We start from the raw sequence: 57,671 nt of genomic DNA on the forward strand, positions 1-57,671 counted from the left end.
GGTGGACGACGTAATAGTAGGGAAAGCTCACGATAAGCTACCGCTTGTTTAGAAAGGTCATCGTAAACTACTAATACGTGCTTACCGTTGTACATGAACTCTTCACCCATTGATACACCAGCATATGGAGCTAAGTATTGTAATGGAGCTGGATCAGAAGCACCAGCAGAAACAACGATTGTATAATCTAATGCACCGTAACGGCGAAGTGTTTCAACCGTACCGCGAACAGTAGATTGCTTTTGTCCGATTGCAACGTAAATACAAATCATATCTTGATCTTTTTGATTGATGATTGTATCTACTGCTAGAGTTGTTTTACCAGTCTGACGGTCACCGATGATTAATTCACGTTGTCCACGTCCGATTGGTACAAGGGCATCAATTGCTTTAATACCAGTTTGTAGTGGTTCATCAACCGATTTACGATCCATAACACCTGGTGCTGGAGATTCGATTGGACGAGTTTTTGTAGTTTCAATTGGGCCAAGTCCATCAATTGCTTGTCCAAGTGGATTCACTACACGTCCTAATAAATTGTCTCCTACTGGTACTTGCATGATTCTGCCTGTGCGACGAACTTCATCGCCTTCTTTAATTTCCGTATATGGTCCTAAAATAACGATACCAACGTTACTTTCTTCCAAGTTTTGTGCCAATCCCATGACACCGTTGGAGAACTCTAAAAGCTCACCAGCCATTGCATTGTCAAGACCATGCGCACGTGCGATACCGTCTCCGACTTCAATAACTGTTCCAACATCACTAACTTCAATTTCCACATCATAATTTGCGATCTGCTGTTTAATCAGTGTGCTGATTTCTTCAGCTTTAATGCTCATACCATCTTCACCCCTATCATCATATGTTTGCAGTTACGATATTCCGTTCAAAACGTTTTAACTTATTGCTAATGGAACCATCATAAATGGTATTTCCAACGCGAATTTTAATGCCCCCCATGATAGATGGATCGACAACATTGGTAATATGAATTTCGTGCTTGTTTAAACGTTTGGTAAATGACTTTTTCACTTTGAGTAATTCGTCATTTGATAATTCACGAACAGAATATACAGTAGCTTCTGCAATACCTTTTGAATCGTTCACCAATTGGATAAAGTGATCAATAATGATTGGAACATTTACAGTATGATGACGTTCAACTAACAGTTTTACTGTGTTTATAACATCTTTTTGACATCCTTTAAATGCAGCTTCTATTAGCTCTTTCTTCTTGTCATTATTAATCCCTGGATGTGTAAGAAAATTAACGAATTGCTCTTCCGTCTGGAACACTTCACGAACAACAGTAAATTCTTCTACAAATTTATCCAATATATGTTTTTCTTGTCCGAGTTCGAAAAGAGCTTCTGCATAACGATTGGCAACTACTGCTTCACTCATCGCTCTTCTCCTACCTCTTTAAGATAATCATTAATCAATCTTTCTTGATCTTTTTCATTTAGTTCTTTTTCAATTACTTTACTAGCAATTAAAACGGATAATGAAGCAACTTGATCTTGAAGTGCTTGTAATGCTTGCTCTTTTTCGTTTTGAATTTCTTGTTGTGCCTGTTTCTTTATACGTTCTGCTTCTTTACGAGCAGTCTCGATAATTTCTTGTTCTTGTTTCGCTCCGGCAACTTTTGCATCTTCAAACATTTTCTGTGCTTCTTGTTTTACTTGATTCAATTCGGCCTGAGCTTTCCCGGCAGCTTCTTCCGCTTCTTTACGGTTTTTCTCAGCTATTTCTATTTCATTCGCAACATATTCTTCACGTTTTTGCATCATGTTTACTACTGGACCCCAAGCAAATTTCTTGAGTAATAATAGCAATACAAGGAAGAAGAATAGCTGCGTTAGCATGTCTCCTATGTATAATCCACCTAACGCTGCATATACATGAGAATTCGCAAATACCTGCACAAAATTCACTCCTTTCACCTTTATCAGTGAATATTACAGTTTCCTATAAAAAGCTACTTACCTGCATGAAAACAACGGCGAAGTTTGTTTTTTAAAAAATCCCCTTCGCCATTTATTAGAAAACACGGCATTCGCTTTTAGACTAGGTGAATGCCTTAGTTGCACTTATGCAAACTCTTTACGGTGGGGCGAGTAATTGGAGAGCCCCAGACGGGAAAGATTTTATACTTTCCTTACCGCTTAAAATATCTATAGACTTTAGTTAAAAATAAACTACATTACCATTAACGCAATAACTACCGCGATAATAGGCATCGCTTCAACTAGACCTACCCCAATAAACATAGTAGTTTGTAATTGACCTCTTAATTCAGGTTGACGTGCAATCCCTTCTACTGTACGACTAACGATCATACCGTTACCTACACCAGCACCTAGTGCCGCTAAACCTACTGCAATTGCTGCTGCTAAAGCTCCCATAATATAAAATCCTCCTTGATAATGTATATAAATTTTTTATTATTTCCAATTTTAACTAAGAGGTTGTTCCAAAAGACCGGTTGTCCTCCTTTTGAACAAACACTAGTAAATTAAAACTGGTTGAGTCACTAAATTAATGTTCTTCACTAACTTTGTGTGAAATATAAACCATAGATAGCATTGTAAAGATAAATGCTTGGATACCACCGATGAACACACTAAATCCTTGCCATGCTAGGAAAGGTATAGCTCCCCCAATGAATCCTAGAATACTAAAGGAACTAAAAGATGTTACACCTACTAATAATGTTAGTAAAACTTCCCCTGCATAAATGTTACCAAATAGACGTAAACCTAATGTTAATGTGTTGGAAAATTCCTCAACTATTTTGATAGGGAATAATGGCCACATTGGTGTGAAATAATCTTTCACATAAGCTTTACCGCCACGTAACTTGATTCCATAGTAATGACTTAGAACAATTACCATTACGGCTAATGTCAGGGTTAAACCTGGATCTGCTGTTGGCGATTTCCACCATACGTCACCATTGACAACCCCGTTGGTCATAACACCTAACATATTGGATACTAAAATATAACTAAATAGTGTTAAGGCTAATGGTAAGAACATTTTTCCAGTCTTCCAATCCATCGTGTCATTAATGATTCCCTTAACAAAATCAAGAACCCATTCCATTACGTTTTGTGCACCTTTTGGCTTCATTTGTAGATTTCTAGCACCTAGTACACTAATAATGAAAACAATTAATGATGTTACAGCTATCATGAAGACATTAGCCAAATTAAAGTCTAGCCAGGAAATCCCTAATACATCTTCAACTATTGGAGCTGTATGATCCAAATCTATCACCTCTTTTCAGATTTATAGTATCTAGATAACTCTTTGATTGCCAATAGACAATCTTTCCGCAGTAGGAAGCATTTCTCTCCTATCCGCTTAGTAAGCTTGACATTCTCTATAGAGTGGCTGAATGCCTTAGTCACATTTATGCAAATCTTTACGGTTTGGATGAGTAATTGGGCTCCTAAGAGAAGTTTTATACTTTCCTCCCTGCAAAAAAATCTACCAACATATGAGTAACTTTTACGATTCTTTCACTTTCTTCTTCTGTTTGATAATTTCTAGAATCATGTCAAATAGAATAATAAGATAAGAAGATAAAATCCCTATAGCTACACCCATAATATGGAAGATCTCTTGATAACGTAGTGCTAGTAAAACCCCTATAGCTGCTGAAGCTAGTCGTGAGAAAACACCTAATCCACTCCGAGCTGCGCCAGTATCCACAACAGATTTACCAAATGCATCGGTTTTTCGCTGTAATAACCATAAATTATAAAAGCTTATGGCTGTTCCTAAGATTAGACCGTTAAAAACACGGGTATATGGTGTAAAGCCAGCTCCTAGCACTAATATCGACAGAAGATAGAGCATCCACTTACGTTGTCGTCGAACCATACTTTCATATTCTGACATTTTCTCTCTCCTATTTCTTTAGAGGATGTTCAAATAGTTGTTTTATCCTCCATTTGAACAACACCTTTATGCTTAGTTATGAAGCCCCGAATTGTCCTAATCCTTTTAGAGATGTTCAAATATTCCTTCTTTTGAACACGCACTTTTAGGAAACCATTTGCCATCATTTCGTTGTTATTCAGCATTTTTTTCATGTTTATGACAGTAAGGATATGAAACTAATATGTATTTAAAGTTTTCACTATCTGTATGTTGTTTATTGAAAACCTTACCATCCCACACTAAGTTAGTTTACATTAGCTTGACTACCATTGTCAATTGCTTTAGTAAGATAATTTACATTAATTTAGTGATGGTAAAAAGTGTTATTTCTCAAGGTAATTCCTTCACTTTTTCTTTACACTCATACTACCACAATATCCTCATCGAGATGTCGTTAAATCAAAGGTTTTTTTACTCTATTATTGACAAATTTGTGAACGATTATAATTCTACAATTTTCGACTAGAAAACTAAGCGTTCATCACTTTGCGAATGCATTTACAATAGAGAGAGCAAGCTATCTTATCCGCCGAAAACAGCCGATCAAAAGAGTCTTTTCCTCTCTTGATCGGCCTTATTTATCATTAATATTGTTTCATAGCTTTCATACGTTCCATCCTCTAGATACACCGTTATAATTGCCACGTAATGTCCTGGATTCCCGATTTCTTCCTTTTTCATTTCTCCCTCATTCATTCCAATTTGCAACTCTTCCGTTGTTAATAACGTTCGGTCAAAAATTAGTGTCTGTGGATCATATAAATCTACTTTCACCTTTTCAGCAGGTTCTGTGACATATAGTTGATACGTGTAAGATTCATCTGAAAAAGGCTTTAAAGCAAACTGAAATCCCATCGCCTTTGGATTATCTGTTGTTTGATTAATAAATAAATATGGCAATTGGTAGGTTTGATCACTATCTTTTCTAGTTAATTTTAACCATCCTTGCTGTAAGCCTTCCTCAACTTGCGGACTAGTTATCGATAATTTTACCGGAATTGTCTTCGTTTCTTGTTTATTCACAGTAAATGTTTGCGGTAATTCCCAAGTGATTCCTTTTTGTTTCTTTGGTATATCAAAATAATAGGTTTGGTCTTGATTTGTTTGATTTTCTATTTTGACTTGAACTATTTTTGTTTCATTATACTGATCAACTTTACCAAAGGATAATTTTGCCCCATGTATTATTGCAACGGTTTCAATTGCATTACTTGGTTGAATTTCACCCATTCCTTGAATGATTGGATCTAGAAGATTTCCTTCCTCATCTTTTAATGGTATTGCCGTTGTCTCTATTGCCCCATAAATTTGGTCAATAGTCCAATCAGGATGTGCTTCTTTTATTAATGCGATGACCCCCGCAACATGTGGTGCTGCCATACTTGTTCCTTGTAAAGATTGATATCCTCCAGGGACAGTACTTAATATATTTGTACCTGGGGCTAATATATCTGGCTTAATATCCCAATTCACTGTTACCGGCCCTCTAGAACTGAAAGGAGCAATCGTTGTATCTATCTCCTCATAAGCTGTCTCAAGGTAAACTGAATCATTGGCCACTTGTCTATCAAGCCATTCGCCATCTTCTTTGGAAATCATCGCTACTGGAATTTCAATTGGTTCTTCCCCTGTATCAATCGATCCACTTATCATGTCGTCCTCATTATTCGCAATTAATACAGCCTTCGCTCCTTTTTGTTCCGCTTCTTTTGCCAAATCATAAAAAGGAATATCGCTCCGTTTTAATAAAGCAATTTTACCGTACATATTTTCTTCTTCCGCAGCTTTTACAATTTTGTGTGATTTTTCTAAATCCCATGGAACGGATCCCATCATTACTTGAATAAGAAAAGGTCGATTCGATTTCGGCTCCACAAGGTAAGGTATTTTTTGCGGATTCGTAGCAGCTCCTACTGAAAAAGCCTTTGATGCTGTCGCTGGTGCCCCAACGGTCCAATGATTTGGTCCACTATTCCCATTGGCAATAACAACCGGAATACCGAGTTCGACGGCACGGTTCACGGCTACACTTGTTGGATAATCAGGCCCATTCACGGAATTTCCTAGAGAAAGATTCAGTACATCTACTTCATCTTCTACAGCCTGTTCCAACGCTGCAATTACTTGTACCGATGTTCCAGCCCCTCCTGGTCCAAGGGCACGATATGCATAAATTTCCGCATCCGGGGCGACACCTTTTAAATCACCATCTGCTGCAATAATACCTGCAACGTGGGAACCATGACTAGTCGGGACACCTTCTTCTTTTAATGTTTCCATTGGATCTTCGTCAAGGTCCACTAAATCATATCCAGCTTTATAATTATTAACAAGATCTGGGTGGTCATAATCAATACCTGTATCCACAACACCAACCTTAATTCCTTCTCCTGTATATTCCGTATCATTCAGGTCTGAAGGAATCACATCAGATTCCGTCTCTTTCGCTTTTAATTCCTCATACGTTTGTCGAAGGGAATGATTCGCTTGAAAATATGGCATAGCTTCATATGTTTGAACAGTATGGATTGCCTTAATAAATTCAAGTGATTCCATTTTCTCTAAGTTTCGTGGGTTTCCTTGTAATGCAATCCCGTTGAACAGTAATTCATACGTGGCGATTACGTCAATAAAGGGATAATTTTTTTCAATAAATTCTTTCCGCTCTTCAGGGTCTCCCTCTACCTCAATAATAATCGAATCTACCTTTTTTCCCTCTTCTGCTTGTGAGATTGGGGTTTGGATTATAAATAATAAGCTTGTAAGTGAAAGTAAGAAGATAAAACGATTCATAAAATGGAGTGCCCCTTTTTACGAATAGTTTTTGTAAAGCCGAAGTAATTTATGCAGGGGAATTTGTAATGTGGCCAAAATAAAAAAGCCGCTATGCAGCATAACAGCTTTTCTCCATCCTATTATTTGGTTCCGAACAATCTATCTCCAGCATCACCAAGGCCTGGTACGATATAACCGTGATCATCAAGTCCATCATCTAAAGCCGCTAAATAAATATCCACGTCTGGATGTTCTTTCTTAATCACTTCCACACCTTCTGGGGCCGCTACTAAGCACATAAGGCGAATATGTTTTGCTCCACGTTTTTTTAATGAGTGGATAGCATCATTTGCTGAACCACCAGTAGCAAGCATTGGATCAATTACAATTAATTCACGTTCTTCAATATCAGAAGGCAATTTAATGTAATATTCTACAGGTTGTAAAGTTTCCGGGTCACGATATAGTCCAACATGTCCAACTTTTGCCGCTGGGATTAGTTTACGCATTCCATCAACCATCCCTAATCCAGCACGTAAAATTGGTACAAGTCCAATTTTCTTACCAGCTAGTACTTTAGCTTTTGAAGTTATAACTGGAGTGTCCACATCTACTTCTTCTAATGGAAGATCTCTTGTAATTTCAAAAGCCATTAACATTGCAACTTCATCAACAAGCTCTCTAAATTCTTTTGTACCAGTGTTTTTATCTCGAATATGCGTTAATTTATGCTGAATTAATGGATGATCTAAAACGAATACATTACCCATATTTTCCGTTCACTCCTTCAATTTTTGTTCTCTAAAATTGTACTTAAAAAATGATAGGGATTCAAGGTTTTGCGGAATAATGTCGAAAAGAGTATTTTTTCAGTATTTTTGTAGTTAGTTGGGAAAAATAATAGAATCACGATTTGTGCACTGGATATCAGTAAATATTTCCACTTATTTCCATATTCCCTACACCTAAAAAAAAGATGCTCCCCTCCAATTAGGGAACATCTTTTTAAACTCTATTATTTTTCGTACAATGGGAATCTAGCTGTAATAGCATCCACGCGTTCTCTTGCTTCATTTAATACTGCCTCATCTTCGTGGTTCTTCAATGTTTTCGCGATGATTGCTGCTATCTCTTTCATTTCTTCTTCACCAAATCCGCGAGATGTAACCGCGGCTGTACCCATACGAACACCACTCGTTACGAATGGACTGTTTGTGTCAAATGGAATCGTGTTTTTGTTTGTTGTAATTCCAATTTCATCAAGGATGTGTTCTGCATCTTTACCTGTAAGTCCAAGTGGTGTCACATCAACTATTAATAAATGGTTATCTGTACCGCCTGAAACAACACGTATTCCTTCATCAATAAATGCATCACTGAATGCTTTTGCATTTTTTACGATATGCCCAGCATATTCTTTAAATTCGTCTGATAAAGCTTCTTTAAAACATACAGCTTTTGCAGCAATAATATGCATTAATGGTCCACCTTGAATTCCAGGGAAGACTGCTTTATCAATCATTTTTGCATGTTCCTTTTTACATAAAATCATTCCACCACGTGGGCCACGTAACGTTTTATGTGTTGTTGTCGTCACGAAATCAGCATATGGAACTGGGCTTGGATGAAGACCCGCTACAACTAATCCAGCAATGTGTGCCATATCTACCATTAAGTAAGCTCCAACTTCATCCGCTATTTCACGGAACTTTTTAAAATCAATGATACGAGAGTATGCAGTTGCACCAGCAACGATTAATTTCGGTTTTACTTCTTTTGCTTTTTCTAAAAGAGCATCGTAATCGATTTGCTCTGTTTCTTTATCTACACCGTATTCTTCAAAGTTGTAAAATTTTCCACTAAAGTTAACAGGGCTTCCGTGTGTTAAGTGACCACCATGGTTCAAGTTCATACCTAGAACCGTATCACCTAATTCTAAAGCAGCGAAGTATACACCCATATTTGCTTGTGAGCCTGAATGTGGTTGTACGTTAGCATGGTCCGCACCGAATAATTTTTTCGCTCTTTCACGCGCAATGTCTTCTGCTACGTCTACGAATTCGCAACCACCATAATATCTTCTTCCTGGGTAACCTTCCGCATATTTGTTCGTTAAAACTGTACCCATTGCTTCCATTACAGCTTCCGATACGAAGTTTTCTGATGCAATTAATTCTATTTTATCCTTTTGACGTTGTCCTTCATCTTGAATCGCTTGATATAATTCCGGATCGTGCTTGATTACCTGGTCCATTGCTTTAGCCTCCTAGTGGAATTTTTTTCATATTTTGATTATTAAAATTCAATTATGTTTCTATTGTAACGTGTATTGTTCGATTTTTAAATAGTAAATTTATAAAATACGCAAAAATAATTCGTTTACTTTACAAAAATCCGCACGTTAACGATACCAAATCGTCATTTCCTTCTTATTTTAACCTTGTGTTTTCGTAGTTTGCTCGAGTTCCACCAATTAATTTTGGTCTTGTATATGCTGCAGCAACTCTCGCTTCACCAATCATCCGTTGTTTTAAACGTAGAGGAACCGCAACATGATTTAGGTGCATCCCTATCATCGTTTCACCAATATCTATTCCCGCATGCGCTGTAATATGTTCCACCACAACAGGATCATCCATATGTTTAAAGGCAAAAGCTGCCATGGAGCCACCCGCTTTTGGTACTGGGACAACAGAGACTTCTTCCAAATTAAACGTTTGTAATATTTTCCGTTCTACCACGAGGGCACGATTTAAATGCTCACAACATTGAAAGGCCAATGTAACTCCGGATTTTTCTTTCAACGCATTCATTCCGGTGAAGATAGTACTAGCTATTTCCTCACTTCCGGATGTTCCTATATGCTTCCCACCAACTTCACTTGTTGAACAACCTATCACAAAGATATCTCCATCATGAAGATGTCCACTGTCTATCCATTCCTGAACAATTTCATTTATATTTTGTTCTATGGCTTGAATATTTCGATCCATATTGCTCACCCCTAATCCACATTTTATAATGAGGCTGTCCCAAGGTCTACCCTTGAAACAGCCTCATTGAATTACTTTTTTATTGAATAAGAAATTATAAAAATTTAGCTTATAATATCTTGTCTTAAAGAAATGCCACGTCCGGCTCCAGCGCCCAGCAACTAGCAAACTTCACCCCCCTCCACTACGATAAAGAAGACTTGCCGATTGGTGAAACCAGAGGCTTAGTCGCACTTATACCCTTGTGGTGAAAGTCAACATCGACTCGTAGTTAAAGGAAGGCCGACTAAGAACGGCCTTTGCGGCCAACGTCGGCATACCCCTATGAAGGGGCATGTTTCCTTTATCTCATTGCAATAGAGGAATGTCCAATTAAGACCACCGCTTTGCGCAGCAACATCGGACCACCTGGCACGGCCAGGCGCAGTTTGTACGTTGCTACGAAGCACAGGACGTGCGAGTACAGGCGTTGCGACAGGACGTCGCGTTTTTAGCCTGTAAGGGCGCCTACGCCTTTGTTATTTCAAATTGATTAATTTGTTGATTTAATTGTTCCGCTTGCACCTCTATATTATAAGACAATTGTTCTACTTTTTCTATTATCGCGGATTGTTCTTGAACTGCAGCATTAACTTCCTCTGCTCCAGCTGAGGTTTCTTCTGCAATCGCCGCCACCTCTTGGGATTGTCTAACTGTATGTTGGATTAGTTGTAATTGATTATCCACTAATTCCGAAATGTTGCCAATTTCTTCCGCAACATCATTGACGGATTGTTCCATTTGATTCATTGCTTCATTCGTCTTTTTCCCATTACTTGATTCTTTTTTCGCTACTTCAACATTGCTATTGATCTTATCCACAACAAGTTGAACATCATGTTGAATGGAGGAAATTAAGCTAGAAATGTTTTCTACCGCTTTCGCACTTTCATCTGCTAATTTACGGATTTCTTCTGCAACAACAGAAAAACCCCGACCTTGTTCCCCTGCCCTAGCCGCTTCAATCGATGCATTTAGTGCAAGCAAATTGGTTTGCCCGGCAATTTCACCGACCATGGAAACAATAGCTTCCACCTGCTTTGCATTTTGTTTCAAATGCTCTACATCTTTTAGTGAAGCAACTTGTTCCGTTGCTAGAAGATTAATTCCATCTACTAGTTGGTGAAAGACAAGTTTACTTTCCTTTAACGTTTGTAGCATTGTGGATGATTTTTCCTTTGATTGTTCAGCCTTTTCTTGTACTTTTACAGCCAAATCAGTAGCCATTTCCACGGACTCTGCCGTACTTTGAATCGCTTCAGCTGATTGCTCCGCTCCACTAGATATCTCATAAATAGCTGTACGAATCGCCCCAGAATGTTCAGCGGATTGATTGGAGGTCTCTTTCATTTGTAGTACTGTTTCGTTAGTATGTTGAAAGTTTTTATCAATATTAAGAACGATTTGATTTAGATTTCTAAGCATCGTATGGACAGAAACACTTAAAGCCCTAATTTCATCATCTGAACTAGGAATTGGAACTTCTTGATTTAAATTTCCATTTGCAGCTTCTGAAGCAATTTCCGACAGCTTTTCCAATGGTTTCGTAATTAGAAAAGCAGCAAAAAAGGCTAAAAGACCCGACCAGAACACTCCACCTAATAAAGTAAGAATGGTATACCAGTGTAGTGGTATGGAGAGAAACATCTGTACATAGTCATATAAAATATAAATAAAAAACGCACTTGTTCCATACGTAATCATAGCTAATATCGTAATAAATAAAACTAATTTTAAACGCAAACTAAAGCGATACTTTCTCCGCATATAATAGCACCCCGACTATTCTTTTATCTTCTTAATAAGTAAGTCCATATATTGATCTAATTCATTTAAAGTATTTTGATAAATGGTTAAACTGCCACCGAATGGATCTGATATATCATAATTTATTAAACTAGCTTCCAAACTACGAATGGATGCCATATCTTCTTGTAATAATTGCTCCATTAAAATTTCTAAATCATACTCTGGCAGCTTGCTATTTTGCTGGGAGATTTGCAAACGTTTCTCTTCTAAATTGGCATACGCCTTTTTCAATTCATCCCACACTTTTTTATCCGAATCCACTACAAATTCTTTTAGGGTGTAATACTTATCTTGTTGATTCGGAAAATCCATAATTAAAGATTGTTTATGCTTTGATGTCATCGTTAATACAACATCCGCCCAAGTTAACAACGATATTGTTACTGGTTGAGTTTTATGTTCTATATCAATATTTTTTTCTTTTAATACTTGAACTGTTTTATCATTAGCCCGCTGATTATATCCCGCAAATATTCCCGCTGATTGCACCTCAACTTCTGGCAGTTTATTTCTCAAAAGAGCCTCTGCCATCGGACTACGACACGTATTTCCAGTACATACAAATAAAATTTTCATGATGATTCCCCCATATTGTTCTCTTCTTCACAATCTCATAGTTCAAATATACCACATTCTTATCCAAAATTGTTCAAATTTCAGTCAAAATTTCCATATAACAAAACTTCATCCGCAATTAGGATGGACAAATGTCTTAGTTAGACTTATACAAATCTTTATAGCAGGACAGGTAACCGAATTCCTATTTGCGAAAAGAAAAAGACCCTTGCCTTTACAAGAATCTTATCCAATCAGTAGGTTTAAACCAAACCCACATAAAATACTGCCACCAAGTATTTCACTATATACCCCTAAAAATCCGTGTACTTTTCTTCCTAACAGTAGGCCAATCCATGTAAGTAACATACTTATAGCACCAAATGTAATGATGACGATTGCGGTTTTTGCACCATACATTCCTAAACCTAAACCAACCGAAAAACTATCCAGACTTACGGTAAAAGCAATCGCTATTAAACCTAATCCTTTCGGGTCTAACATTTGTTTAGAGTCATGAATAAAGGAGTTAACAATCATTTGAATCCCAATTCCTAGTAACAACACACCTCCAGCAATCACCGCGAAATTTCCAATTGCTCCAGATATAAATTTCCCTAAAATAATCCCGATTAACGGCATAAAGATGTGGAATATCCCTATAGCAAGACCGACTAAGGCAATACGCTTTAGCCTTAATTTTTGCATTCCAATTCCAAGACTTATCGAGAAAGCGTCCATTCCTAAAGCAAATGCCATAATTAGAAAGGAAATCATTTCTTCTATATAGGATTCAGTCATAAATTAACCCCCTAGAGCATGCTTGTAAACTATATGCATGTCCTAGAGGGAATATGATTAACAAAAGCACAAGCGACCTTACAGGGGGTAGAACCCGACGCACGGAGGTGAAGAAAGTCTCGCTACAGCTACAGCGCTGGAGCTGGACGTCTCAATGGATTTAGGGTATTCACTGTTTCGTATGCAGTAGCATTCAATTTCCTTCTACTATATATTCCGTTGCTGCTTTTTGTAGTCGATTCATAACCGCCTGACCAATTCCTGAATCAGAAAAAGCTTCACAAATGATAAGATCTACGTCACCCTGTTTATATTTCCGCAATCCATCATATAGATGAGCAGCAATTTCATGGATGTTATCCCCAAGTGGATAGATCTCTTCGACTTCAAGTTTTGCAGATGTTTGTGAACTAGCGAGCACCCCTATCTTTATCCCTTTTTCACGTTCATCATCGATTAACTGTTGCACTCTTTCCACAGATCCTTTTACTAACCACATAGGAACCTCAGGTGAATAATGGCGATACTTCATCCCTGGGGCTTTCGGGCTCGCATTTTTATTTGCAAGTGCTGGGTCCACTATTACCGTTCCGACTACTTCTTCTAATTGTTCTTTCGTCACCCCACCTGGTCTAAGGATAATGGGGATATCCTGTGTACAATCAAGAACAGTAGATTCAACCCCAACACCAGTCGCTCCAGCATCTAACAATCCCGATATTTTCCCTTGCAAATCTTCCCAAACATGATTCGCCAATGTCGGACTAGGTTTACCCGAAACATTAGCACTAGGCGCTGCAATCGGGATATCACATGTTTTCAATAACTCCCTAGCTACAGGATGATCCGGAATTCTTACTCCTACTGTGGATAATCCTGCCGTTACATTTTCCGAACATGTTCCATTAGTTGGTAAAATATATGTTATTGGGCCAGGAGAAAAAAGATCCATTAACTTTTCAGCATATGGTGGAATATCATCCACAAGTCTTTTTAATTGTGCTTTTGTCGCAACATGTGCAATCAGTGGATTATCCTGTGGACGACCCTTTGCTGCAAAGATTTTCGCAACTGCATTTTCATTCGTTGCGTCCGCACCAAGGCCATATACAGTTTCGGTAGGGAAAGCCACTGTTTCTCCATCCTTTAATAGTGCCGCAGCTTCTTCTATGGCCGCTTTATCGTTTGATTTGTTTACATTTACATTCCATCGTTTTGTTTCCATACTAGGTCCCTCTTTTCTCTATCCCTTTATTTTAGAGGATTGAGGAAAAATACGCAAAAACATATGCAAAAATAAAAGGCCCGCAGAGTTATCCACAGATAATTTCCTATCATTTTAACCTTTTTAACTTAAAATTGTCGGTTTATACACAAAGTTGTCGATTTGCCAACAGTTTTCCAACAAGTTATACACAAGTGGTTGTGGATTATGTGAATATGTTTTTTAAATTTTCCATGCAATTCAATTTATTCCGCCCACATAACAACAAAAAAAGCATCCGCTAGCCCAATGCGAATGCCTTTTTCACACTATGAAACGTTATATGTCCACCAGCTTCCTTTTTTTAGAGGATATTTGTCCACAAAGCCGGCATCTGTTTGTGGATGGAACTGCAACGCTTCCAATAATATATCCACAACTGGTTGATGACTGTGTACATAAACACTTTTTGCATCCATAGATTTTGCGATGGTTAAAATAGATTCTAGTAACACCGGTAATTTATTTGCTTCCGTTCTTGTAATATATAATTGTTTTAACCAATATGCATCCTTTTCATCCATTTCATCCAAAATAAAACAACCTTCAATTTTAGAGCCAATCTCTACCACGAATCCTTTTTCCACTAAACTATTCTTATCTAGATTTTCATTTCGATTAAAAAATTCCTCTAGCATCTCGTCTGTAGCCTTATTCGCCGGTATAATATGCATGTTCCTCACCTCTTCTATTAAATGTAATAGATTCATTCTTTCTATTTCTATCATCCTATGCAAGAAATAGAGGAACTATGACCATCCTAACCATTCAAATAAGAAAAATTTTACTTCCTTTTCTTCTTCTTGCTTTTCTTCTAATTCTAATTCTTCCGCTTCCCCTGCATCCGCTGCAGATACGCTCGTTCCGAATGAGAAGTCTAGGAAGCATAGCGGTGGAAATAAGACACACCACCAATTATCCCCTTTCCCTTCTCCTATTGTAATTAAAATCGCTTCATATTTTCCTGCTGGGTATAAATAAGAACCATAAAGTTTTGTTGGGAACTCTACATTTTTACCATACTCTACCGTAAATTCATTTTCAAATCCCTCTTCATCAATTACATTTCCTACAATCGCTTCCACTTCTGGCAATCTATCTTGTATCAATTGACGCGCTTCTTCTATATCTGTCATATGTTCCACCCAGCTCGATATTTCTTTATTTACTTCATCTCTAACATTACGTTTCAATTCTTGGTCTTTGTCGTTATCACTATTTGCTAAAATACGAAGACGAATCGCTTCGTCTGGAATCACTTGATATTCTTGATGCCCCATTCCTTCTCCTTCGCTAGTACCTGTATTTGGAAATGTAAAAAATAATATAATAAATATAAATGCACCAAATAATAATTTTTTCATTGTTATTTCCTCCCCCGTTCTCTTAGGACTATTATGGACAGGAGAATATTATTTTAAACTAGTAATCTATTATTTTTTTAAAATAAGGTGACAATACACACTTTCTTTGTTATGGTTAGTTTGTAAGTGCTTAATTATATAAAAATTTACTACTAGGGGTGCCCAAAATGTGTGGGCTGAGAGGGAAGCGAGTACACTTCCCGACTCTTATGGACCTGATCTGGATAATACCAGCGGAGGGAAGTAGTCGGACGTTTTCATTTCAAACTGTCCACCTATTTCAGCTTATCAAGCCAGGTCCAATAAGGATCTGGCTTTTTTGATGGGTTAAAAGTAAAAATCCCACAATAAAATCCCTATGACAGGATGGCCCAGTCCACTCCGCGTCTTGCAACTTGCAAGGATAGACTTGTCTTGTATGTTTCTATAAGGAGCACATGCGCTTTGGGTAACTTCTAGTAATCTAGGGAGGTATCGGATGAATCGAACACGTTTATTAACAACGATGGCTGTGCTCATCGCGATGGGAACACTAACAGCACAGCTTGTCTGGTTTCCAGCCGGCATTGCAAGAGCCTATCCTGTCCAGCATGCAATAAATATTGTCGCAGCTGTGACACTTGGACCGGGGCCAGCAGTTATCATCGCTTTTATGATTAGTCTACTTCGTAATTTGCTCGGCCTTGGAACACTATTAGCTTTTCCAGGAAGTATGATTGGTGCATTATTAGCAGCTTATTTGTATAGATTGTCAGGAAAAAATGCATTTGCCGCTCTTGGAGAAAGTATTGGCAGCGGAATTATCGGCGCACTCTTTGCTGTACCATTTGCCTACATCTTTATGGGAAGCTCAGTTGGTGCATTAGCATTTATACCGCCATTCATCGTCAGCAGTACAACAGGAGCCATCATCGGCTTATTTATCGTATCACGTATGAAAATCAAAAATATTATACGCATTTAAGTTATGAAACTACTAGGGGTGCATTTAGCTGAGATAAGGAACTTCCTTTGTCCCTTGGAACCTGCTCTGGATAATTCCAGCGAAGGGAAGTAGCAGCAGGAACCTTCTCCTATCTCTCTATCCTTTTACACCTCTACTAGCTTCTATTCCAGTGCAAGAGTACCGATATGTGGTGAGCGATTACCGATATGTGGTGCGTGTGCACTGATATCCAGCGTGCGAGTACCGATATCCAGCGCTACTGTACTGATATCTCGCGCGCGAGTACCGATATCCAGCACCAGTACTGATATCTAGCGCGCGAGTACCGATATCCAGCGCTACTGTACTGATATCTAGCGCGCGAGTACCGATATCCAGCACCAGTACTGATATCTAGCGCGCGAGTACCGATATCCAGAGCGTGTGTACTGATATCTAGCGCGCGAGTACCGATATCCAACGCGTGTGTACTGATATCTAGCGCGCCTGTACTGATATCACGCACCTGTACTGATATCTAGCGCACGAGTACCGATATCCAGAGCGCCTGTACTGATATCTCGCGCACTAGTACTGATATCCCGCGCACCAGTACCGATATCCAGCGCTCCACTACCGATACCCAACACATATAACAAAAACAAGGAGGCTTTTCCATGACTTTCACAGATGAATTAAGTAAAGGAAACGAGAATATTTTTCAACTTACTTTTGATAACCCCTTTGTTCAAGAAATAAGAAAAAGTAAACTTCCCAAAGAAATAGTTGTACAACCGAAAAAAAAGGCGGTGACACATTCATGAAAAAGATAGCAACAGCACTCACCATTGCCGGAACAGATCCTAGTGGCGGAGCTGGAATCCAGGCAGATTTAAAAACATTCCAGGAATTGCAAAGTTACGGCATGTCTGTCATTACATCCGTCGTCGCCCAAAATACAACAGGTGTACAAGCAATTCACCACGTACCACTAGAAATGATTGAACAACAACTAGATGCCGTTATTTCCGATATACCAATTCACGCATTTAAAACAGGAATGATTGCAAATATCGATATGATGAAATTAATCGTGGAGAAACTTCCGCAAACCGAGGCCCCATATGTGATGGATCCTGTCATGGTTGCAACGAGCGGAGATGCGTTAATCGAAGTAGAGGCGCGTGACTTTTTGCGTGAACAGCTTTTGCCTACCACATCGCTGGTGACACCTAATATTCCAGAAGCTGAATTTTTGACTGGAGAAAAGATTGAATCAACGGATGATATGAAGCAGGCTGCAGTAGTATTAGTTGAGAAGTTTGGTGCTGGCGCTGCTTTAATAAAAGGCGGTCATATGGAGGGGGACGCAACGGATTTCCTCTACGACGGTTCAACTATCCATACATTTTCCGCAGAAAGAATTGACACGAAGAATACGCACGGAACAGGATGTACATATTCTGCCGCGATTACTGCCTATTTAAGTCACGGATTGAATTTATACGAAGCAGTGAAATGTGGGAAGCATTTTGTCACAGCAGCAATTGCTGAATCTTTTCCTCTAGGTTCTGGTCATGGACCGACAAATCATTGGGCAATTAGAAAGGAGAATGTGAAACAATGAATCCAACTATCATCCAAAGTGTTCGAGAAAAAACACCACTTATTCACCATTTGACGAATCAGGTCGTGATGAATTTTACAGCGAATGGCTTATTAGCTTTTGGCGGAGCTCCTATCATGGCAAAATCTGAAGTGGAAGCATACGACATGGCTTCTATTTCAGATGGAATTCTTATCAATATTGGAACGATTACAGAAGCCGATGTTCAAGCAATGATCCTCGCCGGTAAGGCTGCAAACGAAAAAGGAATCCCAGTTGTGCTTGATCCCGTTGGCGTTGCCGCGACCCCTTTCCGAACAGAGGTCGTAAAGCAAATTTTAGCCGAGGTACAGCCGACCGTGATTAAAGGAAATGCCGGAGAACTTGCCCATCTCTCCGAAATTCCTTGGCAAACCAAAGGGGTTGAATCCATCGGTGAAGGAAATACGAAGGAAATCGCTCAAAAGGTTGCGGAAAAATATAACACAACTGCTATTGTTACAGGCAAAATCGATACGATCTGTACCGGAAATCAATTGGTTCAAAATGAAACAGGCCATGAGCTTTTGACTAAAGTAACAGGTGCTGGCTGTTTACTCGGATCTATCGTCACAGCTTGTTTAACAACAGAGCATCCAACTCTGGAACAAGCATCAACAGCTGTACATTTTTATGGATTAGCAGCGGAATATGCCGCTACTCTTCCAGGTGTTCATGGGTCTGGAACCTTTTTACCAACCTTTATCGACGCTCTTTCATTAGAACCAGGAGACCTAGAAAGGAGAGTCTAAATGCCAAATTCCATCCAAAAAAGTTTACGTAAATATTTTATCATGGGCAGTCAGAATTGTACGCGAAATCCAGTTGAAATACTGGAAGCTGCAGTCGAAGCTGGGGTTACCGCCTTTCAATTTCGTGAAAAAGGGGCGAATTCCTTAACAGGAGGGGCTAAAATAGAGTTAGGTAAACAGTTGCGAGCTGTATGCCGAAATGCCGGTATCCCGTTTATCATCAATGACGATGTAGAGCTTGTCCATTTGTTAGATGCGGATGGCATTCATGTCGGACAAGACGATCAATCTGTTGAGGATTTACGAAGATCTTTTCCTAATAAATGGATTGGTTTATCCATCTCCACTGCGAACGAGCTTAGAAACAGTCCACTAACCAGTATAGATTATATTGGTGCGGGACCGATCTTCCCTACCACAACCAAGACAGATGCTAAAGCTGCGGTTGGCTTAGAGTGGATATCAACATTAAGAAAGCAATTTCCTAATCTTCCCATCGTTGGAATCGGAGGAATTACAACAAAAAATGCTGCTTCCGTCTTGGAGGCAGGGGCTGACGGCGTATCCGTTATTTCCGCAATTGCGAGGGCAAAGGATATAGACTTGGCAGTTAAGTTATTATAATGCAAGGGTGGCAAAATTAATTTGCCACCCTTTTCATAGCTGAGCAGATACGATTCGATCCTTTCCATTGATATCTTGTATCGTTTCTATCGTACTTTCAGGAAAATTGGATTGTATTAATTGATGCACAGCCTTACTTTGACTGTGCCCTATTTCGAAAACAATCCCTTTCAAATTAGGAATTTTCCTAGCCTGTTCCATAATCATTCGATATGCTGCAAGACCTTCTTCTTCCGCAAACAGTGCAAGGGATGGGTCAAAGTTCTTCACCGTATCTGACAATAGTTTTTCTTCCGACTTCGCAATATAAGGTGGGTTAGATACAAGTACATCTATAGGTACGTCCCCCTCCACAAATGGCTGTAAAAAATTACCTTTAATAAAGTTTACATCCGCATGTAACGTTTCTGCATTTCCTTTCGCCACTTCCAATGCCTTCTCTGAAATATCCGATGCAAAAACAGTTGTATGAGGTAATTCCAATTTTAAAGTAGTAGCAATAATCCCACTACCTGTTCCTATATCAGCAATCGTTACAGGTTCCTTCCCCACCTTGTTGATAACATGCTCGACAAGCTCTTCCGTTTCCGGTCTTGGAATGAGCACATGTTCATTCACGGCAAATTTCCGTCCATAAAACCACTCATACCCTATTATATGTTGTACCGGTATCCCCGTTTCGGCATGTCTTTGGATATCCTTTTTAATCTTTTTTACCTTTTCTTCTGGAATTTCATCCTGCATCATCATGAAATATTGACTTCTTGATATGTTTAAATGATGTTGAATTAATATTTCCGCGACCCTCGGTTCTCGATTATGTTTTTCTAAAAAAAGAGAAGCCCAGTTTTGGACTTCGTATAATTTTTCACTCATCTTATTCACCAATTTGTTCTAGTTTTTTCGCTTGTTCTTCTAATTGCAATGCATCCACAAATTCATCTAATTTTCCTTGCAAAATTTGGTCAAGCTTTTGAATCGTTAATCCAATTCGGTGATCGGTCACACGGTTTTGTGGGAAGTTATACGTACGAATACGTTCCGAACGATCTCCCGTACCAACTGCTGACTTTCTCGTTTCATCATATTCAGCCTGGGCCTCTTGTTGGAATTTATCATAAATTCGAGCACGTAGTACCTTCATTGCTTTTTCTTTGTTTTTGATTTGGGACTTTTCATCCTGAATCGAAACAACAATACCTGTTGGCAAGTGGGTTAAACGAACCGCTGACATCGTTGTGTTAACACTTTGACCACCAGGGCCACTAGATGCAAACGTATCAACACGAATATCTTTATCATGCACTTCCACTTCTACTTCTTCAGCCTCTGGTAACACCGCAACTGTTGCTGTCGAAGTATGAATTCTACCACCTGATTCCGTTTCTGGAACACGTTGAACACGGTGCGCGCCATTTTCAAATTTTAATTTAGAATAGGCACCGTTCCCGTTAATCATGAAGATAATTTCTTTATATCCACCAACACCTGTTGTGTGTGCCTCCATTACCTCTGTCTTCCAACCATGGCTCTCCGCATAGCGAGAATACATACGATAAAGATCGCCAGCGAATAATGCAGCCTCATCCCCACCTGCAGCACCGCGAATTTCTATGAATACGTTCTTGTCATCATTCGGGTCTTTAGGTAGAAGTAAAATCTTCATCTTTTCTTCTAGTTCTTCTTTAGCAGAAGAAAGTTCTTGGATTTCGTCTTTTGTCATTTCATACATTTCATCATCCAAGTCTTCTTCAAGCATTTCTTTTGCGTCTTTTAATTGTTTATCAATATCTTTATACTCACGGTATGCTTGAACAACATCCGATAAATCCGACTGTTCTTTCGAATAATCACGAAGTTTCTTTGTATCATTCACAATTTCCGGATCGCTAAGTAATTCATTTAACTTATTATAACGATCTTCTAATGTCTGTAAACGATCAATCATCACGTACACCTCTTTCTCATTAACAGTAATATTATATTATACACAGAGGGGTGGGGTCAAAGTATTTTGGGGAAGTTAAGGTAAGGAGTAAAGGATGGAGCGGATAAAGTCGACCGTGAGTATTGCTCTCTTGGTTGACTACTCCTACTTTTCCTCTCGAGTCAACCGTGAGAGCTTCTATCTCGGTTGACTACTCCTGCTTTTCATTCCGACTCGACCGTGAGAGCTTCTATCTCGGTTGACTACTCCTACTTTTCAGTCCGACTCAACCGTGAGAGCTTCTATCTCGGTTGACTACTCCTGCTTTTCATTCCGAGTCAACCGTGAGAGCTTCTATCTCGGTTGACTACTCCTGCTTTTCATTCCGACTCAACCGTGAGAACCTCTATCTCGGTTGACTACTCCTGCTTTTCATTCCGACTCAACCGTGAGAACCTCTATCTCGGTTGACTACTCCCACTTTTCAGTCCGACTCAACCGTGAGAATCGCTATCTCCATTAAAATTAAATATATACAATTTGTACAATCCTGGAAGTGTACACGATTATTTGCTTTAATATTTTCCCCTATATAATAAAATATAATAGACAAAAAAAAGAACACCAAACTAGGTGCTCCACGTTGTTATTCTATTTGATTTTCAAAAATTGTTTTGTTGGTTTATTCGGTACTTCATGATGATGGCGACATCTTGGCTCATAAGATTCAGATGCTCCAACAAGGATAATAGGGTCATCATACGATGCCGGTTTCCCATTAATGAGCCGTTGTGTACGGCTTGCCGGTGAACCACAAATTGGGCAAATGGCATTTAATTTGGTTGTCGACTCACTAATAGCCATTAATTGAGGCATCGGGCCAAAAGGTTCTCCACGAAAATCTGTATCTAATCCGGCTGCTATAACACGAACACCATTCTTAGCAAGCTGTTCTGCGATTTCAACGATAGCATCATCGAAAAATTGTGCTTCATCAATGGCAATAATATCGACATTAGGATTGATGTGCTCAAAGATTTCTTCTATCCGATTAATTGGTCGGGCGACGGTAGACATTCCATTATGCGATACGACTTCCGTTTCATCATAACGGTCGTCTATTGCTGGCTTAAAAACTTGCACCGTTAAATGAGCATAAGTAGCACGACGAACTCGACGAATGAGTTCTTCGGATTTTCCGGAAAACATACTGCCACATATTACTTCAACCCAACCACTTTGTTTCATTACATACATGTAGAGAACCTCGCTTTTTATTATTCCTAACGTTAAAGTTTAACTTTCATTTATTATAAACCTTCATTAGTTTACCACGAAATAGGTAAATTTAAAGAACATTTTATCGCAATCTATCTGCCAAAAAAGCGAAAACAGGCAAAATATTATTATTTTGCCTGTTTTTGATAGTCGGAATGAAATATTCCAGGTTTATCAAGCTAGTTCCACTCATTAAAAATAGAGCTTCCCTCTTATTTCATATTATATTTTTTCTTGAATCGATCCACACGTCCGCCGACTTTATCAGCTTTTTGTTTACCAGTGTAGAATGGGTGTGAATCAGAACTGATTTCAACTTTGATTAAAGGATAAGTGTTGCCATCTTCCCATTCGATTGTTTCGTTAGAAGATTTTGTTGAACCAGTCAAGAATTTGAAGTCTGAGCTAGTATCTAAGAATACTACTTTTCTGTACTCAGGATGAATTCCTTGTTTCATGCTTTTCCACTCCTTATGCCCTGAATCCCTTGGAAACAGAGTTATTTTAGGGGCTTTTTGAAAAAGTACTATCTTTTCCCTTTTCAAAAAATACCTATTTTAGATTCGATTATCTAAACTCACATCTATGAATTATACCAGTGTCGTTTCTTGTTTGCAAGTAACTATCGTAAATTTTCTACTAAAACCCGCATCCCAATTAAACTTAGAATTTCCCTTCAAGTGACAAATGGGACTAACGCTTCATTCCTTTTCTCTTCATTTCCTCATCCATAACTTGATAAAATTCTTCGTTAGATTTGGTTGATTTTAGCTTTCTCAAGAAGCGATCTAGGAATTCGTGATTATCTTGCATTGTTTTACGTAGCATCCATACTTTATCCAGATTTTCTTTCGGAATAAGTAATTCTTCTTTACGTGTACCAGATTTAAGTATGTCAATTGCTGGGAAGATTCTTCTTTCTGCAAGGTGACGGTCTAGGTGAAGTTCCATATTACCAGTACCTTTAAATTCTTCGTAGATTACATCATCCATACGTGACCCGGTATCAACTAGGGCTGTAGCTAATATCGTGAAGCTCCCACCTTCTTCGATATTTCTTGCCGCACCGAAGAAACGTTTCGGACGGTGGAACGCAGCAGGGTCAATCCCTCCCGACAAGGTTCTACCACTCGGCGGAATAACTAAGTTATATGCACGGGCTAATCGAGTAATACTGTCCATTAAAACAATAACATCACGTTTATGTTCAACGAGACGCATCGCTCTTTCTAGAACAAGCTCCGATACTTTGATATGACTTTCTGGGATCTCATCAAACGTGGAACTTACTACATCCACATCAGGACTTACAGAACGTTCAATATCTGTAACTTCTTCCGGACGCTCATCCACCAATAAAATAATTAATTTTGCCTGTGGATGGTTTTTAGTAATACTATTTGCAATTTGTTTAAGAAGCACTGTTTTACCCGCTTTCGGTGGGGCAACAATTAATCCACGTTGTCCAAAACCAACAGGAGTCATCAAGTCCATAATACGCGTGGACAATTGTCTGTTATCTGTTTCCAATTGCATAAATCGATCTGGATATAAAGCAGTTAGTGCCGGAAAGTGAACTCGTTCTTTAGCTGTTTCTGGATCCTCACTGTTCACCGCATCAACATGTAATAACCCGTAATAACGTTCATTTTCTTTCGGAGGTCTTACTTTTCCAGAAACTTTATCCCCATTTCTCAAATCAAAACGACGAATTTGTGATGCTGAAATATAAATATCTTCAGCACTTGGAGAATAGTTAATTGGTCTTAAGAAACCAAAACCTTCTGAAGGAATGATTTCCAATATACCATCCATAAATAAGTACCCATCTTTTTCTGCTTGTGCTTTTAAAATAGCAAAAATGAGTTCCTTTTTCGTTAATTTAGCATAATAAGAAATTCGATATTCCTTTGCTAATGCATATAATTCTTTTAAAGTTAACGTCTCTAATTGAGAGATTGTTAATGCAGACATATTTTCACCTTCGTCCAATCCAATACCATCTTCTACATAAGATGAATTATTATTTTAAAAAGTTAAGCCATCATAAAAAAAGAAGGCTTTTAATTATATCTTGAAACATTCATTATTTTAATGTAATGAAATACTTCCTTGCTTAAATTTATTTTATTCTTTTCCTATCTGCTAAAAATGATTTATTCTACTTCTTTTGAGAAGGTTAAACCCTTTGCGAAGAAATAATTTGGAAGTAAAAATGAAGAAACCTAATCGGTGTTTCGTTGCTTAAAGCGGAATCTGCTTATATTAGACAATATAATCTTACCCTTAAATTTTTACTTATTCAATACTTTTTTTGTTGGGGTATTCATAAATTTTGTGGGAAAATTATCAGTTTCATAGTTTTTATATGATTGGAAAGGAAGCCAGAGAAGGTCTAGCTCCCTTTCGTTATACGAAGACTTAGTATTACTTCTTCTGTAGTTTTTTCGGTCATGTACTACCCTTTACATATTTACTACTATTTACTCGCGCTCTCCCATTGAATAAGATTACTTTACATTTTTACTAGTTACTTATTCTGGTTCGATAAAAATCTTTAAATTCCTTCTAAATTTGTAAAAAATATAAAATGAACCCTTTATTATCTTCTTTTTCATTAGAATTGAAAGTATAAAATTTATTTATTCACGCAAATAGCTGCAATAGCCATGTCCTCGAAGCGGCGTATTCCAGGCTTATGGCTACCACGTTATGAATTTTGAAATTGGATAATTTCTACTTCATCCATTTCTTCCCGCCAAATATTTGCACCAAGATGGCCTAACTTTTCTGTTATTCGTTGATATCCTCTATCGATATGATCCACACCAGTTATTTCCGTTATTCCGTTAGCCGTTAACCCTGCAACAATTAAAGCAGCACCTGCACGTAAGTCCGATGCTTTCACTTTAGCACCCTGAAGCTTTACAGGCCCACTAACAATAGCAGAACCACCCTCTACTTTGATGGCGGCGTTCATGCGTCTTAACTCATCAATGTGTTTGAGTCGTGCAGAATATATGGTATCCGTTACAACACCAGTATTTTCAGCCTTTGTTAACAAGGCTGTAAAAGGCTGTTGTAAGTCTGTTGGAAATCCTGGGTAAACCAATGTTTTAATGTCAACGCTTTTCAGTCGGTTTCCTGGAGCAATTAATAATTGTTCATCACCTTCCTCCACACGTATGCCCATTTCTCTAAACTTTGCAAGCAAAGCTTCCAAATGGTTGGTGATGACATTATCAATAATCACTTCCCTACCTTGTGCTGCAGCGGCTATTGCGTATGTTCCTGCCTCTATTCGATCTGGGATAATCGTATGTCTACAGCCGTGAAGTTCAGGTACTCCCTCAATTCGTATTACGTCTGTACCGACACCTTTAATCTTTGCACCCATATTCGTTAATAATGTAGCAACGTCAATAATTTCTGGCTCTTTTGCAGCATTTTCAATAACCGTCTTTCCTTTAGCCCGAACCGCTGCAAGCATAATATTAATCGTTGCACCAACACTAACGACATCAAGGTAAATTCTTGCACCTTTTAGTTCTTTAGCACGTAAATAAATGGCACCTTGTTCATTCGTTACCTCTGCGCCAAGTGCTTCAAAACCTTTGATATGTTGGTCTATCGGTCGCGGTCCTAAATAACAACCACCAGGGAGTCCGATTACCGCCTTTTTAAATTTACCTAACATAGCGCCCATAAAATAATACGAGGCTCTTAATTTCTTTACCTTTCCATTTGGTAAAGGCATGTCCACCATCTTAGCTGGATTAATCGTAATTGTTTGTTCATCCCAACTTACATCGCCACCAATTTCTTCTAAAAGATCACTTAGTAGTTGGACATCAGAGATTTGTGGTAATCCTTCAATTATTACAGGGGAATCCGCTAAAATCGAAGCTGGTAGAAGAGCTACTGCACTATTTTTCGCACCACTAATTCTTACTTGGCCATTTAGCATATGGCCGCCTTCAATTAATATTTTTTGCATCCGTAACCCTCGCTTTTAGTATGTGTTCAAAAAAGACCGAGGCCGCGTAGCTTTTAGTAGTAGAAAGGTAAGCCAACTAACTTCTTTGAAGGAAGGCCGACACAAATCGTGCTTTGCGCCCAACTCACACCTTCCCTTTTGAAGGGGCATCTCATTTTCATCGGACTTTTTGAACCACCTCTTTTGAGGTAATCATGGTCCTCCATTTTCATATGTATGACAAAGGAGATAAGAAAGAGTTAGAGCGAATAATCTATTCGCTCTATTTATATCATTTACGATATCTATTTATTTCATTCAATTTTCCACAAATTATTTATTCCAGTCAGCTAAAAACTTCTCAATACCTTGATCAGTTAATGGATGTTTTACAAGCTGAGCTAATACATTAAATGGTACTGTTGCAATATCCGCACCATTTAGAGCTGCTTCTGTAACATGCATTGGATGGCGAATAGATGCAGCGATAATTTTTGAATCAATTCCATGAATATCAAAGATTTCAGCTATGTTGCGAATTAAAGTCATACCGTTTTGACCGATATCGTCTAAACGGCCTAAGAAAGGAGAAACATATGTAGCACCAGCACGTGCAGCTAGTAATGCTTGGTTTGCATTAAAAATTAAGGTAACATTGGTTGTAATTCCAAGGTCAGTTAAAGCTTTTGTTGCTTTAAGGCCTTCTAAAGTCATTGGGAGTTTTACCGTAATGTTTGGTGCAATTGCTGCTAGTTCTTTACCTTCAGCAATCATTCCTTCCGCGTCTAAAGAAATAACTTCTGCACTAACAGAACCTTCCGTAACCTCTGCAGTGATTTCTCTTAAACGATCATGGAAATCAACATCTTTTTCCTTGGCAACAAGACTAGGGTTTGTTGTTACTCCTCCCAGAACACCAAGTGCATTTGCTTCGCGAATTTCATCGATATTAGCTGTATCAATAAAAAATTGCATATAATTTCACTCCTATTCTGAAAAATTTATACATCATTTTCCATTATATACGATAAAACGACGAGTGGATAGGGGTTTTTCCCAATCCATTCGTCGTTTTATGTTTTTTACCGCAACTCAACGGGCAGTAATACCCAATAGTTCCTAGGGTAAATTGCCCGTAAAAGTCCGATTCGTTCCTCTAACAATACCGGGAAAAAGCCACCCACTTATTGAAGATTCTCTTTATGCTTTTCCTGTAGAACCGAATTCACGCATTTTACCTTTAACAGTTTCTTTAATTGCTTCTGTACCAGGTCCTAAATATTTACGTGGATCATATAATTCAGTTTTTTCTTCTAATGTTTTACGAACAGCAGCTGTTTGTGCCATTTGGTTTTCTGTGTTTACGTTAATTTTAGCAGTTCCTAATGAAATAGCTTTTTGAATATCTTTAGTTGGGATACCTGTACCACCATGTAGTACTAACGGAACTTGTACAGCGTTTAAGATTTCTTCCATTTCTTTGAAACCTAAGTTAGGTTCACCTTGATATGGGCCGTGTACAGAACCAAGTGCAGGAGCTAGACAGTCAACTCCAGTTTCAGTAACAAGACGTTTACACTCGTTAACATCAGCGTACATAATTCCACCGATAACACCGTCTTCTTCTCCACCTACAGTTCCTACTTCAGCTTCAACAGATACACCGTGAATATGTGCAAGTTCTGTTACTTTTTTAGTAGTTGCAATGTTTTCATCAATTGGATCATGAGAAGCATCGATCATTACAGATGTAAATCCTGCATGAATAGCCTCCGCACATTTTGCAAAACTTGAACCATGGTCAAGATGGATTGCAACAGGGACAGTTGTACCATAAGATTCCATTAAAGATTTAACCATTGCTACAACAACGTTAAATCCACCCATATATTTTCCTGCACCTTCAGAAACACCTAAGATTACAGGTGATTTTTCTTCTTCTGCCGCTTGTAGAATTGCTTGAATGTATTCTAGGTTATTGATATTAAATTGACCTACCGCATAACCATTTTCTTTTCCTTTTTCAAGCATTTCTTTCATTGATACTAATGGCATATGATATCCTCCTCTAGTGAATTCATTCACATAAGTTGTACTTTTTTATTACATAATTAGAATACCAACTTGTCCCATTAGGTGCAAGCTTTTAGAAATCACCATTTACTTCATATTTGTCCGATTCCCAACAATGGCATGAACCTTTTCTACAAACTCATTTATGTTGAAAGGCTTTGCAATTACTGATTTAACAAGCTTATACTTCCTCGCCTCGGATGCGATGTTTTCTACTAGACCGCTCATGACAATGGCAGGAATTTCCACATTATCTTTTTCTAGCTTTTCTAGCACTTCCGTTCCATCCATGATTGGTAATTTGTAATCTAAAATCATTAGATCAAATGCTGTAGTATTAAGTTGATCTAACGCTTCTTTACCAGTAGTTGCTTCTTCAATTTCGTATCCTTCATTTTTCAATACTTCTTTAAGTAATAACCTAATTCCTATTTGGTCATCTACTACTAGAATTTTATTCTTACCCAATAAAATCCTCCCCCTAACATCAAATCAACAAAAAATTTCATAAAACCACTTTTTCCCCCAATACTTTCATTTCTATACTCATATGAGATTTTCCTGCTTTATTTTAAAAATAATGTCGTTAACAAAAAACCCTGAACATTTTTTGTTCAGGGCTTAGAATAATCTTTTACTTTTCCTTTTGTTCAACAGATGCACCAACAAAGCCTTTAAATAAGCTTTGAGCTCTTGTTGGACGTGAAGTAAATTCAGGATGGAATTGACATGCAACAAACCATGGATGGTCTTTTATTTCGATTGTTTCAACTAATCTTCCATCTGGGCTTGTACCAGAGAATACAAAGCCTGCTTCTTCCATTTGTTCACGATAATCATTATTAAACTCATAACGGTGGCGATGGCGTTCTTCCACTATATCAGCACCATCATATGCTGCTTTTGTTTTCGTTCCATCGACTAATTTGCATGGATAAGCACCTAAACGAAGTGTACCACCTAGATTTTCCACACCTTTTTGTTCTGGTAAAAGGTCAATAATTGGGTATGGAGTTTGTGGATCAATTTCCGCTGAATGTGCACCTTCTAATCCTAGAACATTACGTGCAAATTCTACAGATGCTAATTGCATTCCAAGACAAATTCCGAAAAACGGGATATTGTTTTCACGGGCAAAACGAATGGCAGAAATTTTACCTTCAATTCCACGATCACCAAATCCACCAGGAACTAAAATTCCGTCTACATGTTTCAATTCTTCTTTAATACCATCTTCTGTTAATCTTTCTGAATTAATCCAATGTACTTTAATGTCTGCATCGTACACATAACCAGCATGTTTTAATGATTCAACTACAGAAATATAGGCATCTTGAAGTTCCACATATTTACCTACTAAACCAATATTAACAGTCTTAGATAGATTTCTTACTTTAGAGACAAGTGCTTTCCACTCCTCCATATTTGCCGGATCACAATCCAAGCCAAAATGATCACATGTTAATTGGTCTAATTTTTGTTCTTGTAATGTAAGAGGAACTTGATATAGTGTATCCGCATCAGGCATTTCAATAACTGCCTCTTCATCAATATCACAAAATAGGGAGATTTTTTCTTTCATTTCTTTGCTAATTTGTTCTTCTGTTCGTAGTACGACAACGTTAGGTTGGATACCTAAAGAACGTAACTCTTTTACACTATGCTGAGTTGGCTTTGTCTTAAGTTCTCCAGCCGCTTTGATGTAAGGAACAAGTGTACAATGGATATACATTACACTGTTTCTGCCTACTTCATTTTTAATTTGGCGAATAGCTTCTAAGAATGGTAAAGACTCAATATCACCAACCGTACCACCAATTTCTGTAATAACAACGTCTGCTTTTGTTGCTTCTCCAGCACGGAATACTTGGTCTTTAATTTCATTTGTTATATGAGGGATAACTTGAACGGTACCACCTAGATAGTCTCCACGTCTTTCTTTTCGAATCACACTAGAATAGACTTTCCCTGTTGTTATGTTGCTATATTTATTTAAGTTAATATCAATAAAACGTTCGTAATGACCTAAATCTAAATCTGTTTCTGCTCCATCTTCTGTTACGAAAACTTCCCCATGTTGATATGGACTCATCGTACCAGGATCTACGTTAATATATGGGTCAAATTTTTGAATGGTTACTTTTAATCCTCTGTTTTTTAATAAACGTCCCAGTGAAGCGGCTGTTATGCCCTTTCCTAGTGAAGATACAACCCCACCTGTTACAAATATATACTTCGTCAAAATTCATCCCTCTTTCTTAGGTTGTTCGCTTAAACCTATTTTGTGCTAATAAAATAATAAAATGAGTTCTAATGGAAAAAATCTGCAATAATCATAATAGCTTCCCCGCTATTACGGTGAAACACGGAAAGCTAAAATGATTGATACAGATTCCAAAAATAATAAATAAAAAATAAAAAGCGCCTCCCTTAAATTCAGAAGGGAGACGCTATGTTTCTGTCAAATAGAGCCCAAGTAAGATTGTACTCACTTGTTCAAAAAAAGTCAATAATTGTTTTTTAAGGTTGTTCAAAAAGTCCGGTAAAAATGACACTTCGTTACAGGGGACCTTCGACTAAGTTCCGTCACGTCCTGTGACGAACGTCGAAGTCACCACATCCTGTGGAAGCTCGTTGGCTTGCCTTTACGCTCCTCATGTACCCTTAATGTACATTCCGCTCCTTGGAAAAGAAGAACACTTCTCCTACGTGCGATGCGGAATCAAAGAAGCTTTCCTTATGCTCAAGGCTGCGCCGCCTCGAAATTCCGACGCACAGGACGTGCTAGTGTCGGCGTTGCAAAAGGACGTTGCGACTTTAGCCGACTCGGTCTTTTTTATCCTCCTTTTTGAACACGACTTTAAAAAAATTATTCCTTTTTTTAAACTTTTCTACACTTTAAAAATGTTACTATATTCGAGCTTAGTGATTATTTTTCTTCTTCGTCTTCGTCATCAAGTTCTTCTTCGTCGAATTCCTCATCTATCTCTTCTTCATCTTCATCAAAGTCATCGAATTCGTCTAAGTCAGGATCTAATTCTTCGTCTTCGTCTAGTTCCTCCTCATCATCTTCTATATCTTCTTCATCGAATTCTTCATCAATGTCTTCATCTTCAAGAAGATCTTCTTCTTCATCGAAGTCCTCTTCTTCTTCCATTTCCTCTTCTTTACGTTTTTTCTTCGTTGCTTTTTTCTTTTTCTTCTTAGGAGTATGTACTTCTTCGTCTGCTTGTTCGATTGGGTACCAACGTTTTAACCCCCACATATTGGATCCTAAAGTTGTGAATCGTCCATCTACATTTAAATCTGTATAAAATTGCGCTATTTTTTCTTGTTTTTCAGCTTCAGAAAAGCCTTTTACTTCTGCAACCCTGTCAAAAATTTCTTTGAAGTGTAGCGCTTTTTTCTCTTCTTTCAGGATAACACTTGCCAATTCTAACATTGACATATTTTCAATTTGTTCCGGGCTATAATCTTTTAAGCTCACGGTAAGCACTCCTTTTTACTTATATAATGATGGCTTTAAGGCCTGTTAGTGTGTGTTCAAAAAGGAGGATAAACCGGACTTTTTGAACAACCTCTTTTAGAAATAATCATTATGATGACTATATTTAACTATAATGTAATATTCTTTTCAAGAGTCATACCAAACATTATAAACAATCTTGTATGGTTTATGCCCTATTTTAACATAAAAAAGTTGAGAAAATAACTCTTCTCAACTTTTTAGGAATCGAGTTTTATTAGGTACTCTACCTTTTATCCGCAACCCGAATACACTTCGAGATAACATTAGGTTCCCTACATATTCCTTCTATACTGTCCACCGACTTCGTATAGTGCTTGGGTGATTTGGCCGAGGCTGGCTACTTTTACGGTTTCCATAAGTTCTTCAAAAATATTTCCACCAGAGGCTGCTACTTCTTTTAGTCGTTTTAATGCTTCTGGTGTTTTTTCTTGATGTTTTTCTTGGAATTTTTTCAATTCGATAATCTGATGTTCCTTTTCTTCTTGGGTCGCGCGCGCAAGCTCCATGGAATCAATATCCTCATCTGATGTTGGATTCGGATTTAGATATGTGTTCACACCAATAATTGGCAGTTCACCAGAGTGTTTTTTACTCTCATAGTAAAGGGATTCTTCTTGGATTTTTCCGCGTTGGTATTGACGTTCCATTGCACCTAGTACTCCACCACGATCATTCATTCGCTCAAATTCTTGTAAAACCGCTTCTTCTACTAAATCCGTCAGTTCCTCAACAATGAAAGAACCTTGAAGTGGATTTTCATTTTTCGTATAACCAAATTCCCTATTAATAATCATTTGAATGGCCATGGCGCGACGAACGGATTCCTCTGTTGGTGTTGTAATTGCCTCATCATATGCATTTGTATGCAAGGAGTTTGTATTGTCCTGTATTGCAAGCAAAGCCTGTAAAGTAGTACGAATATCATTAAAGTCAATTTCTTGAGCATGTAGGGAACGGCCAGAAGTTTGAATATGATATTTTAATTTTTGACTTCGTTCATTTGCTCCGTATTTGTCTCGCATGACAATGGACCAAATTCTTCTAGCTACTCTTCCAATAACCGTATATTCCGGGTCTAGCCCATTGGAGAAAAAGAAGGATAAATTTGGTGCAAATTTATTAATATCCATTCCTCTACTTAAATAATATTCTACATACGTGAAGCCATTCGCTAGTGTAAATGCCAATTGTGTAATAGGATTGGCGCCCGCCTCTGCAATATGATAACCAGAAATCGAAACAGAGTAATAATTACGTACATTCTTATCGATGAAATATTGTTGAATATCTCCCATCATTCGAAGCGCAAATTCAGTAGAGAAGATACATGTATTTTGTCCTTGGTCTTCTTTCAAAATATCTGCTTGAACCGTACCACGAACAACCGATATTGTGTCTGCTTTAATTTTTTCAAATTCTTCCTTACTTGGCTTGCGACCTTGTTCCTCTTTAAACTTATCCACCTGTTGATCAATCGCTGTATTAAAGTACATTGCCAAAATGATTGGTGCTGGGCCATTAATTGTCATCGATACAGAAGTTAATGGGTCCGTCAAATCAAAGCCGGCATACAGTTTTTTCATATCCTCTAATGAGCAAACATTCACACCACTTTCTCCAACTTTCCCATAAATATCCGGACGATAAGCTGGGTCTTCCCCGTACAACGTCACGGAGTCAAATGCAGTCGATAATCGTTTGGCATCATCATTTTTAGACAGATAATGGAATCTTCGGTTTGTTCTTTCCGGTGTTCCTTCGCCTGCAAATTGTCTTGTAGGATCTTCGCCTTCTCGTTTGAATGGGAACACCCCAGCAGTGAATGGGAATGCGCCAGGTACATTTTCCTTTAGCATCCACATTAATCGCTCTCCCCAATCTTGGTATTTTGGGAAAGCAACTTTAGGGATTTTAAGACCAGATAGAGATTCTGTCGTGATATCCATTTCAATTTCTTTATTACGAACTTGGAAAGTCATTTTATCTCCACTATATCTTTCTTTTAATACTTCCCATGAATCTAAAAGCCTTTTCGCTGTTGGGTTTAATTGTTCTTCATAATGATCCAATGTATGTTTTAAATTCGCTAAAACATCCTCCTGGTTCAGGGTCTTAACTTCTGTCGTTGCTGCCGTTTCTTGCCACATTTCATTTGCTGCTTCTTGTTCAATAGTCTTGATTGCTCCATCTAATTGATATAACTTGCGTGCTATATCGCTTTGCTTTTCTGCATTTTCGTGATATTTACGAACATAATCCGCAATCTCACGTAAATAGTGACGACGGTCATTGGTTATAATACGATTATGTTTCTCAGCAATTCGATTTCTATCAAAATCAACAGACACATTCCATTCATAACGTTCATTTAGCGTATCGATGATGGAAGCAAATAATGCATTCGTTCCTTCATCATTAAACTGACTAGCGATCGTACCAAAAACAGGGAATTGCTCCTTATCTTGTTTAAATAACATCCGACTACGTTCATATTGTTTACGAACTTGATTTAAAGCGTCCTCAGAACCCTTTTGTTCAAATTTATTAATCACGATGAAATCCGCAAAATCAATCATATCAATTTTCTCTAACTGAGTCGGTGCTCCATATTCTGATGTCATGACATACATGGATAGGTCAGTAATGTCTGTTATAGCAGCATCTCCCTGACCAATTCCACTCGTTTCCACAATAATGAAATCAAATCCAGAAGCTCGAACGACATCAATGACATCTTGAATTGCTTTGGATAATTCCGTTCTTGAATCCCTTGTTGCTAAGGAACGCATATAAACGCGGTCACTAAATATAGCATTCATACGGATTCGGTCTCCAAGTAAAGCCCCACCGGTTTTCCTTTTCGTCGGATCAATGGAAATAATCGCTATTTTCTTATTTAGAACTTCATTCATAAATCGTCGGATTAATTCATCTGTTAAGGAACTTTTTCCCGCTCCACCAGTACCAGTTATTCCAAGAACAGGTGTGTTTGGTCTTGCCTTTTCTTTTAGTGTTTTTATGACACGCTGCTTTTCTTCTGGATCTGTTTCTTCCGATTCCACAAATGTAATAAATTTAGCCATTGCATTTCGATCACCTTGAAGAAGTTTCTCCATGTCTTTCTCTATATTTATTGGCGGAATGAAATCACATAGTTCGATCATTTTGTTAATCATTCCCTGAAGTCCGTACTTTCGGCCATCTTCAGGCGAGAAAATCCAAGATACCCCATAGTTATGCAATTCTTTAATTTCTTTTGGGATAATTACCCCTCCGCCACCACCAAACACTTTAATATGGCTAGCACCCAATTCTTTTAATAAATCAATCATATATTTAAAGTATTCTACGTGTCCGCCTTGGTAAGATGATATCGCAATACCTTGAACATCCTCTTGAATTGCAGCGTGAACGACTTCTTCTACAGAACGATTATGGCCTAGATGAACGACTTCTGCACCACTAGCTTGAATAATTCGTCTCATGATGTTAATGGATGCATCATGCCCATCAAACAAACTTGACGCAGTTACAAAACGAACAGGATTTTTCGGACGATATACTTCTACTTGTTCCACCATATTTCCTCCTTTAAGTTTATATTTTGAATAATGATTATTCCACTAGCTCAGAATAAATAATTGTCCTTGTTATGCACATAATCTTACTGGAGGTAAGTGCTGTTGATTTCCGCTCCAATCAACTATCATAAGAGAGCATAACTGTGTAAGCAGTAAAGAGGTTTATGACGTTGCAAAGCACCATCTAGCGGAGGAAATACACAGAGACTCCTTGAAAATGCCTCCGCATTTTCTGCGTGCGATGTATCGCTGACGTAGCATTCCTTGTCCTGCGGGAATAGTGACTAAGTGAGACCTCTTAGTGCTCAGCTCGAGGAGGCTCACGGGGCACCCGCGGCAAGGTAGACACTGCGAGTGCTTTTTGAGCAGATGTCGCCCCTGTACTGGAAGTGAAAGCGCAGTGTATTTCCGTAGCGGTAGACATAGCACCATACATAATTCTGAGTAAAAGGGATACTCATATTTTGATTTACTTTTCAACTGCCCTTAACATCGTGTTGATCTGCAAATGAATATACTCCTCTAATGAAAATTGCTTTTGCAAAATCCATCTCCTAAAGCCCCACATATGACCTTGAACAAAAATATTATTTGCCAAAATGATTGCTTCTTGTTTCGTGACTTGTTTAGGAATACAATTCAGAATTACTTTTTCCAGTATATCCACCATATACCGTTCTTTTTGCAATATATAACTTCTTGTTTCTTGCTTTAAAGACTTTGCTTCCTGATATAAAATTAAAATTTCCTCTTGTAAGTCATCCATTAAATAAAAATAGGATTCAATCACTTTCACTAAACTCTCACGGGAAGGCTTCTCTAATTCAAAGGCAGTCTCTATTCTTTCTCGAACTTGGTCATATATCGCATCACAAGTCAGATATAAAATATCTTCTTTCGTTCGAATGTATTCATAAAGTGTTCCAATACTAAAACCAGACGCTTTTGCAATTTCTCTCGTTGTTGTCCGGTGAAAGCCCTTCTCTTTAAATAGAGTAATAGCACCTTTTATCATTTGGTCCCGACGTTTTTTAATAAGCTGCTGGTCCTTGACGTTTGATACCACTTTATTTTTATTCAACCTTTTCGGCCTCCTTCCACTTCACTAATAAATCTTTCGCAAGTTGGTACGGATCATTAGTTGAGTCCATTGCTGGAAGGCTGTCATTATCATGCTCGATAAAGGTTTTCACCTCCCGCCAAATTTCTTCGCGAATTAACTCATACACTTCCAATTCGAATTGAGCATTCCGTTTTCGTTTTCCTTCTTGTGTCGAATATAAATAATCATGATGTTCCTTCATTTTCTCCCACAGTTCATCTATACCTTCATTTTGAGTCGTTATCGTTTTAACAATCGCCACCATATGTTCTTCTGTCGCAGTCATCATAACAAGTTCCCTTAACAACCGCTTCAACTTTCTTACACCATCTAAGTCCGCTTTGTTTATAACAAATAGGTCGGCAATTTCCATAATTCCAGCTTTAAAGATTTGTAAAACGTCTCCACTATTAGGAGTTAAAACAACAGCCGTCGTATCTACTATTTTCATAATGTCTAATTCTGATTGACCTACCCCAACTGTTTCCACAATAACAACATCAAAACCAAACGCATCACATATTCGAACGGCATCTTTAGTTGCCCGTGCAAGCCCACCTAAGCTACCACGTGTAGCCATACTTCTTATGTACACACCATCATCGGTAAAATGTTCATTCATTCGAACCCGATCTCCTAGTAATGCCCCCCCACTAAACGGACTCGTTGGGTCAACCGCAATAACAGCTACCGTTTTTCCCTCGCTTCTAATTTGCGAGATTAACCGATTCACAAGAGAACTTTTCCCAGCACCAGGAGAGCCTGTTAATCCTACATATAATGCTTGTTTTTGTAAGGAAAAGACATCACTAAGAAGTTCCAATTTATCTGGATGGTCGTTTTCTACCATGGTGATTGCTCTTGCTAATGCACGCACTTCCTTGTTTTTTATCCGTTCTACTATTTCATGCATTGTTTACTTCCTTTCAAATTACATCTTTTTAGCTCGTATGTTTTTTTATTAGTAAATAGAAACTAGCATGGCAGCAAAAACATTCCGGCATCTACAATGAATGTGATCTTATGATCTTGTTTCCCCTGCATTCGGGTCCCATCTACTCTATGAGTGGCGGTATGATTTGGATTTTCCATCATTCCGGCACTCATCTCATCCAATCACTTATTCTTTTACTTCGTTACCATTCTTCCAATAACCAATCGTTGAATTTCATTGGTCCCTTCATAAATTTGCGTGATTTTCGCATCACGCATATAGCGCTCAACAGGATAATCTTTCGTATAACCATACCCACCAAATATTTGCACCGCTTCCACTGTTGCTTTCATTGCGGTATCTCCAGCAAATAGTTTCGACATGGCAGATGCTTTCCCATATGGAAGTCCTTCTGATTCAAGCCAAGCTGCTTGATAGGTTAATAGTCTTGCCGCTTCTATTTCGGTAGCCATATCTGCTAGTTTAAAAGAGATTCCTTGATTTGCTGCAATTGGTTTGCCAAACTGTTCACGTTCTTTTGCATAATTTACCGCTGCATCAAGAGCACCTTGCGCAATGCCAAGTGCTTGTGCAGCAATCCCATTTCTTCCACCGTCAAGCGTCGTCATGGCAATTTTAAATCCTTCCCCCTCTGCACCTAACATGTTCTCTTTCGGTATACGGCAGTTTTCAAAAATAAGCTCTGTTGTAGGGGAGGAACGAATACCTAGTTTCTTTTCTTTCTTTCCAAAGGAGAATCCCTCTGTTCCTTTTTCCACAATAAATGCACTAATCCCCTTATGTTTTGCATCTGCATCTGTTTTCGCAAAAACAATATATAAATCTGCTACCCCACCATTGGTAATCCATACTTTACTTCCGTTAAGAATATAATCGTCCCCGTCCTTTTTCGCTGTCGTCTTCATCGCAGCCACGTCACTTCCAGCTCCTGGCTCAGATAATGCATACGCTCCTAATGCTTCACCTGTTGCTAGACGGGTTAGGAAGTTTTTCTTTTGTTCTTCATTTCCATATTTAAATATTGGCCAACTTGCTAAGGAAAGGTGTGCAGATAATGTAACTCCTGTTGATGCACAAACTCGTGATAATTCTTCCACTGCGATGACATAACTCACATAATCGGCTCCAATTCCACCATATTCTTCTGGCCAAGGAATTCCTGTTAATCCTAGTTCAGCCATTTTATCGAATATGCTTCGATCAAAACGTTCTTCTTCATCCCGTTCTGCTGCTGTAGGTTCTACCTCGTTTTCTGCAAAATCTCGGACCATTTTTCTTAACATTTGTTGTTCTTCGGTTAATTGGAAATTCATTTATATCCCCCTCAATTTATACTACAAATCCGCAGTCAGAATACACTTCGCTTTCCGCGGGTTATATATGATTTATTTTCCTAATAATTGATTCGCTATCACTAGATGTTGGATTTCGTTTGTTCCTTCATAGATTTGGGTTACTTTTGCATCGCGGAAATATCGTTCTATGGGGAAATCTTTTGTATATCCGTTTCCACCAAAGATTTGCACCGCCTCGATTGCTGTTTTCATCGCTGTATTGGAAGCATACATTTTTGCCATGGATGCCTCTTTTACGCAATTTTGACCTCGTTCTACTAGAGATGCTGCATGGTAGACTAATAGTTTTGCTGCTTCTATTTCTGTTGCCATATCTGCTAATTTAAAAGATATACCTTGGTTTCGTGCAATGGCTTTGCCAAATTGTTCCCTTTCTTCTGCATAGTAAATCGCATGTTGTAACGCCCCTTCAGCAAGCCCAAGTGATTGTGCGCCAATTCCAATTCGTCCTACATTCAAATTAGACAATGCAATTTTAAATCCTTCTCCTAATTTGCCTAAAAGTTGTTTTTTCGGAACAATACAATTGTCAAAACTTATTTGTACCGTATTAGAACCGTGGAGCCCCATTTTCTTTTCTTTTTTCCCAATATGTAGTCCTTTTGCGTCTTTTTCCACAATAAATGCGCTAATTTCATCCTTCGCGGTTCTAGCAAAAGTAATATACGTATCTGCTTCTCCACCATTCGTTATAAAGATTTTGGATCCATTTAACACGTAATGATCACCATTATCTTTTGCGGTTGTTTTTAAATTTTTTGCATCTGAACCAGAACCTGACTCAGTTAATGCAAATGCCCCTAAATATTCTCCTGAAGCTAGTTTAGGAATGTAATGCTTTTTTTGTTCTTCTGTGCCAAAATAAAGAATCGGATTGGTGCCAACGGATGAATGAACAGATAATATAACTCCTAACACAGAACTAACTTTAGATAATTCGTTAATGGCAATGATATAAGAAGTAAAATCCATCCCACTTCCACCATAATCTTCTGGTATCGAAATTCCCATTAAACCGAGTTCTCCCATTTTTTCAACTATTTCAATTGGAAAACGATCCTCTGTTTCCATTCTTTCAATCTCTTTAGCTACTTCTTTCTCCGCAAAATCACGAACCATCTTACGCATCATTTCTTGTTCTTCCGTAAAGCGTAGCTCCATACAAATAGCCCCCTACCTGAGTTGCATTAACTATATTCGTAAAACCCTCTGCCAGATTTCTTACCGAGCCAACCCGCCTTTACGTATTTCCTTAATAATGGACATGGGCGATATTTACTGTCGCCTAATCCTTCATGAAGAACTTCCATAATGGATAAGCATGTATCTAATCCAATGAAATCCGCTAATTGCAACGGTCCCATCGGATGGTTCATACCTAACTTCATTACGGTATCTACATCTTCTGGTGAGGCAACCCCTTCATAAACGGTAAAAATAGCCTCATTAATCATTGGTAATAAAATCCGATTCGAAACAAAACCAGGGAAATCATTCACTTCGACCGATGTCTTATTTAATTGTTTCGAAGCATGAGCAATAGCTTCATACGTTTCATCACTCGTCGCAAGCCCTCTAATGATTTCCACTAATTTCATAACTGGAACCGGATTCATAAAATGCATCCCAATTACCTTTTCCGGACGATTGGTTACCGCAGCAATTTCCGTAATTGGAAGGGAAGACGTATTAGATGCTAATATGGCATGTTCTGGAGCAATTTGATCTAATTCCTTAAACACTTTCATCTTCACTTCCATCTTCTCTACAATTGCCTCAACAACCAAGTCACAGTCACTAGCATCTTTTAAACTTCCAGAAGTAGACAAACGACTTAATGCATCTGCTTTCCTTTCTTCCGTAATCTTTCCTTTTGAAACGTCTTTACTTAGAACCTTTTCAATAAAACGAATTCCCTTTTGTAATGCCTCTTCATTTAAATCATTTAAGACAACTTCATAGCCAGATTGGGCAAATACTTGAGCAATACCCGATCCCATTTGCCCCGCACCAACTACCATTACTTTTTTAATGCTCATTTTTTGCCTCCTAATTTTGTTTTATTTCCTACCACACAATTAATCCCACTCGCTATCGATTGCTGATTTAATGATTGGTAGTGCTGATATAAACACGTCATTGCTGATATACCCCTTGCTAGTGCTGATATAAACGCAGCATTGCTGATATATCCCTCGGTAGTGCTGATATATCCCTCAGTTGTACTGATATACACTCCAATAGTGCCTTTTAATAGAATAATTGTTATGGCACTTCGATTAAAATCGCATCCCCTTGACCACCACCACTACAAATTGCAGCGATTCCTAGTCCACCGCCACGACGTTTTAATTCGTGAATTAACGTAAGGATAATACGTGCGCCACTTGCTCCAATTGGATGTCCTAGTGCAACCGCACCACCATTTACGTTTAGCTTATCAGGAATAACATTTGCTATTTGTCCACTCGCTAATGCTACAGCTGCAAACGCTTCATTAATTTCAAATAAATCGATATCCTCAATCGAGTGTCCGGTCTTTTCTAACAGCTTGTTAATAACAAGTCCCGGTGTTTGTGGAAAATCCTTTGCTTCTACAGCTACTTCTGCATGACCTACAATAGTAGCTAAAGGAGTTTTTCCTAATGCATCAGCTTTCTCATCTGACATTAAAACAAATGCACCTGCACCATCATTGATTCCCGGTGCATTTCCAGCAGTGATTGTTCCATCTTTATTAAAAGCGGGGCGTAAGTTTGCAAGTCTTTCAACCGTTGTATCTTTTCTAGGAGCTTCATCGGTATCTACTAAAATCGGGTCCCCTTTACGTTGCGGAATTTCAACAGCAACGATTTCTTCTTTAAATTTTCCAGATTCTATCGCTTCGATTGCTTTCATATGACTTCGGTATGCCCATTCATCTTGAGCCTCTCTTGTTAAATTAAATTCTTCAGCTGTTGAATTCCCATAAGTACCCATGTGAACACCTGTAAAAGAGCAGGATAATCCATCATGAATCATTAGGTCTTTTACTTTGCTATCTCCCATTCTACTTCCCCATCTTGCATCTGGCATGAAGTATGGTGCATTGGACATACTTTCCATCCCACCTGCAACAATAACTTCTTCGTCACCTAAGCGAATGAGTTGGTCTGCCAATGTTACGGCTCTTAGTCCCGAGGCGCAGACTTTATTAATGGTTTCAGTCTTTACATCCCACGGCATGCCTGCTTCTCTTGCCGCTTGGCGAGATGGGATTTGCCCTTGTCCGCCTTGGAGTACGGTTCCGATGATCACTTCGTCTACTTCTGATCCATCTATTTCAGCTCGGTTTAATGCTTCCTTGATTGCTTTACCTCCTAGTTGAGACGCGGTTAAGTTTTTTAGGGATCCTCCAAATTTTCCAAAAGGTGTTCTTGCTCCAGAAACGATTACGGTTTTAGTCACTTAAAACTCCCCTTTTTTATATAAATTTAAGTCGACTGAGCATTCGGTCAGTTTTCAGAAGTCATTATTCGCTCATGATTTCAGTATTCGTGAGTAGATATCAGCTTTCACGTTTGATTTATCAGTACTCATGCGCGGATATCAGCTTTCACGCTTGATTTATCAGTATTTATCCCAAACTAAATTTATTTTACAAAGTTCCAAATTGGGCTTCAGAAAACTTGGCATCGCCAACACTAGAATGTATCATTCGCTGGAAAGGCCTAGGTGAGCTCCCTAGAGAAGTTCACACAGGGGAGCTCACCAGCCAATCAGATTTTCATTATTTTCTAGATACTTAACTTAGGAAACTAATTCTTTTTCCTCTACTAATACCGATAAAGCTAAGATCTCAGCTACGTCCATGGTGCTGATGTCTTCTTCTACTTCTTTGGCTTTCGTCCCGTCGCTTAGCATCGTTAGGCAGAATGGGCATGCGGATGAAATCATGGATGGGTTAACGGCTAGTGCTTGTTCTGTTCGTGCGACGTTGATACGGTTCCCTGTTGTATCTTCTGCCCACATCAAGCCACCACCGGCACCGCAACACATTCCATTTTCACGACTACGATCCATTTCAACTAACTCAAGCCCAGGAATAGATTGCAAGATTTCCCTTGGCGGGTCGTAAACTCCGTTATATCTTCCTAGATAACAAGAGTCATGATACGTTAAGCGTTCATTAATCTCACGTTTTGGTGCTAGTTTTCCAGATTTCACAAGGTCATATAATAATTGCGTATGGTGATACACCTCTGCTTCATAGCCAAAATCAGGGTATTCATTTTTGAAAATATTATATGCGTGTGGATCGATGGTAACAATCTTCTTCACGTTATGTTTTTCAAATGTCTTAATATTTTTCTCGGCAATTTCTTGGAATAAAAATTCATTCCCGATACGACGGGCTGTATCTCCAGAGTTTGCTTCTTGGTTACCAAGAATGGCAAAGCTAATTCCCGCTTTGTTCATCAATTTGGCAAATGCGATAGCAATCTTCTGACTACGGCTATCGTAAGCTCCCATAGAACTCACCCAGAATAAATATTCGAATTCTTTTCCTTCCTTTTTCAATTCTTTGACAGTCGGTACATAAATAGATTCATCTTCATCACGCCATTTAATACGGTCTTTTTTCGATAATCCCCATGGGTTTCCTTGGCGTTCGATATTCATTACCGCACGTTGTACATCGGAATCCATTTTCCCTTCCGTCATTACTAGGTAACGGCGCATATCCATAATTGTTCCAACATGTTCATTGGTTACTGGACAAGCATCCTCACAGTTACGGCAAGTTGTACATGCACTAAGCTCAGCCTCTGTAATAACATCCCCAATGAGACTTACTTCTTGAATCGTTGCAGCTGCTTCTCCACCAGCGCTTGCTTGATTACCGGATGTATTGGAAAACGCGTAGGCAGGTACCCAAGCTGATTTACCAGTAACTGCGGCCCCTTTTTCAGTTAAATGGTCTCGGAGCTTAACCATAATATCCATCGGGGAAAGCATTTTACCAGTACCCGCTGCTGGACATACGTCTGTACAACGTCCACATTCCACACAAGCATAGAAATCCAACATTTGAAATTGCTGGAAATCCTCTACTTTCCCAACACCAAAGGATATTTCCTCTTCACTTTCCGCAGATTCTTCGTCGATATCGAAATCTATCTTTTCCAATTTACCCGGTACTTTCTTACTTAAGAAAACATTAATTGGTGCTGCAAGTAAGTGCGCGTGTTTGGATTGTGGTACATAGATTAGGAAAGATAATAGTGTGATTGTATGTATCCACCATGCGACATAAAAAAGTACTGTAGCTGCTCCTGGGGATAAGAATCCAAAGATCATTGCAATGACACTTGCAACAGGTTCTGTCCAACCCGCTTCCGCCCCATGCCAGATCATCGCCATTCCATTCCCGAATAAAACAGAAAGCATTAAGGTTCCAATAAAAATAAGTACAAGTCCCGCTTTAAATCCTCTTTTTAAACGCACAATCTTCTCAATGTAGCGACGGTAGAATGCCCAAATAACTGCAACAAGAATCATTAATGTTACAAGTTCTTGGAAAAAGACAAACCCCGGATAGAACATGCCAAATGGCAAATGATTGCCTGGTGATAGACCCTTTACAAACATATCAATCGCGCCAAATTGGACAAGGATAAATCCATAGAACATCATGACGTGAATCGCTCCAGATTTTTTATCCTTCAGTAATTTGGACTGACCAAAAACAATGGTTCCAACACGTTTTAAACGCATCTTTACCTCGCCATCAAACTCAGATTTCTTACCCAGTTTGATGTACGCTAATCTCGTAGTTACAACTTTTGCAAATAGGTAAAGCGCATAGATGGTAACTACTAAAAAGGCAATCCAATTGATGATTAGGAATGTATCCATTTCTTCCTCTCCTTTTTATCCAACTAATGTTAACGATTTCATTTATCTGAAAAGTCTAGAAGCTATAATGTTATACCTATCATATATGATGAGTGAGCGTTCAGTCAAACTAAAATTATAAAATTTTAAGTTTTTAGTTTTTTGAACGCCCTAAAAAACACTACCTCCTTTTCATAAATAAGAAATAGTGTTTTCTAGTGTATCTATATGTTTTAGTTTTTCAATTTATGATAGATTAGTACCTTACATCTTCTCTGGGGCAGAAACTCCAATCAAGTTTAATCCATTCGCTAACGTAGTTCGTACAGCCTTCATTAAAGCAATACGAGCGTTGGTTTGTTCTTTGTTATCTTGATCCAACACTTTCTCTGCATTGTAAAAGCTATGCAATAAGGTAGCTAAATCAAATACAAATTGTGTCACCTTATGTGGTAATTGTTTTTCGGCTGCTTCTGCTACAACTTGAGGGAATTCCCCAAGTTTCTTCAATAAATCTACTTCTTTTTCAGAAGTTAGTAAGCTTGCATCATACGTTGATTCTGTGTCGAATCCTTTGTTTTTCGCTTGTTCTAACATCGTACAAATTCTAGCATGGGCATATTGAACATAATAGATTGGGTTGTCATTAGACTGGGAACGCGCAAGGTCCATATCGAAATCTAATTGAGAATCATTGGAACGAGTCACGAAGAAATAACGCGCGGCATCTACCCCAACATCTTCCATTAAGTCACGTAATGCTACCGCCCTACCTGTTCGTTTACTCATCCGAACCTTTTCTCCGCCTTCAAAGAGGTTCACCATTTGAATAATCTTCACATGGAATTTATCGGATGGATAACCTAGAGCTTGAATTGCTGCTCGCATTCTTGGTACATAACCGTGATGGTCGGCACCCCATACGTTAATAAGTTGATCAAAGCCTCTATCTAATTTATTTTTATGATAAGCGATATCTGGTGTTAAATAGGTGTAACTTCCATCTTTTTTCACCAATACACGGTCTTTATCGTCACCAAAATCGGTTGACTTAAACCATGTTGCATCTTCTTTTTCATAAATGTAGCTACCTTCATCTAATTTTTTCAGTGCATCCGTAATCTGATTATCTTGATAAAGGGATCTTTCAGAGAACCAATGATCAAATTCTACACGGAATGCTTTCAAATCATTTTTAATATTTTCAAGTGAGGACTGTAAACCAAATTCTTTAAAGTATGCAATCCGTTCTTCTTGAGCTTGGTTCGCCCATTTGTCGCCATCTTGTGCAACAAGTTTCTTAGCAATTTCGATAATGGCTTGGCCATGGTAACCATCTTCTGGCATTTCAACATCTTTACCTAATTGTTGTAAATAACGTGCTTCAACAGAATAGGCCAGATTGTCAATTTGATTACCGGCATCATTAATATAGTATTCTCGCTGAACCTCATATCCTGCGGCATCTAAAACATTACATAGTACATCACCATATGCAGCGCCACGGGCATGTCCTAAGTGAAGGTCACCAGTCGGGTTAACGGAAACAAATTCCACTTGAACCTTTTCGCCTTTTCCAGCATCTGTTTTTCCGTAAGCTTCGCCAGCTTCTAAAATCGTCGGGATAATGTCGCCTAAAAAGTCATTTTTCATGAAAAAATTAATGAATCCCGGCCCAGCAACTTCCACCTTTTCAATAGATGCTTTCGATTGGTCCAGATGTTGAATAATGTCATCTGCAATTTGACGAGGTGCTTTTTTCGCAATTCTAGCTAGTTGCATCGCGATATTTGCTGCAAAGTCGCCATGTGCTTTATCTTTCGGTTTTTCTAATACAATGTCAGGAAGTTCTTCTTTCGTTGCTAAATCGGCATTAATTACCGCATTTGCTATTTCCTGCCTTAATGTATCTTCTGTTTGTTCCAATACATTCATTGGGAATCCTCCTCATTAAAACTAAGTATTAATTCATGTTTCCGTTCATCGGGTTGCCCATTTAATTTTACTGTATAAGAAAGAATGAGTTGTCCCTCGGCTTCGTCTTTTAATTTATACGCAATTTTTTTTGTGAATGTTTCCATATGTATTGCCCCATGTGGATGTTTATATACATTTTCGGTACGGTGGTTAATATCAAACTTTTGATTCATCGATACCGGGCCAGTGCGTTTAATGTTGACGGAGCCTTCTTGGATGGTAATAAAGTTTTTTACTTTCATTTCTTCATCCATTATCTCGTCAAAGGTAAGGACGTCCATTTTTCCTTTTCTATAAAATTTTCCATTGCTTATGATTTCACTTTGTTCTTTAGAACCTTGATCATCAATGGTTGTTTGAAGTTTAACTTGTACATTTTTTTGAACCGAACTCATAGTATCGTCCTTTTTATTTTTAGTAATCTTAGCATTCGTCATTCCTTTGGGCGAGTGCCTTGATGCACTTAAGTAAATTTGGGCTGGGACAAAATGTTTTTATCAAATTAAATACGAACATGATTCGTGCGAATAACTCGCTCCGGAAATATACTTCGCTTTCCGCGGGCGGCTGTTGAGCCTACTCCGGTCTATCGCCCTTCGTAGTCTCACCTAGGCCTTTCCTCCCGCAGGACAAGGAACACTACGTCAGCGATACATCGCACGCAGAAAATGCGGATGCATTTTCAAGGAGTCTTCGTATATTTCCTACGCTAAATTAGTGTATTGTCCGCCTTTAAAGTTAAATACTTTAATTATGTCCTAGATCTAATATACAAAATCATATAATGCCTATTATAGCTATAATAGGCATGTTTTTTCAATATATGTGTTGTGTACTCTTCGGTTATTTTTCGATATAGGTACTCAATCCGGAATTACTTCACCCAACCAAGCAAAATCTCTCTAATAAACTTACTTGCTGCAATTGCCGTTTTTTCAGAGTGATCGTAGGCTGGTGCAACTTCTACGAGATCGGCTCCAATGACATTGATTTTGGAATCAGCGATTAGTTGGATGACTTCTAATAATTCGTTGGAGGTAATTCCACCTGCTTCTGCGGTTCCAGTTCCCGGGGCATATGCAGGGTCAAGGACATCTATATCAATTGTGACATACACGTTTCTACCAACTAATGTTGGCAGTATTTTGCGTAGTGGTTCCGCTACATGAAATTTGGACAGATGCATACCACTTTCTTTCGCATATTGAAACTCTTCACGCATACCGGAACGAATGCCGAATGAATAAACATTTTCAGGCCCAATTAATTCGCAAATCTTTCTTACTGGCGTGGAGTGGGACAACGATTCTCCTTCATATTCCTCTCTTAAATCAGCATGGGCATCAATATGAATAAATGCCATATCTGGATATTTCTGATACATCGATTGAATAATAGGCCATGTCACAAGATGCTCTCCTCCAAGCCCAATTGGAAACTTCTCCAATTGTAATAACTGATCGATATAGTCGCGAATCATGTTAAGACTTCGTTCTGCATTTCCAAAAGGTAAAGGAATATCTCCCGCATCGAAAAAATCAATTTCTTCTAAATGCTTATCCATATAAGGACTATATTCTTCAAGACCTATTGATGCTTCCCTTATACGCCCTGGGCCAAACCTGGAACCCGGACGAAAGCTAACGGTCCAGTCCATTGGCATCCCATAAATGACAGCTTTCGCCTTTTCAAAGTCTGAACCCGACATGATAAAAACTTTACCCGAATATGCCTCATCAAATCTCATTTCGCTTCTCCCCTTATTTCGTCAAATCTTTCACAAATTTAGGCAATACGAAAGAGGCAAAATGGATTTCTGGAGTATAGTATTTGGTCTCCATGTCAAAGAAACGCTCTTCTTTCACTTTTAATGGATCATGTATTTTACTCCCCATCGTAAATGTCCAAAGACCACTTGGATACGTTGGGATATTCGCCGTATACAAACGTGTTACAGGAAAAATTTCTTTCACATCTTGAAAAGCCTGCTTAATTAAGTCCGCCTTAAACCACGGATTATCGGTTTGTGCAACAAAAATACCGTCATCTTTTAATGCCTTTGAAATTCCTGCATAGAAACCTTTCGTAAAAAGATTAACGGCAGGTCCAACTGGTTCTGTTGAATCAACCATGATGACATCAAATGCTTTCACACTATTCGCGATATACATAAAGCCGTCCTCTACTTTTACCTCTACACGCTCATTATTAAAACCATTCGCAATCGTTGGAAGGTATTTCTTAGAATACTCAATCACTTTTCCATCAATATCAACAAGTGTTACCTTCTCAACCGATTGATGCTTCAACACTTCCCGTATGACACCACCATCACCTCCACCAACAACAAGCACGTTTTTCGGATTTGGATGGGTAAACAACGGAACATGTGCAACCATTTCATGATAAACAAACTCGTCTTTCTCTGTTGTCATTACCATATCATCTAAAATGAGCATATTTCCCCATTCTTCCGTTTCAACCATTTGTAAATCTTGAAAATCTGTTCGTTCGGAAACGTAAGTCTGTTTTATTTTAGCTGTAATTCCAAAATTATCTGTTTGCTTTTCCGTGAACCAAATACTCATCGTTTGTCCATCTCCTAATGTAGCAATTTATTTATCTAATAACAGTTTTAAAATCGTTTTCTAAACAAATCGATTATAGAGAAATTCTCGAAAAAAACAAGCATTTTTTTAAAGAAAACAAAATTATTTCTACGGGATTGGGATGGTCTTAAAGGATGATGGAAGATGATACTGATAAATTCTTCTGTATGCCGATATCCGCGATCGAGTGCTGATATATCTTCTTCTATGCTGATATCACACCATCGAGTGCTGATATATCTTCTTCTATGCTGATATCACACCATCGAATGCTGATATATCTCCTTGTATGCTGATATCCGCGATTGAGTGCTGATATATCTCCTTGTATGCTGATATCTGCAACCGAGTGCTGATATCACACGCTCTAATACTGATTTACCTTACTAAATTCCTTCATTCCATTTCTCTCTTCACCTAAAATTTAGTCCGCAGACCCTTTCCCCAAGCCGTTTGTTTTCGGATTGAATGTTTATTTGTATTTATCTTTTCCCATAATGGTAGTAATACACTCGTAAATCTTGAATGATGGGGTTTTTGTGATGAATAAACGCAGATTAAGGAAATACAGAATCATTTTTAAATTAATCACTACTTTAGTAGGTTTTGTAATACTTTCTATCATCGGAATCTATACGATTAGTTTTATACTAGGTCCACCACCACTTACGAATGAAGAAAATACGATTTATTATAGTGACTCCAATGAGATAATCGGTGAAGAACATGGTACGGAAAACCGTTATTGGATTGATTTAGAGGATATGTCTCCACATATTATTAATGCGACTTTAATTGTGGAAGATCAACATTTTAAAGAACATAATGGATTTGATTATAAGCGGATTATTGGTGCAATTATTCAAAATATAACCTCTGGATCATTAAAAGAAGGTGCAAGTACATTAACACAACAATTAGCAAGAAATCTCTACCTATCCCATGAAAAAACTTGGAATCGAAAAATAAAAGAGGCCTTTTATACGGTTCGTTTAGAAATGTATTATTCCAAAGGTGAAATTTTGGAAGGGTATTTGAATTCCATTTATTACGGGCATGGTGCTTATGGGATTGAAGCAGCAAGTAACTATTTTTTTGATAAATCATCAACAGACTTAGAAATTGCTGAGGCAGCGATGTTAGCAGGAATACCAAAAGGACCGACCTATTATTCTCCATTAAACGATAAGGAAAATGCTGATCAACGCCAAGAACAAATATTACAGTTAATGTTAACAAACGATATGATTTCAAATGATGATTATCAAAACGCCAAAGCTACCGTGCTTGTTTACTCTAAAAAGAAAAAAGAAAGTATGGATTCAATTGGCCCTTATTTTCAGGATGTCGTTTTGAAAGAGGCTTCGAAAATACTCGATCTTAATACTGAGGAAATTCGCTCTAGCGGATTCGAGATTTACACTACACTTGATAGGGAAATGCAAATTGGATTAGAGGAATCGGTTTCTGCCACAATAGATCAAGAAAGTAACATGCAAATTGGTGCATTGGCAATGGATCCAAACACCGGAGCAGTTAAAGCAATGGTAGGTGGACGTGATTATTCGGAAAGTCCATTTAATCGCGCAGTGGATGCAAGGAGAATGGCCGGTTCTACTTTCAAGCCATTTTTATACTATGCCGCTTTAGAAAATGGCTATACCGCAAGCACGATGTTAACGAGTAAGCCGACTACGTTCGAACTAGCAGATGGTGAAGTTTATCGCCCTAGTAACTTTAATGACTATTATGCCTATGAACCCATTTCCTTAGCCCAAGCTTTAGCGTTATCGGATAATATTTATGCTGTAAAAACCAATTTATATTTAACTCCTGAAAAACTCGTAAATACGGCGAGAAGATTTGGCTTAACTGGTGAACTTCCAGAGGTCCCATCCTTAGCCTTAGGATCCGCTTCTGTATCCTTACAAGAAATGGTGACAGGATACGGAATGATAGCAAATGGGGGTCACGAAATCAGCAGTTACACGATTAAAAGAATCGTAAACCGGGAAGGAAAAACAATTTACGAAAAGGATAACGAAATAGGAGAATTAGTCCTCAATCCAAAGCAAACCTTTATTCTTGCAGATTTGATGACCGGCATGTTCGATCAACAACTAGATGGCTATGCTTCTGTCACCGGTGCCCCAATTGCCAACCAATTATCACGCGTATATGCCGGAAAATCGGGGTCCACAAATTCAGACAGCTGGATGATAGGGTTTAGCCCGCAACTTGTAACTGGTGTTTGGGGTGGTTATGACGATAATCGCGTAATGGAAATGGTAGCAGAGTCAGGTTATCCGAAAAAGGTTTGGGCTTCTTTTATGGAAAAAGCCCATGAAGACTTACCAGAGAAAGCATTTGAAGCACCGAATGGAGTAGTTGGGGTAGCAATTGATCCACAAACAGGCGACCTTGCTACCCCATATTGTGAAGTCAGCCGTGTGATGTATTTTGAAAAAGGATCTGAACCAAAGCATTATTGTACAGATCATCTTCATAACAATCACAAATCTATTGAAGAAGATAATCAAGGAGGGCCTTTTAAAAGAATTTTTGATTCCCTTTTCGGCCAGTAAATCTTTTCGGCCTTCCTATCTGCTAAAAATAGATAAAAAGAAACCGACAACTATATAAGTGTCGGTTTCTTTTTGTCCTAGTAATACATGTTTGTCCATGTATCCATATTTTACAAATTTCTGTCACAAAGTACAATATGTTCACAAAATGTTCATATTTTCTTACTTTGATAACTCTTCTTTCAATTCATCAGATGATAGTTCCCACATTTCTTTATCAAAGTCTTCCAGGAAGTCTCTTAGAAGTTTTCTGGAGTGAGTATCCATGTTGTCTACAATGACTTTCCCCTTCAAAGACTGCTCCATATGTTTTATGTGCTCTGGCATGGATTTATAAGCTCTCTTATTTTCACGGTCAACACGAATTTCACAAGCCGTTACTCCACTATAGGTCTTTCCTTCTTCACTACGCTCTACATTGACCCAAACAATCCAGTATAACTTTCCATTTGGTACTTCCTCTTTTACGTGGGTCCATTTGACACGACGCTCAATTTTACTGCGTGCATGCATTGCGTCCATATCAACATATGCTTCATTTTCATTAGGGTCTACGATAACAGATGACATGTTTTCTAAACTTATCACTCCACCGCCGTAGCCACCATGACCGTCTGTTGAGTCATCTTTAATTATGGTAAAAGCATTTTTCTTACTTTTATCGTCACTCATAAAAAGAAATCCTCCTTTTTTGAACTCATACTATTATCCATTTTTACTAATTTTACCAGAGTTCATACTTTGTTTCACTTATTGCATACTATAATCGCTGTCAATATGTCCACAGTCCGAATACCCTTCGCTTTCCAAGGGAGGCAAAAAGAAAATCCAAACAGGATACAGTTCCTACTTGGATCTTAGTCTAGTTTTAGATCTTTCATAAATTGTATAGCTTCTTCTATTTCTTCTTCACTATAATTCTGTTTCGGTTTTACGGTATGGACTTTTGCAATCATTTCATCTAGTGTCAAATGATCAAAATAAAACATGGTAGCTACTAATTCAAGGAAGCGTGAACTTCTTTCTTTTAATTTCTCTACTTTTTCTTCGTAATGAGGCATGTCCAACCTAAATTGTTGTAAAAATTCTTTACCATCATCCGTAATCGTGTAATTATATTGATAATAATTACTTTTATCCTCTTTTACCTCATGAAGAAAACCTAAATTACAAAGTTCCTCCACACGTAAAGTTAATTCCTCCGAATAAGGGCCGTAAAAGTGAAAATTGTATTTTTCTTCAAATGGAATATTACATTTTTGTAAGATATAAATCATCTTTTGCAACTTTTTTCGTCCTGTTACATTTTCGACCACCGAAAAAAATTGCATTAACTTTGCATGATTATCTAACATCCTTTACCTCTCCTTGGCCATATAAAATTTCCATAATCTTATTTTTAAGTTCTTCATTTTCTATTGCATCCAAGCGGTCCTTTGGAAAATATAATTTATGATCCGTACGTTTTTTCCCTGAAATTGCTTCTACAATATCGGAATGTCTGGACAATTCCTTCAATGAGTTATTAGGCATGACTAAGTGAATAGGTAGACGTTCCCCTTCCTCACCAGGGCGATAAAAGTCATAAGGTAAATCAGATGAGGAGTCGACAACCAAATAATACTCTGGGTTTATGCCAACATTTTGAAATAATTGATAAAGTTCCATCCACTGTTTCATTTGTAAGTTTGGATTAAATTCCACGTACTTAAATAGCCTTCGATTCATGAACCGTTCACATAAATCCCGCAATATTTCATCTTGTTCTTCTTGCCATGCTTGAAAGTAAAAATAAACAATCGATTCATCTAATTTTAAATATTCCTCTAACTTTACATTCCCCTCAAAAAAGGAAATAAAGTGGGCCGGTTCTAATTTAAATGTGAATTCTTTAGATTCATGTAGTTCTTTTGCACGGTGTAAAATTTTAGACAGGATAACTTCTGCACTTCTTGTTACTGGATGGAAATATACTTGCCAATACATTTGGTATCTACTCATAATATAGTCTTCAACCGCATGCATCCCCGTGGATTTAATAACCACTTGATCCTCTATCGGTCGCATCACCCTTAAAATTCTTTCCATATCAAAATGCCCGTAGCTCACCCCTGTATAATAAGCATCACGTTGTAGATAATCCATTCGGTCCGCATCAATTTGACTGGAAATAAGACTTACAACTAACTTGTCCTCATATGTTTTTCCAATGACATCAGCTACCTTCTGAGAAAATCCTGGGCTTACTTTTTCCAAAATTTTATGGATGTTCGTGTCACCAATGATAATTTGTTGGGTAAAATATTCATGATCCAGCTTAAACACTTTTTCAAAGGAATGTGAAAATGGCCCATGCCCTAAATCATGTAATAAAGCAGCACACAAACAAAGCAACCGCTCTTCCTTATTCCAATGCGGTTGGTTCTCAAAGTTATTAATAATTCTTCTAACAATTTCATATACACCAAGAGAATGATTAAAGCGACTGTGTTCTGCCCCATGAAACGTCAAATTCGTTGTTCCAAGTTGCTTGATTCGACGCAGTCGCTGAAATTCTGGTGTTGCGATTAAATCCCATATTACTCGATCCCGAACATGAACATACCGATGTACAGGATCTTTAAATACCTTTTCTTCCGATAGTTGCTGATCCTTATATGCCATTTTCTCCATCCGTTTCTTTTCGACAATTTTAATATATATTATATAATACTTAGAGAGTTATAAAAAGGGTTAGGTGCAAATTATGAAAAATTGGAAAGAAGTAATTCAGCAAACGACATTTAGATATATAGATCATTCCGAGATCGAAACATTCTCTGGAAAACCTTATACAGCCTTAGGTTCCTTTGCTATTGATGATGCTTTAGCTACATCCGTTAGTAATGGGGAATCCCCATCCGTGATGCGGTTATGGGTTCATCCCAAAACGATTGTTTTAGGAATACCAGATGCTAGACTTCCATATATTGACGAAGGAGTCCGGTTTTTGGCAGATAAAGGATACAATATAGTGATTCGAAATTCTGGAGGACTTGCCGTTGCTTTAGATGGGGGAGTCTTAAATCTTTCTCTCGTTATTCCAGGGGTCCATGAAATTTCTATTCATGATTGCTATGAAGCAATGGTGAGCTTTATCCAATATATGCTTCACGACTTAACGAATGAAATTGAAGCATATGAAATCGTTCATTCCTACTGTCCTGGTGACTACGATTTAAGTATTAATGGAAAGAAATTTGCTGGAATCTCTCAACGAAGAGTACGGGATGGTGCAGCTGTACAAATTTATTTAGATGTAGAAGGGAATAGTTATGAACGAGCAAGCCTCATTCGTGATTTTTACCGGTTAAGTAAAAAAGGGGAAGAAACAAAATTTACCTATCCGGATGTGGATCCAAATGTGATGGCTTCTCTGTCGGAACTACTTCAAAGAAATCTGACAGTGGAAGAAATGAAAGAAAGAGTAAATGCAGCCTTGCGTAATTTCAGTGAAGAAATCGTGAAGACTTCTTTTTCCGAATCCGAAATTGCTGTATTCGAAAAACGGTATGGCCAAATGGAGAAACGGAATAAACAGATTTATGAGATTTTAGGGAACTAAAAAACGTGGGATCTGTCATTACACAAGTTACTAGTCTATTACAGTTCGATTCCAATGGTCACTCATACGATCTGATGGGTGACCAATTTTTCACTTTTCTATCCCAATCGGATACTCATTGACCTTATGAGTGACGATATGAATTGAATTTCTCCCCATACCGGCACTCATCACCCCTATGAGTGACGATATGAATTGAATTTCTCCCAATACCGGCACTCATCACCCCTATGAGTGACGGTATGCATTGATTTTCATCTCATACCGGCACTCATCACCCCTATGAGTGACGGTATGCATTGGATTTTCCCTCATACCGGCACTCATACACCTTATGAGTTGCGGTATGAATGGGATTTTCCCTCATACCGTCACTCATCTACCTTATGAGTGACGATATGAATTGAATTTCTCCCCATACCGGCACTCATCACCCCTATGAGTGACGATATGAATTGAATTTCATCTCATACCGGCACTCATCTACCTTATGAGTGACGATATGAATTGAATTTCGCCTCATACCGGCACTCATCCACCTTATGAGTTGCGGTATGAATGGAATTTCTCCCCATACCGGCACTCATCACCCCTATGAGTGACGGTATGAATGGGATTTCTCCTCATACCGGCACTCATACACCTTATGAGTTGCGGTATGAATGGGATTTCTCCTCATACCGGCATTCATCAAATTTTGTTAAACCGTAAAGTGACACCGACTCTATAAAAAGAGGCTTATTCTCCTAATTGCTGTTCCGCAAATTTTCGGTATAACTCATGGGAAGCCATCAACTCCTGATGTGTTCCTTCTCCTGTTATTTGACCTTTTTCAATAAACATGATTTTATCCGCATGAACGATGGTGGATAGTCGGTGCGCGATGACAAAGGTTGTACGGCCGACCATTAGGCGAGATAATGCCTCTTGAACGGCTTGTTCGGATTGACTATCTAAACTTGCAGTCGCTTCATCTAGCATTAATATTTTTGGATCTCGTAAAAATGCCCGTGCGATATTAATTCGCTGCCTTTGCCCACCGGATAGTTTTACACCTCGTTCCCCAACTTCTGTTTCTAATCCTTTAGGAAACGATTGAATGAACTTATCTGCATATGCCATCTCGGCAACTTTCCATAATTGATCATCTGTAATGTTACTTGCATTACTCAAACCATATGTTAAGTTATCCCTTATCGTCCCAGCCATCATGGCACTTTCCTGTGAAACGTAACCAATCTGACTTCTCCATGATTTCATCGACAGAGATTGAATGGGTGTTTTCCCTATTCGAATGACACCAGATGTCGGCTCATAATACCTTTCGATTAATCCAAATAAAGTCGTTTTTCCACCACCACTTGGACCAGCTAAAGCAACCATCTCCCCTGGTTCTGCTATAAAACTAATATTCCGAAGAACAGTTTCCTTTTCATCATAGGAAAAAGAAACATCCGTAAACGAAACAGGTTGGTTGGAAATATCCTCTTCTACACCTTCTTGACTTTCTTCCTCTGGCAAATCTATAATTCCTATAATCCTTTCGGTCGCTCCTTTCGCCTTTTGTAATTCGGTAAAGAACATTGCAAAAGAAGTAATCGGATAAATGATTTGGAATAGATACAACAAGAAAGCCACGAGTGAACCCGTTGAAAGCGAACCTTCCGCAACACGAATCCCACCATATCCAATAATAACGACAATAACAATCATCATGATGGTATACATAAATGGACCGATTAAAGC

General features: G+C 38.3%; 50 protein-coding genes and 2 riboswitches (2 of these 52 cut by a window edge). Of the genes, 7 read left to right on the forward strand and 43 right to left on the reverse strand.

Annotated features, from left to right (window positions below):
• From atpA to spoIIR, 16 genes are all read right to left on the reverse strand, one after another.
• A protein-coding gene (gene atpA, locus A9178_RS07060; RefSeq protein ID WP_068673776.1) for a F0F1 ATP synthase subunit alpha crosses the window boundary here: on the reverse strand, positions 1-842 show its 5' portion. Its footprint begins 667 nt before the window's first position; 842 of the gene's 1,509 nt are visible here — the first part of the coding sequence; the start codon lies at positions 840-842; its stop codon lies off the left edge, out of view.
• A gap of 19 nt (positions 843-861) precedes the next feature.
• The gene (locus A9178_RS07065) at positions 862-1,407 is read right to left on the reverse strand and encodes a F0F1 ATP synthase subunit delta (RefSeq protein ID WP_068673779.1); all 546 of its coding nucleotides are present in this window, start codon (positions 1,405-1,407) and stop codon (positions 862-864) included.
• On the reverse strand, positions 1,404-1,868 hold the full coding sequence (gene atpF, locus A9178_RS07070) for a F0F1 ATP synthase subunit B (protein ID WP_082918137.1): 465 nt from the start codon (positions 1,866-1,868) through the stop codon (positions 1,404-1,406). The genes A9178_RS07065 and atpF overlap by 4 nt, the downstream gene beginning before the upstream one ends.
• 333 nt (positions 1,869-2,201) lie before the next feature.
• Complete coding sequence (atpE, locus tag A9178_RS07075; protein WP_068673782.1) at positions 2,202-2,408, reverse strand: F0F1 ATP synthase subunit C; 207 nt, start codon at positions 2,406-2,408, stop codon at positions 2,202-2,204.
• Positions 2,409-2,541: 133 nt separating this feature from the next.
• Positions 2,542-3,273 (reverse strand): F0F1 ATP synthase subunit A, encoded by a 732-nt coding sequence (gene atpB / locus A9178_RS07080; protein WP_068673784.1) that lies wholly within the window; start codon positions 3,271-3,273, stop codon positions 2,542-2,544.
• A gap of 243 nt (positions 3,274-3,516) precedes the next feature.
• A complete protein-coding gene (locus tag A9178_RS07085; RefSeq protein WP_068673786.1) occupies positions 3,517-3,909 on the reverse strand; it encodes an ATP synthase subunit I in 393 nt (130 codons plus the stop codon).
• Between the two features lie 585 nt (positions 3,910-4,494).
• Positions 4,495-6,744, reverse strand: coding sequence for a S8 family serine peptidase (locus A9178_RS19555; protein ID WP_068673788.1), 2,250 nt, complete (start codon positions 6,742-6,744; stop codon positions 4,495-4,497).
• Between the two features lie 122 nt (positions 6,745-6,866).
• Entirely contained in the window at positions 6,867-7,496 is a 630-nt protein-coding gene (gene upp / locus A9178_RS07095; RefSeq protein ID WP_068673790.1) for a uracil phosphoribosyltransferase, read from the reverse strand.
• Between the two features lie 245 nt (positions 7,497-7,741).
• On the reverse strand, positions 7,742-8,980 hold the full coding sequence (locus A9178_RS07100) for a serine hydroxymethyltransferase (RefSeq protein ID WP_068673792.1): 1,239 nt from the start codon (positions 8,978-8,980) through the stop codon (positions 7,742-7,744).
• 175 nt (positions 8,981-9,155) lie between these two features.
• Positions 9,156-9,719 (reverse strand): TIGR01440 family protein, encoded by a 564-nt coding sequence (locus A9178_RS07105; RefSeq protein WP_068673794.1) that lies wholly within the window; start codon positions 9,717-9,719, stop codon positions 9,156-9,158.
• Positions 9,720-10,226: 507 nt separating this feature from the next.
• Positions 10,227-11,525, reverse strand: a complete 1,299-nt coding sequence (locus A9178_RS07110) for a methyl-accepting chemotaxis protein (protein WP_068673796.1) — start codon at positions 11,523-11,525, stop codon at positions 10,227-10,229.
• Between the two features lie 15 nt (positions 11,526-11,540).
• Complete coding sequence (locus A9178_RS07115; protein WP_068673798.1) at positions 11,541-12,143, reverse strand: low molecular weight protein arginine phosphatase; 603 nt, start codon at positions 12,141-12,143, stop codon at positions 11,541-11,543.
• Positions 12,144-12,368: 225 nt separating this feature from the next.
• Positions 12,369-12,923, reverse strand: coding sequence for a manganese efflux pump MntP (locus tag A9178_RS07120; RefSeq protein WP_068673800.1), 555 nt, complete (start codon positions 12,921-12,923; stop codon positions 12,369-12,371).
• Between the two features lie 193 nt (positions 12,924-13,116).
• On the reverse strand, positions 13,117-14,148 hold the full coding sequence (locus A9178_RS07125; RefSeq protein WP_068673802.1) for an L-threonylcarbamoyladenylate synthase: 1,032 nt from the start codon (positions 14,146-14,148) through the stop codon (positions 13,117-13,119).
• A 308-nt stretch (positions 14,149-14,456) separates the two neighbouring features.
• The gene (locus tag A9178_RS07130) at positions 14,457-14,861 is read right to left on the reverse strand and encodes a GNAT family N-acetyltransferase (protein WP_068673804.1); all 405 of its coding nucleotides are present in this window, start codon (positions 14,859-14,861) and stop codon (positions 14,457-14,459) included.
• A 75-nt stretch (positions 14,862-14,936) separates the two neighbouring features.
• Positions 14,937-15,551 (reverse strand): stage II sporulation protein R, encoded by a 615-nt coding sequence (gene spoIIR, locus A9178_RS07135; protein WP_068673806.1) that lies wholly within the window; start codon positions 15,549-15,551, stop codon positions 14,937-14,939.
• Between the two features lie 144 nt (positions 15,552-15,695).
• Positions 15,696-15,810: riboswitch (TPP riboswitch) on the forward strand.
• 219 nt (positions 15,811-16,029) lie between these two features.
• Between spoIIR and thiW the strand changes: the two genes are divergently transcribed.
• The 5 genes from thiW to thiE all read left to right on the forward strand — a co-directional run bounded on the left by thiW (position 16,030) and on the right by thiE (position 19,497).
• Positions 16,030-16,515: an energy coupling factor transporter S component ThiW gene (gene thiW, locus A9178_RS07140; RefSeq protein WP_068673808.1), complete on the forward strand. Its 486-nt coding sequence runs from the start codon at positions 16,030-16,032 to the stop codon at positions 16,513-16,515.
• A 4-nt stretch (positions 16,516-16,519) separates the two neighbouring features.
• Positions 16,520-16,620: riboswitch (TPP riboswitch) on the forward strand.
• 533 nt (positions 16,621-17,153) lie between these two features.
• Positions 17,154-17,300, forward strand: a complete 147-nt coding sequence (locus A9178_RS18920) for a hypothetical protein (protein ID WP_156520723.1) — start codon at positions 17,154-17,156, stop codon at positions 17,298-17,300.
• Complete coding sequence (gene thiD / locus A9178_RS07145) at positions 17,297-18,103, forward strand: bifunctional hydroxymethylpyrimidine kinase/phosphomethylpyrimidine kinase (protein WP_068673810.1); 807 nt, start codon at positions 17,297-17,299, stop codon at positions 18,101-18,103. The genes A9178_RS18920 and thiD overlap by 4 nt, the downstream gene beginning before the upstream one ends.
• On the forward strand, positions 18,100-18,873 hold the full coding sequence (gene thiM, locus A9178_RS07150; protein ID WP_068673812.1) for a hydroxyethylthiazole kinase: 774 nt from the start codon (positions 18,100-18,102) through the stop codon (positions 18,871-18,873). The genes thiD and thiM overlap by 4 nt, the downstream gene beginning before the upstream one ends.
• The gene (gene thiE / locus A9178_RS07155; RefSeq protein WP_068673814.1) at positions 18,874-19,497 is read left to right on the forward strand and encodes a thiamine phosphate synthase; all 624 of its coding nucleotides are present in this window, start codon (positions 18,874-18,876) and stop codon (positions 19,495-19,497) included. It begins immediately after the preceding gene.
• Positions 19,498-19,530: 33 nt separating this feature from the next.
• Here the strand turns inward: thiE and prmC are convergent, their stop codons facing one another.
• The 23 genes from prmC to speE form a co-directional block, all read right to left on the reverse strand.
• Complete coding sequence (gene prmC, locus A9178_RS07160) at positions 19,531-20,373, reverse strand: peptide chain release factor N(5)-glutamine methyltransferase (RefSeq protein WP_068673816.1); 843 nt, start codon at positions 20,371-20,373, stop codon at positions 19,531-19,533.
• A gap of 1 nt (position 20,374) precedes the next feature.
• Entirely contained in the window at positions 20,375-21,445 is a 1,071-nt protein-coding gene (gene prfA, locus A9178_RS07165) for a peptide chain release factor 1 (protein WP_068673818.1), read from the reverse strand.
• Between the two features lie 630 nt (positions 21,446-22,075).
• Positions 22,076-22,681, reverse strand: a complete 606-nt coding sequence (locus tag A9178_RS07170) for a thymidine kinase (RefSeq protein ID WP_068673820.1) — start codon at positions 22,679-22,681, stop codon at positions 22,076-22,078.
• Between the two features lie 233 nt (positions 22,682-22,914).
• Positions 22,915-23,160 carry a type B 50S ribosomal protein L31 gene (locus A9178_RS07175; RefSeq protein ID WP_068673822.1) on the reverse strand — a complete coding sequence of 82 codons (246 nt, stop codon included), beginning with the start codon at positions 23,158-23,160 and terminating at the stop codon, positions 22,915-22,917.
• Positions 23,161-23,395: 235 nt separating this feature from the next.
• On the reverse strand, positions 23,396-24,676 hold the full coding sequence (gene rho, locus A9178_RS07180) for a transcription termination factor Rho (protein WP_068674265.1): 1,281 nt from the start codon (positions 24,674-24,676) through the stop codon (positions 23,396-23,398).
• A 736-nt stretch (positions 24,677-25,412) separates the two neighbouring features.
• Entirely contained in the window at positions 25,413-26,699 is a 1,287-nt protein-coding gene (locus tag A9178_RS07185) for a UDP-N-acetylglucosamine 1-carboxyvinyltransferase (RefSeq protein WP_068673823.1), read from the reverse strand.
• 312 nt (positions 26,700-27,011) lie between these two features.
• A complete protein-coding gene (gene fsa, locus A9178_RS07190; RefSeq protein WP_068673826.1) occupies positions 27,012-27,653 on the reverse strand; it encodes a fructose-6-phosphate aldolase in 642 nt (213 codons plus the stop codon).
• A 225-nt stretch (positions 27,654-27,878) separates the two neighbouring features.
• Positions 27,879-28,733, reverse strand: coding sequence for a class II fructose-1,6-bisphosphate aldolase (gene fba, locus A9178_RS07195; RefSeq protein WP_068673827.1), 855 nt, complete (start codon positions 28,731-28,733; stop codon positions 27,879-27,881).
• A gap of 105 nt (positions 28,734-28,838) precedes the next feature.
• A complete protein-coding gene (locus A9178_RS07200) occupies positions 28,839-29,219 on the reverse strand; it encodes a response regulator (protein ID WP_068673830.1) in 381 nt (126 codons plus the stop codon).
• A 166-nt stretch (positions 29,220-29,385) separates the two neighbouring features.
• Positions 29,386-30,993, reverse strand: a complete 1,608-nt coding sequence (locus A9178_RS07205) for a CTP synthase (protein ID WP_068673832.1) — start codon at positions 30,991-30,993, stop codon at positions 29,386-29,388.
• A gap of 687 nt (positions 30,994-31,680) precedes the next feature.
• Positions 31,681-32,238, reverse strand: coding sequence for a DNA-directed RNA polymerase subunit delta (gene rpoE, locus A9178_RS07210; RefSeq protein WP_068673834.1), 558 nt, complete (start codon positions 32,236-32,238; stop codon positions 31,681-31,683).
• Between the two features lie 314 nt (positions 32,239-32,552).
• Positions 32,553-35,858, reverse strand: a complete 3,306-nt coding sequence (gene icmF / locus A9178_RS07215; protein ID WP_156520724.1) for a fused isobutyryl-CoA mutase/GTPase IcmF — start codon at positions 35,856-35,858, stop codon at positions 32,553-32,555.
• A 472-nt stretch (positions 35,859-36,330) separates the two neighbouring features.
• Positions 36,331-36,942 (reverse strand): TetR/AcrR family transcriptional regulator, encoded by a 612-nt coding sequence (locus A9178_RS07220; protein WP_068673838.1) that lies wholly within the window; start codon positions 36,940-36,942, stop codon positions 36,331-36,333.
• Positions 36,935-37,876 carry a methylmalonyl Co-A mutase-associated GTPase MeaB gene (gene meaB, locus A9178_RS07225; protein WP_068673840.1) on the reverse strand — a complete coding sequence of 314 codons (942 nt, stop codon included), beginning with the start codon at positions 37,874-37,876 and terminating at the stop codon, positions 36,935-36,937. The genes A9178_RS07220 and meaB overlap by 8 nt, the downstream gene beginning before the upstream one ends.
• 215 nt (positions 37,877-38,091) lie before the next feature.
• Positions 38,092-39,231, reverse strand: coding sequence for an acyl-CoA dehydrogenase (locus tag A9178_RS07230; RefSeq protein WP_068673842.1), 1,140 nt, complete (start codon positions 39,229-39,231; stop codon positions 38,092-38,094).
• 72 nt (positions 39,232-39,303) lie between these two features.
• Complete coding sequence (locus A9178_RS07235; protein WP_068673845.1) at positions 39,304-40,434, reverse strand: acyl-CoA dehydrogenase; 1,131 nt, start codon at positions 40,432-40,434, stop codon at positions 39,304-39,306.
• A 26-nt stretch (positions 40,435-40,460) separates the two neighbouring features.
• Positions 40,461-41,312 (reverse strand): 3-hydroxybutyryl-CoA dehydrogenase, encoded by an 852-nt coding sequence (locus tag A9178_RS07240; protein ID WP_068673847.1) that lies wholly within the window; start codon positions 41,310-41,312, stop codon positions 40,461-40,463.
• A gap of 226 nt (positions 41,313-41,538) precedes the next feature.
• On the reverse strand, positions 41,539-42,720 hold the full coding sequence (locus A9178_RS07245; RefSeq protein WP_068673849.1) for an acetyl-CoA C-acetyltransferase: 1,182 nt from the start codon (positions 42,718-42,720) through the stop codon (positions 41,539-41,541).
• A gap of 342 nt (positions 42,721-43,062) precedes the next feature.
• On the reverse strand, positions 43,063-45,171 hold the full coding sequence (locus A9178_RS07250) for a heterodisulfide reductase-related iron-sulfur binding cluster (protein ID WP_068673851.1): 2,109 nt from the start codon (positions 45,169-45,171) through the stop codon (positions 43,063-43,065).
• A 243-nt stretch (positions 45,172-45,414) separates the two neighbouring features.
• The gene (argS, locus tag A9178_RS07255) at positions 45,415-47,085 is read right to left on the reverse strand and encodes an arginine--tRNA ligase (protein WP_068673853.1); all 1,671 of its coding nucleotides are present in this window, start codon (positions 47,083-47,085) and stop codon (positions 45,415-45,417) included.
• A complete protein-coding gene (locus A9178_RS07260; protein WP_068673855.1) occupies positions 47,082-47,522 on the reverse strand; it encodes a YwiB family protein in 441 nt (146 codons plus the stop codon). Before A9178_RS07260 ends, argS begins: the two co-directional genes overlap by 4 nt.
• 479 nt (positions 47,523-48,001) lie before the next feature.
• Entirely contained in the window at positions 48,002-48,874 is an 873-nt protein-coding gene (speB, locus tag A9178_RS07265) for an agmatinase (RefSeq protein WP_068673857.1), read from the reverse strand.
• Positions 48,875-48,887: 13 nt separating this feature from the next.
• The gene (gene speE / locus A9178_RS07270; protein WP_068673859.1) at positions 48,888-49,715 is read right to left on the reverse strand and encodes a spermidine synthase; all 828 of its coding nucleotides are present in this window, start codon (positions 49,713-49,715) and stop codon (positions 48,888-48,890) included.
• Positions 49,716-50,278: 563 nt separating this feature from the next.
• On the opposite strand from speE, the gene A9178_RS07275 reads away from it, so the two are divergent.
• Positions 50,279-52,321: a transglycosylase domain-containing protein gene (locus tag A9178_RS07275; RefSeq protein ID WP_068673861.1), complete on the forward strand. Its 2,043-nt coding sequence runs from the start codon at positions 50,279-50,281 to the stop codon at positions 52,319-52,321.
• A gap of 162 nt (positions 52,322-52,483) precedes the next feature.
• Here A9178_RS07275 and A9178_RS07280 read toward each other — a convergent pair whose 3' ends face one another.
• The 3 genes from A9178_RS07280 to A9178_RS07290 form a co-directional block, all read right to left on the reverse strand.
• Positions 52,484-52,993, reverse strand: coding sequence for a YwhD family protein (locus A9178_RS07280; protein WP_068673863.1), 510 nt, complete (start codon positions 52,991-52,993; stop codon positions 52,484-52,486).
• 185 nt (positions 52,994-53,178) lie between these two features.
• A complete protein-coding gene (locus tag A9178_RS07285; protein WP_068673865.1) occupies positions 53,179-53,676 on the reverse strand; it encodes a YwgA family protein in 498 nt (165 codons plus the stop codon).
• Positions 53,666-54,985, reverse strand: coding sequence for an HD domain-containing protein (locus A9178_RS07290; RefSeq protein ID WP_068673867.1), 1,320 nt, complete (start codon positions 54,983-54,985; stop codon positions 53,666-53,668). Before A9178_RS07290 ends, A9178_RS07285 begins: the two co-directional genes overlap by 11 nt.
• Before the next feature lie 82 nt (positions 54,986-55,067).
• Here A9178_RS07290 and A9178_RS07295 point away from each other — a divergent pair, with 82 nt between their 5' ends.
• A complete protein-coding gene (locus tag A9178_RS07295) occupies positions 55,068-55,925 on the forward strand; it encodes a lipoate--protein ligase family protein (RefSeq protein WP_068673869.1) in 858 nt (285 codons plus the stop codon).
• 738 nt (positions 55,926-56,663) lie between these two features.
• Here A9178_RS07295 and A9178_RS07300 read toward each other — a convergent pair.
• Positions 56,664-57,671: the 3' portion of an ABC transporter ATP-binding protein gene (locus tag A9178_RS07300; RefSeq protein WP_068673871.1), read on the reverse strand. Its footprint extends 732 nt past the window's final position; only the last 1,008 of its 1,740 coding nucleotides appear in the window; its start codon lies beyond the right edge, outside the window; the stop codon is at positions 56,664-56,666.

Origin of the sequence: Oceanobacillus sp. Castelsardo, from assembly GCF_001659985.1 — a bacterium.
Classification (GTDB): domain Bacteria; phylum Bacillota; class Bacilli; order Bacillales; family Amphibacillaceae; genus Oceanobacillus.

Bases quoted from the DNA above. Each gene is read 5' to 3' on its own strand.
- A9178_RS07065 (WP_068673779.1), bottom strand. From the start codon at position 1,407: ATGAGTGAAGCAGTAGTTGCCAATCGTTATGCAGAAGCTCTTTTCGAA.
- atpF (WP_082918137.1), bottom strand. From the start codon at position 1,868: ATGCTAACGCAGCTATTCTTCTTCCTTGTATTGCTATTATTACTCAAG.
- atpE (WP_068673782.1), bottom strand. From the start codon at position 2,408: ATGGGAGCTTTAGCAGCAGCAATTGCAGTAGGTTTAGCGGCACTAGGT.
- A9178_RS07085 (WP_068673786.1), bottom strand. From the start codon at position 3,909: ATGTCAGAATATGAAAGTATGGTTCGACGACAACGTAAGTGGATGCTC.
- A9178_RS19555 (WP_068673788.1), bottom strand. From the start codon at position 6,744: ATGAATCGTTTTATCTTCTTACTTTCACTTACAAGCTTATTATTTATA.
- upp (WP_068673790.1), bottom strand. From the start codon at position 7,496: ATGGGTAATGTATTCGTTTTAGATCATCCATTAATTCAGCATAAATTA.
- A9178_RS07100 (WP_068673792.1), bottom strand. From the start codon at position 8,980: ATGGACCAGGTAATCAAGCACGATCCGGAATTATATCAAGCGATTCAA.
- A9178_RS07105 (WP_068673794.1), bottom strand. From the start codon at position 9,719: ATGGATCGAAATATTCAAGCCATAGAACAAAATATAAATGAAATTGTT.
- A9178_RS07110 (WP_068673796.1), bottom strand. From the start codon at position 11,525: ATGCGGAGAAAGTATCGCTTTAGTTTGCGTTTAAAATTAGTTTTATTT.
- A9178_RS07115 (WP_068673798.1), bottom strand. From the start codon at position 12,143: ATGAAAATTTTATTTGTATGTACTGGAAATACGTGTCGTAGTCCGATG.
- A9178_RS07120 (WP_068673800.1), bottom strand. From the start codon at position 12,923: ATGACTGAATCCTATATAGAAGAAATGATTTCCTTTCTAATTATGGCA.
- A9178_RS07125 (WP_068673802.1), bottom strand. From the start codon at position 14,148: ATGGAAACAAAACGATGGAATGTAAATGTAAACAAATCAAACGATAAA.
- A9178_RS07130 (WP_068673804.1), bottom strand. From the start codon at position 14,861: ATGCATATTATACCGGCGAATAAGGCTACAGACGAGATGCTAGAGGAA.
- spoIIR (WP_068673806.1), bottom strand. From the start codon at position 15,551: ATGAAAAAATTATTATTTGGTGCATTTATATTTATTATATTATTTTTT.
- thiW (WP_068673808.1), top strand. From the start codon at position 16,030: ATGAATCGAACACGTTTATTAACAACGATGGCTGTGCTCATCGCGATG.
- A9178_RS18920 (WP_156520723.1), top strand. From the start codon at position 17,154: ATGACTTTCACAGATGAATTAAGTAAAGGAAACGAGAATATTTTTCAA.
- thiD (WP_068673810.1), top strand. From the start codon at position 17,297: ATGAAAAAGATAGCAACAGCACTCACCATTGCCGGAACAGATCCTAGT.
- thiM (WP_068673812.1), top strand. From the start codon at position 18,100: ATGAATCCAACTATCATCCAAAGTGTTCGAGAAAAAACACCACTTATT.
- thiE (WP_068673814.1), top strand. From the start codon at position 18,874: ATGCCAAATTCCATCCAAAAAAGTTTACGTAAATATTTTATCATGGGC.
- prmC (WP_068673816.1), bottom strand. From the start codon at position 20,373: ATGAGTGAAAAATTATACGAAGTCCAAAACTGGGCTTCTCTTTTTTTA.
- prfA (WP_068673818.1), bottom strand. From the start codon at position 21,445: ATGATTGATCGTTTACAGACATTAGAAGATCGTTATAATAAGTTAAAT.
- A9178_RS07170 (WP_068673820.1), bottom strand. From the start codon at position 22,681: ATGTATGTAATGAAACAAAGTGGTTGGGTTGAAGTAATATGTGGCAGT.
- A9178_RS07175 (WP_068673822.1), bottom strand. From the start codon at position 23,160: ATGAAACAAGGAATTCATCCTGAGTACAGAAAAGTAGTATTCTTAGAT.
- rho (WP_068674265.1), bottom strand. From the start codon at position 24,676: ATGTCTGCATTAACAATCTCTCAATTAGAGACGTTAACTTTAAAAGAA.
- A9178_RS07185 (WP_068673823.1), bottom strand. From the start codon at position 26,699: ATGCAAAAAATATTAATTGAAGGCGGCCATATGCTAAATGGCCAAGTA.
- fsa (WP_068673826.1), bottom strand. From the start codon at position 27,653: ATGCAATTTTTTATTGATACAGCTAATATCGATGAAATTCGCGAAGCA.
- fba (WP_068673827.1), bottom strand. From the start codon at position 28,733: ATGCCATTAGTATCAATGAAAGAAATGCTTGAAAAAGGAAAAGAAAAT.
- meaB (WP_068673840.1), bottom strand. From the start codon at position 37,876: ATGCATGAAATAGTAGAACGGATAAAAAACAAGGAAGTGCGTGCATTA.
- A9178_RS07230 (WP_068673842.1), bottom strand. From the start codon at position 39,231: ATGAATTTCCAATTAACCGAAGAACAACAAATGTTAAGAAAAATGGTC.
- A9178_RS07235 (WP_068673845.1), bottom strand. From the start codon at position 40,434: ATGGAGCTACGCTTTACGGAAGAACAAGAAATGATGCGTAAGATGGTT.
- A9178_RS07240 (WP_068673847.1), bottom strand. From the start codon at position 41,312: ATGAGCATTAAAAAAGTAATGGTAGTTGGTGCGGGGCAAATGGGATCG.
- A9178_RS07250 (WP_068673851.1), bottom strand. From the start codon at position 45,171: ATGGATACATTCCTAATCATCAATTGGATTGCCTTTTTAGTAGTTACC.
- argS (WP_068673853.1), bottom strand. From the start codon at position 47,085: ATGAATGTATTGGAACAAACAGAAGATACATTAAGGCAGGAAATAGCA.
- A9178_RS07260 (WP_068673855.1), bottom strand. From the start codon at position 47,522: ATGAGTTCGGTTCAAAAAAATGTACAAGTTAAACTTCAAACAACCATT.
- speB (WP_068673857.1), bottom strand. From the start codon at position 48,874: ATGAGATTTGATGAGGCATATTCGGGTAAAGTTTTTATCATGTCGGGT.
- speE (WP_068673859.1), bottom strand. From the start codon at position 49,715: ATGAGTATTTGGTTCACGGAAAAGCAAACAGATAATTTTGGAATTACA.
- A9178_RS07275 (WP_068673861.1), top strand. From the start codon at position 50,279: ATGAATAAACGCAGATTAAGGAAATACAGAATCATTTTTAAATTAATC.
- A9178_RS07280 (WP_068673863.1), bottom strand. From the start codon at position 52,993: ATGAGTGACGATAAAAGTAAGAAAAATGCTTTTACCATAATTAAAGAT.
- A9178_RS07285 (WP_068673865.1), bottom strand. From the start codon at position 53,676: ATGTTAGATAATCATGCAAAGTTAATGCAATTTTTTTCGGTGGTCGAA.
- A9178_RS07290 (WP_068673867.1), bottom strand. From the start codon at position 54,985: ATGGCATATAAGGATCAGCAACTATCGGAAGAAAAGGTATTTAAAGAT.
- A9178_RS07295 (WP_068673869.1), top strand. From the start codon at position 55,068: ATGAAAAATTGGAAAGAAGTAATTCAGCAAACGACATTTAGATATATA.